Genomic DNA, 57,671 nt, shown 5'->3' on the forward strand with positions numbered 1-57,671 from the left:
TTTCCATACCGGAAACAGGAATGCCGGCAAATGATGCAAGGCTGACAATTCTTTAGTACGCTATGAATGAGTTTATTAACACAAAAAACAAGCGGATTATGCGCTGCCCTGCCAAAAAATAGTACCGGATTAACATTCGCGCCCAAAAATTGTAATAGGTTAGCAGACATCGATGCTCATCTCCTCATTCAATTGCTCTTTTATGGACCGTTTAAAATCTGTTATTACCGCCACCGGCAGTTTTCTCCCGGAACAAATTGTGAACAACAGTACCTTTCTCTCTCATACTTTCTTACAAAAAGACGGCGAGACAGTTACCGGTACCAATCAGCGGATCATTGAAAAGTTTCAACAGATTACCGGCATCCATGAACGGCGTTATGCGAAGCAGGAACAGATGGCCTCCGACCTGGCCGTACTCGCCGCAAAAGATGCATTGGAAAGCAGCAATACAGACCCGGAAAGCCTTGATTATATCATCGTGGCACACAACTTTGGTAATGTCCGTTATGGTTCGAACCGCACCGATATCGTTCCTTCCATAGCCTCCAGGGTTAAATATGATCTGCAACTGAAAAATCCTGATTGTATTGGCTATGATCTCATATTTGGCTGCCCCGGATGGTTGCAGGGACTTATCCAGGCCGACTACTATATCCGTTCCGGCGACGCCAAACGTTGCCTGGTAATCGGTACGGAAACGCTTTCCAGGGTGATCGACCAGCATGACCGCGACTCCATGATCTATGCAGACGGAGCAGGTGCTGTGCTGGTGGAAGCAGCGGAGAACAGCAAGGCCGGCATCATTTGCCACCGCGCACAAACCTTCGCCAGCGAGCACGCTCCCTTGCTGACAATGGATAAATCTTATGATCCTGCTGATCAGAGCAGGGACATGTTTATCAAAATGAATGGCCGCGCATTGTATGAATTTGCCCTGAACAATGTGCCGCAATTGGTGAAGCAAACACTCGATAAGGCCGGCGTGCCGATCTCCGAAGTAAAAAAAGTACTGATCCATCAGGCCAATGAAAAAATGGACCAGGCCATCCTGGAACGTTTGTTTCAGCTCTATGATATTCCAACGCTGCCGGCCGGCATTATGCCCATGACCATCGGCTCATTGGGCAATAGTTCGGTTGCGACCATACCAACCCTGCTCGACCTGATTCTTAAAAATAAGGTCGGGGAACAATCCATTCTGCCGGGTGACAAAGTTGTTTTTGCGTCTGTGGGCGCCGGAATGAATATCAATGCGCTGCTCTACCAGTTTTAAACCGGTTAATTCAGCAACTGATCGATCCGGATATCCTCGAGATAGGGCGCCAGTTGTTCCGTATTGAAAAACACCCGGTACTCAAGCACCTCGTTGGTTTTGCAGCAACAGAACGCTTCGATGTAATACTCATTTAATTGGAAAAGAAAAACGAGCTTGTCGGGGAGTTCGCGTTTGGCAATGGCTACGCTTTCTTTGAAAACAGTCAATCTTTTGTGATCCTCGGGCAATGCGATAAATTCTGATAGTTTCATAAATGCTGGCTTTTACGATAAAATAAAAAAGGCAATTACTAAAACCCGCAGACGGTAACATGTTGTCAACGTTTGCGCAAATCAATGAACTTATGAGGCAGAGGCAGTAACAATAAGAGGCTGAACAATAAAATGGCCCGTAAAAGGCCCGATGCAGAGGACAAATGTAAACGGGCTTGGGGAAAATCCAAATTCTTTTTAGTTAATAAAAAACGGAGCCATAAAACAACTCACTAACAGGTTGACCGTTAAGCCATTCACAATTAAAAGGCAAATTATGAAAAAAGCTTCCGACGGTGGCCGCGGAGATACGGCCGCCTATTACGACCAGTTTTTCGGGCCTTTATTCTTTGAGCCTTATGCCATGGAAGTAGCCGAACGGATTGACCCGGCCGGCGTCTCCGTTGCCCTGGAAATTGCCGCCGGCACGGGCCGCGTTACACGGCATATCCGGGAACGGATCCCGCCGCAGGCAACACTGATCGCCTCGGATATCAACGCGGATATGTTACAGGAAGCAAAGAAGAAGTTAAGCCATCTTGCCATTGCATGGCAACACGTCGATGCACAACAATTGCCTTTTGCCGACAACAGTATCGATCTCGTGGTCTGTTGCTTTGGTTATATGTTTGTTGCCGATAAGCCGAAAGCATTTGCAGAAGCCTGTCGCGTATTAAGACCGGGAGGTCAATTTATATTTACGACCTGGGACAGGCTGGAACAGAACGCCGTCTCTTTTATTACGCTGTCTATAGCAAGACAATACCTGCACGAACCGCTGCCGGCATCCTATGGCACTGCTACATCGATGAACGATGAAACGGCAATCGAACATTTGGTAAGGGATGCAGGATTTTCAAAAACAATCATCGAAAAAGTAAAGCAATCTGCCGTCAGTCCGTCTGCAAAAGAAGCGGCTTATGGACTGGTAGAGGGAGGAGCTTTTTACCAGGAAATCGAAAAGCAAAATCCTGCATGGATAGAAGAGATAAAACGAAAAACAGAAAAAGAATTGGATGAAAAATTCGGCAACGCGCCGATGGTGGCACCGATCAGTGCGGTCATCGGACAGGCCTGGAAATAGAAAGACGAGGCAAGGGTGCCCCGTCTGAAAAGAAGTATATTATCCCTCTTTAGTTTTTCGTATAAGAAACCATCGCGCTTAAATCCGTACCTACTTCACAAATCAGGTAACGTTCATTGCCGGCGTTTAAAAAAGTGCGGGCATTGGAAAAAGAAATCGTTTTACGGCCGTACACAGGATGCAGTTCGTTTTGCTGATTTTTGAACTCCAATGTAATGGTCACGTTTTCTATGCGCCAGGCATCGGTAAACAGGTGGGGATAATATTTGATCATTAACCGTCCGCCGTGCGCCTGTATATCGGTAAGCGAAATGTCCTTTCCGCCCGTACGCAATTGCTCGGGATTGCTCATGGTGAGTTTGGTGGAAATGAGCGACAGGTTGGCATTGGCGCGCTTGTAAAGGCCCACTTCAACATCACTGTTCACGGGCATTTCATTTTGGAGGTTCCATTGGGCAAATGCGCAATAGGAAGCGTTAAACTGTTCGGGTAAAGAAAACTTTACATACACTTCTGAAGAATTTTCCTTGTTATCACGCCCCGTGGTAATCTTAACCCTTACATCTGTCAACTTATAATCAACAACAGTTGGGGCCTGGGCTGGTGGTGGAGGAGCGGGCGGCGGCGGTGTGGGAGGCGGAGGGGGCGATTGTTTTGCCGGAGCATCCGTAGTTTTTACCGGTATGTTTTTAACGCCGGAGTTTATTTTCACAGGTTGTTCCGCCGCTGTTTTACTTTTTTCGGCAGGAAGTTGTCTTACCTGCGCCTGGCATATTGTCGTTGACAGTAAGAGGGTTATTAGGGTTAATGCTTTCATTTAAGGTTGTTTTTTAAAATGAATGGTTAACCCCGAAGGTGGTGTAAGTATTGTCCGGAGTCAATCCCCTGAAACAACTAATTTTTGATCTAAATAATCATCCCTGGCAAAGGCCCGGGATTAAAGGGTTTTTAGTATGACAACTAAAGAGTTAAAAAAGATCCAGGTAGGCCAGTTGTTTGATTCTTGTGTAATATCTTGACAGGCTGACCCTGTCTTCGCCTACTGGAAGTATAAATTTGTTGTCATCTATTTGCGACCCTTTACCGATCATAATTTTTCCTTCCATCTCTTTTGTATTCTCTAATAAAAACCGCCTGGAAAGCAGTTCACCATTTGAGTTGTAAACATTTGCTACTGGTATCATAAAAGCTTTTCTTTTATGGCCCTTTGGCAGATCACCATAAATACAAACAAATTTATCCTTGAAAACACGTACGATAAAATTGGTTGAAGCGTCATACTGTTGATTTTTGGCTATAAGATCCATCGTGGCTTTACCGTCCGGTTTTACAAAAACATGAATGATGGGGCCTCTAAAAAAATCAATACGGCCAAAGATGGCACTGCTGGTGCGAGCCGCCATATCAGCAGACAACACAACAGTACCGTCTTCCATTTCGTTTAGAAGGTAACTGGGGTGTTGATCAATAAAATCAATAGTGCCTTTAGACTTTGTTGCAAAATTTAGATCCCTTACCGCTTCTTTCAGTTCTTCACTATAAGGATATAGTGCAGGTGTTTTGATTGCGTTTTCACCAATGTTAATCTCTCCGAAAGCCACCCCCATTTGTTTCTCACTATTTCTTTCAACATTATAATGCCCCCCATAAAATAGTTTACCATTTTTCCCAAACAACATGTGAAGGTAGCTGGGGAATACACCAGCTGGAACGCGAATATTCTCGAATACGGGTTTTTTACCGCTGGTATGAAAAAAAACACCATGCCAGGAATCTGTGCCGTTATAGCGATAAAGCAGTACTTTGTCGCCATTGTTGCTTAAATGGCTATCCATTACTTTCATGCCACTCAACTTTACAGGTATTGTTTCTGAAGGTTGCAGGACATTCAGATCGCCATCAATTACGGTACTGCAAAATAAAGTAGGGCTGGCGTGAACGACCCAAACTTTCTTTTGATCCGGTGAAACCGTAAATAATATCTTGGTTTCACTAAGTACCTTGAAAGCGCTCCATATCCCCTGAGTTTTTTGGTTATACTCCATCAATTCTTTTGTAGCCATAAGCGACAAATCTTCCGGATTTATTTTAGTCACGTACATTTTAACTACATCATCATTGATATACTTAAAATACACCACATAAATAAATGTCTTACCATAATGCACCAGTGGTGGAAAAGGACCCAGGTCTTTTTGATTGTTGTCAAGCGATAATGTCTTAATCTTTTTCAGATTCTCATCGTACTGAGTAAGCTCAATGCCATTTTTCATTCTTTTAAGCGTGGCGAACCTGAACACCTGCTCTCTGACGTAATCAGCTTTATCCGAGTAGAAAAATTTTCCGTATTTATGAAAGCTTACTACATCATCTTCGAACTTGGCAACAGGAGTAAAACTGAGTTTGATTTGCTGCGCATGCAAGCTGAGCGTAAAACATACAAATAAAAAAGAAAGAATTTTTCTCATGAGTTGGTGGTAAATGATTGATGACCAGTCGACTCGGCAATTCTGGTCGATTTTAAACAACTTATTCGCCGCGAAAATATAAAAATCTGATTGACAAACGAGATGAACAGGTAAACCAGATAATACTTGATGCCGGCCTGGCCTATCGCCGGCATCCGGCATCCTGCTTCCAAGTACTTAGGTAAGGTGATGCGCTATTACGGACAGTTATGGTTTGCAAGTAATGTGGTTCTTTGAGTGCGCAAAATCATTGCAAATACCCTGATAAGGGCATATTACAGGAGCCATTGCCACGCTACCTTGGCGGCCAATTTTACAATATGAAACTTATCTGTATTGGCCTTCTGTTTCTTTGGCAGCTCCCGGCGGCGGCGCAGCCGGTGTTGATCGCTGAAGACAAAAATCTGAATAAAACGACGGATGGTTACAAGCAAGGATTTCTCGTTGATACGCCTAAAGAAATTGATGGCAGTTTTTTCTTTTCCACCCCAAACTTTCGCCTTTACCAGACAGACGGTACGCCCAATGGCACAAAAATGCTGGTTCAATTCCCTGCGGAATCGCTGGTATATGTAAAGGCTGTTACTAAAAAATTTGTATACTTCACGATACTGAATGGCGGCAGGCATTCGCTCCGGCGACTCGACCGGCAGACGTTAAAACAGGAGCCGCTCACGAACCAGCAGAAGCCGCTTACCCTCGAAATGGGTTACACGGCTGTTTTTACCAGCACGTCAAAAGATCTGATTGCTCTCCGTATGTACAACCTCGAAGCGGGCATCACGCAACTTATCGCCTTTTCCGATGACGGGCCGGTTGATGCGAAATGGGTCACGGCCAGTTTAAAGAGTGATAACTCCTCACTGCTTAATAATTTCTCGGATGTTGCTTTCCTCGGTCCACATATATTTTACCATGGCTTTGAAAAAAAGCAACTGGATGGCCAGTCTGTCTTTGAATATATCATTCAGTCAAGCGCACCTGCCACTACGGGTAACGCACAGGAATATACAACCAGCAATGTGTACAGTCTCCGCTCGCAGGGATATGAGCTGAACGACAAATTTTACACAATCAACGACAGCCTGTTTACGCTCGGCTTTCTACGAAACAAACAGACAGGTGCACGCGATTTGTTTATCGCTTCCATTCACCAGCAAACACTTCGCGTAGCGGCAATCATGCCCACCGATCAAAACTTTGTCTGGGGAGAAATACTGGACAATCAACTCTACCTGGTGAACGGCAACCGGCTTCTTGGTTGGGTTCCCGGATCAGGCACAATCAAAGAAGTATTCCGGAAGCGAACTTACCACTACCAGCCATTGCAACCCGACCGCAGTCTGCTGAAATGCGGCAACTATCTTGTACTCCGTGAGGAAGACAGTTTGCGGACCTTCGACCTGCAAAACAATAACTTTGAACATGTGGGTATGCCGGAAAATTTCACACCACCCAACTCTCTCTATAATAGAAAGAATCACATTGCGTGGACAAACCTGAACTTTATCTATTATATACGCTATAACGGCTTCGTTCCTTCGTTAATTCAATACGATCCGGTTAGCAGGCAACATACGCCGGTAGTTTTTCCCGAATACAAAAACGAGCAATTCACCTCGTTCCAGGCTATCTTTCAACTGGAGGGTAAACTCCTGTTCTTAACAAAATATACCGGAAAAAAAGACCAGCCCGTCTATCGAATCTTTGTGATGTGAGTTACATGATTGCTGGTTAAGAGGGTGAAAAAACGGTTACTTCCGGCAAAAAATATTAATACATTAGTAGGAATAACCATTAAACCTCTCCGTTATGAGAAAGACAGCCATGCTCAATGGCATCACCATGAAGGTGTTTGCCGGCACCACAGGCGTATTGCTTGCCTTCGATGTAACCGCCGCAAGAAGAAAAGGACTGTTAGGCTTCTCGCTCGAGCGACTGCCTCCACCCTATCCCGGCAATAAAAAACCAAAATGGGAATGGATATCCGGATTGATGCCATTCCCCGGCCAGGCACACGATGCCGGCGCATTGATATTGTCCGATGTAGCGCCGATACAAAAATTCCGTTGGAGTGATTACAAAGTATATGGTGATTCGGAATATGCATACCGTGTTCACGCCATGTATGGCACGCCCACCCAGCCGACACTTTTAAAAGGCCCGAAAATAACAGTCACTACTTCCAGCAGCGATGAAGATGGTGTTCACAATGTAACGTTCAACCGTGCTGCCGGTGCGAGTCAGGCATTCATACGAAACTTTCCCGAAGCCATAAAACTGATGGAAGAAAAAAGAAAACATGGTGGCTTCAAAGACCTGACGGTTGATGACCTGGAAAAAGTGGAACCGGGCGTGAAGCAGTGGCTGGCGCGTGATGTACTGAAACAAATCCTTCACGTGATCGCGTCTGCAAAAGATGGCAAGTGGGCGCTCGACATTGCCATCTATGAATATGAATGGCATGAAATCGTTGATGCGATTAATGCTGCAGCGAAACGCGGTGTGAAAGTGCGTATGTTATTTCATTCGAAAAAAGGGGATGCGCAGACTGCCGAGAACAAACACAATGCAAAACCACTGATCGATAAAAAACTCGCGAGAGAGCGGACTACCTCGGCCATTTTTCACGACAAGTTTATTGTATTGTCTAAAGTAACAGGTAGCGGTCTCAACATGAAAAGAAAGCCGGTGATGGTACTATGCGGATCTACCAACTTTACGCACAACGGATTATTCAGGCAGGCCAACGTGGTGCATGTAGTGCGGACAGAAAAAGGAAAAACGGTGAATCCAGTTGCAGAGAAATATGAAGCGCTATTTAATACGATCTGGAATGGTGAAGATAAGACACCCATCACGACGGGCGAAACCAGCAAATGGATAACGGCGAATAATGTGATGGATGCCAAAGCCAGTGTGTTCCCGGGATTCTCTCCACGCAAAGACAAAGCAGACCTTACCTATTTTATCAAACTCATCGATGCGGCAAAAACGGATGTGTTGTTCTCCACGGCATTTGTATTGCCAAAGGAAATAATTGACGCATTGACAGGCAAAGCCGGTGATCCGATCCTGCGATTGGGCATTCAGAATACCAATGCCAATAAGATCGCAGGATTTCACCGCGATAAAAGTGCGCAGTTTGCCGCCACGGCATTAGCAGATGATGGATTTGAAGCCTGGCTGAAAGAAGCAATGATCGCGGGTGCCGGCAATATTCTGATACACACGAAAGTGGTGGTAGTCGATTTTACAAGTGACGCACCGGTGATCATCAGCGGCTCGCATAATTTGTCGAATCCGGCATCACAGAAGAACGATGAAAATTACCTGGTAATCAAAGGCAATACGGATATTGCGGATAGCTATGGTGTAGAAGTGATGCGAATCTATGATCATTACCGTGCGCGCTGGGTAGCGGCAGAAATGGCCAAAAGAAACTCTCCGTTGTCGGGAACGTTACAACCAAACGATAAATGGACGGACAGGTATTTTAAGAAGGACAGTCTGCATTACAGGGACCGGTTAAGATTTGCGGGGAAGTGAGGAATACTAACTCAAAAGAATACGTCGGATATCCCGACGTATTCTTAAGCAACAGCTTCCTGTTTATTTCTTTCCATGAACAGGTCATAATAAACCTGTACACGCATAAAGTATTCGGCAGAAATACCTAATAGCTTTTCAAGTTTGAGCGCTGTAGCTGCACTTACATTCCGCTTTCCATGAAGCAGCTCACTGAAGTGGCTCGGTTTCATATTAAGTTGTTCCGCAAACACAGTCTTTCTCACACCTCTTGCTTCGAGTTCATCCAGCAGAATATCTCCAGGATGCAAGGCAATATCTGTATGAATTTCTTTGCCTCTTGAGTTGAGTACTTTATAATTATTCATTGTGAAATAAAGCCGGTAGAAAACAATGCTGATCTTCCACTTTTTACCGGAACGATTTAAAAAAGTAAATAATTATTGATAGTGATTAGTCAGATCATGTATTAAAACAACATCGTTAACAGCCAGGTTACCATCTGTATCTAACGATAAAATCAAACGATAGCTATAGTCAACCCTAACAGAATAGTACCCTTTATAATTACCTTTAAGTGCTTCAAAATTCAAGCCTCGTTGACTTTTTAATTCCCTGAGATTGTCAGCATATTTCAATTTCAGGATAGTCTTTTTGAACTTAACGACGACCTCGCTACTGTACTTCGGCTTTCCTGGTACAGCCTTACCTTGAAAAAGTTTTTCGAGGTAAGGGTTCTCAAAATGTACAACCATTGAAAAGAACTAATTTAAATGTGATTCTTATTTAGTTTGCCTAACACATTATTTACCAAAAATAGGGAAACCAAGCAAATTTACCAAAAAAAGGGAAATCATTCTTGCTCAGTCATGTTCAGCGCAGGCCAATAACCGTAGAATCGCTACAATTATTTAAAACACCACATAAATGACGTTTAGATTATCGAAATAATACGATAATATTCGTACATTGTATCACCTTCGTCTTTTGAACGAAAAAATTTACGAATGAACAGGAAAATAATGCTAAAGAAATTTGTCTGCGGAATAGCGGTGGTTGCCCTGACAAATTGTTGCATAGGCCAGCGAAGTGACAACCCCATGAAGTCACGGCTCGATTCCACAGTGGACAAGTTGGTGAAGATTTATATGAAAAACGGGCAGCGTGTTGGCGTGTCGATCGGCGTTGGTTGTGACGGAAAATCTTACACTTATAATTATGGCGAAACGGGCCCCGGATCAGGTCAGTTGCCAACAGCAAAATCTATCTACGAGATCGGTTCAATAACAAAAACTTTTACAGGACTACTTGCGGCCCATGCCCTCATCGAAGGAAGACTTACGCTGAACGATGATATCCGCAAATATCTTCCCGGGAGTTTTTCCGGCCTGCAGTATCTATCAGGTGAACCAGTCAGAATTGGCTATTTACTGGCGCATACGTCGCAACTCCCCAACAGCTTTTCCGATAACATCGAAGAACGAACTTTTTATGACGCATTGCAAAACGTGAAGCTGGATTCATTGAAAGGTATCCGGTACAGTTACTCCAATGTCGGGTATCAACTGCTTGGGCTTATACTGGAAAAAATTTACCAAACCAGTTATGCCAATCTGGTTCGCCGGTATATCACAGGACCGCTTAAGATGTATGAAACGGGATTGCGCTTTGAGGAGCAAGAATTAAAATTTCAACTGAAAGGTTATGGTGTGGATGGTAAAGAGGAAAAGGCAACGCCGGTTTCCGTACCAGGAGCTGGCAGCCTCCGGTCAAGTGTAGCAGACCTGCTAAAATACCTGCACTATCAGAATCTGGAAAATGCCGCCCCGGTAAGATTATCACATCGCATCATCGTGGGGGACGTAGATCAGGGAGCCCATGCATTTCAATGGGAAGTAGGCAAAAACTGGAGTTGGGATCAGTACCTGAGAATTGACGGAGGCACTCCGGGCTTCCGGAGTTTTTGCGTAATGTATCCGCTCAAAAAAATTGAAGTGGTGATATTATCCAATCAGAAAGACGACACCGCAGGACCGGGACTTTACAAAATCGCAACCGGCATTTATGGCGTATTGAAAAATAAATGATTACTTGGTAAAATGTGCAGGGAGGGGATTTTTCCTGTATTTCGTGTCTCGTGTTTCGTACTGGCATGTTGTAGCATAGCTTAGAGGTATTAGAAAAACATTTCTATTAACCTTAAATTTTATCTTATGTCACAGGAAGTGACCTGCATCAACAAGAATAACAGAGCCAGTGCCTACGAACGGATCACACATATCGGCTGGCGCGGTAAGAAAATCACTGTACAACAAGCTATTGAGGATATCAACAAAACCAGAGATAGTTATTATGTACAACAAGGCACACACAAAGTCTACCTGATCGTTGCCAAAAGAAATGGCGTGGAGTATGTGAAAACAGAAAACGACGGCGACACACCGGACAATCTATTAAGCCTGCCTGAATGTCCATGATTTTGGTTCCGGAACCTTGAAAGTTCAGGGCTGCATAGCCCTGAACTTTCAGGCTTTAAGCATTAAACTTTTTACGTTGTGACTGGATCCCGATATCCAGCAACCCCATGATTAGTTCCTGAAACTCGGGTTGAATATCCAAATCCCATTCATAATTATATCCCTCTTCATCGTCCTCCTCCTCCGCCGCCCATACATTCCTGCCACTACATTCCACGCGTAATTTAAAATGATCAAGCGTTACAGCTTTTATACTTTCAAATCGCTTTTGGGATACGGATGGCTCTTTGATTTGTACATAATTGCAATACTCATTGAAGCTTATGATCAACCAGTTTTTGTTATCGATATTGACGTCATCTTCCCGGACATACTCTACACGAATGGTTAAGTATTTTTTTTCGATTTTTATCAGTACCGAATTAAAATGACCTGTTGAGATCTGCCATTGCTCTTCATTGTATTTTTTGACAAAGTTGGCAATAAGGGATGCTGCCTTATTTTTAGAAAGATCTACCTCAAAATTCGTATCGATTTTTTGAACCTTCGCCTGAAAGCTCATGCTTTTATTGTCGATATGTAAATTTGAAAAAGGTACCAGCGAGGCGTCAATCAAAGGTGTTTCATTCAGCATAAAACGTCCGCCCTTTAGCGTCCTGAAATTCTCACCGGTTATGATATCTATGCGTGTCCATAACTTACCGGGATCTAACAAAAACACAACTTCGCCTGCGACGGATTTAACTGTTTCCATATTTTTTTGTGTTTGTGTTTATCTAAGCATCAATGACTCCCTAGACCTTTTTCCACTTCTATCAAAATAAATCAGTCAGCGGTAGGCCTATGGGCAATCGAAACCAAAAGTAACGGAAGCGGTATTATTCGAAAAACTTTCGCAACGCTCATGGAAATGGACGCACTATTTGCAAGAGAGGCTGTAGAGGGGCCCGACGGGGTTCAGGCATGAAAAAACCGGAAAAGCGACAAAAGTTTTGCGCCTTTCCGGTTCAGTAGCCTCGACAGGAATCGAACCTGTATCTGGAGCTTCGGAAACTCTTATACTATCCATTGTACTACGAGGCCGGTTCCGGAATTAACCGGGCCGCAAATATAGCCGCATTTTGGCTATTTGCCATCATTTTATCAGTTGCGAAGCGTTGGCGGCAAAGATCTTCACCGCTATCGCCAATAGTATTACACCAAAGAATTTACGCACCGCCGTCAGGCCACCCGAACCCAATAACCGTGCAATCGGCGACAGGGATTTTAACACCACATAGATGATGATCAGGTTGAGCACAATGGCGATCAGCAAGGTGGTGTTGCCATAGTTGGCCTTGAGCGACATGATCGTGGTAAGCGTACCCGATCCCGCAATCAGCGGAAAAGCAATCGGCACCACCGTGGCCGTTTTCACATCACCATCCCCTTTGAAAAATTCTATCCCCAACACCATCTCCAGCCCCAATATAAAGATCACAATCGATCCGCCTACGGCGAACGCTTCCACCGTCAGTCCCAATACCTGCAGAAAGGCCTGGCCCAGGTAAAGAAACAGGATCATTAACGCCCCGGATATAGTGGTGGCCCGGAATTCCCGCATTCCTCCCATCTTCTGCTTCAGACTGATCAGGATCGGCACCGATCCTATTATATCGATTACCGCAAATAGCGTAAAACTGACCGTCAGCAGTTCTCCAAAATTGAAATTCATCGAGGGGATTTTGGGCAAAGATAGCGAGGGAAGGTATTAAGTTTTAAGTTATAAGTTGTAAGTTAAATAGCCCATTCACTTATTCCCCTATCGATACAAAAAAGGCACGACCCGAAAGCCATGCCTAACTTAAAACTTAGTACTTATAACTTATTACTTCCTAATACCGGCTGATCTGTTCTTTCAACAGCTTGCGCGCAAAGTGAATGCGGCTCTTGATCGTACCCAGCGGTTCGTTCAGGTATTCCGCAATCTCCTGGTATTTGTATCCGTCAAAATACAACAGGAAAGGCACTTTAAAGATCTCCGGCAATTCGTCGATCGCCGTGCGGATTTCCTTTTCACGCAACACCGACTCCGCACCATTTGGTACCGAAGCCTGCTTCAGGTTGAGCAGAAAGTCTTCCGATGTATTGTCAAATACCGTTTTTCGCTTGGCCTTGCGACGGTAATCATTAATGAATATGTTGCGCATGATCGTAAATAACCATGCCTTGATATTCGTTCCTGCATTGTATTTTTCGTGATTGGCCAGCGCCTTATAAAGCGTTTCCTGGTATAAATCATTCGCGGCTTCCGCGTCTTTAGTGAGGTTTATCGCAAAAGGTTTAAGAAAATCCGCATTGTCCACCAGCATGTCATTGAATTCCGTATTCGCCATAACCGTCAATTTAGTTGACCAAATTTAGTGATTTTACCCGGTTCAGCATAATTAATGTTTAACCATTAAACTGTTTTAACGAGCTATTCACATTGTCACAAAAACCTAACCGCATTTCATTTGTGCCGGTTTTACAGCCTTGAATTGAGTAACCGGCCTGTTTCCTGCATTTTCTGCAGGGTGGACGCCAATACCGGGTTGTGCAGCGCGTCTAAATGGCGGGAATGGTGCAGATCAGTACCCACCAAACTGTAGAATTCGTGCTTCAGCAGGTATTCCGCCAGTTCGGTTACCGTGCGGCCATATCCACCGCTTAAAGAGAGTATGTTCAATTGAAAAAGGCAGCCCGCCTCCTTCAACTCGTCGTAGAATTCCTTGTTACGTACCAGGTAACTGTATCGCTCAGGATGCGCGATAACCGGCTGATATCCCTGCATTTGCATTTCGAACAACACCTCTTTTACTCCCATTGGTGGATGCACCATCGAAAATTCCACCAGCACCATATTGTCGCTGAGCGTGAGTAATGGTTCTTTGCGACTGAGCAGCCCCTCCACATGGTCGTCGATATAGTATTCGGCTGCCGCTTTCAGCTCCACACCGATATTTTCCTTTACCAATGCCTCCTGTACCGTATCCAATGCCCGCTGAATGGTGTCAGGGGTGTTCTTATACATGTCCCAGAGAATATGCGGAGTAGTGATCAGCTTGCGGTAGCCGAGCGCTTCCATACCCCGGATCAGTTGCAACGATGCTTCCAGGTCAGGCGCTCCATCATCAATGCCCGGCAGCAAATGCGAATGCATATCGGCTCCTAATACCGAATAGTCAAAGGCATTTGATTCTTTTTTGGGTGAACGGGAAAAGAGGCGGAACATAAAGTGGCGGATTTTACGTTGCTAAAGTTAACGCGATTCCGTTGATTGCAGTAGTAAACAAATTATTAAAACTTGCGCGGTGGCAGCGTCGGGAATACTTTATATACCAGTTTGCTTTCGGAGAAAATAATCTGCCAGGCAGTGAGAAACAGGATCATGAAGTCCGTATAGAACGATATGTTCGCCTGGTACCATTGCTCCAATTGTCCTTTGTAGCCAAATATTTTCCGGTAAGCTTCCTGGATATCACTGCTGTCGGAGATGATTTTTTCTTCGTCGCGGAAGATCACCGAACCAATACCGGTGATGCCCGGCAGCGTGTTATATACCACCTGCTGTACTTCTGCCGGATAATGATCAAAGCTTTTTTTCATCAGCGGACGCGCTCCTACCAGGCTCATGTCGCCACGCAGTACATTGAATAGCTGCGGCAATTCATTGAGCTTCGACATACGGAGAAACTTACCGATTTTGGTTACACGCGGATCATTGCGCAGCGTAATTTCTCCGGTACCGATCGAGGGACTGTTCTTCAGCATCGTGGCAAATTTCCAGATGGAGAATTCGCGGTTTTTATAACCTACTCTTTTTTGAAAATAAAAGATCTCCCCCTCACCGGTGAATTTCAACAACAACATAATCGGTATCAGCAACGGGGAAAGAATGATCAATCCGGTAAGGGCAAATAGAAAATCAAAAAAACGTTTGATAGCGAGGTACATATAACTAAGAAAAACGGCGGGCTTTCACCCGCCGTCATTATTTAATAAATTGAACGGATCTTTTCGGCTACAGCCTTTACTTCATCGTCCGTAATATTAGTTGAACAGGGAATGCTCAGACAACGCTGATAGATGTAATCAGATTTGTCGTCATGATGATAATACACATCATCTTTGAACATCCGCAGTTTATTCATCGGCACCCAGAAAGGACGTGATTGCATCTGGTTTTCATTGAGCACTTTCAATACATCGCGTTGTTTTTCTGTTTTGAATGTAAACAACCAGCAGTTCGGGTTCACCTCGCTTTTCACTTCCTGGAAACTGATGTCGCCTACGCCCTGCAGCTCGCTGCGGTAAAGCGCATCTACTTCTTTTTTCCTTTGAATGAAACCAGGCAGTTGCTCCATCTGCGCCACACCCATGGCAGCCAGCACATTCACCAACCGGAAATTATAACCGATCTCGTCATGAATGTATTCAAACGGATCGCTCTTTGCCTGCGTAGTAAGGTGTTTGGCTTTTTTCGCCAGCGCTTCATCATTGGTAACGATCACACCACCACCACCGGTAGTGATGATCTTGTTGCCGTTGAAACTGAATGTACCCATCAAACCAAAACCACCGGTATGTTTTCCCTTATAATAAGAACCCAGCGATTCTGTTGAGTCTTCTACCACTTTAATCTGGTATGTGTTGGCGATGTCCATCAACGTGTCCATATCACAGATGTTACCGAGTACGTGTACGGGCATGATCGCACGTATAACGCGACCTGTTTTGTTGTACACACGCTCGCCGCCTTTCTGGCTGGTTTCTTTTTCGAGGAATTCGCGCAACAGCTCCAGGTCCATCTGCCAGGTACCTGGATCCACATCCATCAGGATCGGATCGGCGCCGGTGTATTTGATGGAGTTAACGGAAGCAATAAAGGTTACATTGGGAACAATCACGTAGTCGTTGTCCTGCACGCCGGCCAGTTGCAAGGCGATGTGCAGTGCCGATGTACCGTTGCTTGTTGCTACGCCGTAACGGCAGCCTGCAAATTCGGCTACCATGTTTTCAAATTGCGTCACATAAGAACCAACGGAGGAAACCCATCCCGTATCGAGACAGTCTTTTACATATTTCCATTCGTTGCCGGCAATATTGGGACCTGATAATAATAACATCAGTGTGGTGCTTTGATAATGATTAAGAATGGATAGCCGATCAGATGTTGCGGAACTTGGCAGAATGCGCGTCCGTGATCATGCCGGAGTCCATGAGTTTGATGATCTCGCGGATACCATCGGGGACTTTTTTGGTAATGGTAAAGCCGAGTTCATCGCGGATCTTATCGCAGTTAACGCGGTAGTCGCGCGGATCTTCGGTGCGTTCTACATAGATCGCTTTTGCGGTCGGGATTTGCTTTTGGATTTCTTCCATCAGCATACGCTTGCTGTAGTTCTCGGTTGTATCACCTACGTTGTATACGTTGGCTTTTACTTTTTCCGCAGGTGCTTCGAGTGCCAGCACTACTGCGCGTGCCAGGTCGTCTACGTGGCAATAAGGACGGCTGAACTGCGGGCCCCAGATTTCCTGTTCGCCGGTAAGGCAAACGTTGCGGGTAAATTCATTCACCGTAAGGTCGAAACGGATACGGGGGGAGAAACCATATACGGTAGAGAAACGCAAAGCGGTGGCACAGATGCGCGCGTCTTTGCGCTCATTGAGCAGGTAGTTTTCAAATTTCACTTTCAGTTCGGCATACAGCGATACGGGGCGCAGTTCTGATTGCTCGTCAACATAGGAATCAGGATCGGCCATTTTGCCGTAATTGCTGCAGGTAGACGCAAACACAAACCGGTTTACACCGGCTTTTTCTGCCTTTTCAAACAAAGCAACGGAACCGCTCCAGTTTACTTCATTTGCTTCATCGGAAAATTTGGAGCAGGCGGGGTCGCCTACGATGGCGGCGAGGTGTGCGATGCCGTCGATACCTTCAATAGCTTTATCGATATCCTCCTCATTGCGGATATCACCTTTTACAAACTCGAAGTTGGGGTGTTGTGATACATCATACAATGCATCGCCGCCAAACTTGAGCGAGTCCATTACGCGTACATTATATCCTTTATCTAACAAAATCCTAACGAGAACAGAACCGATGTATCCGGCTCCACCTGTAACGAGAACTTTTTTCATATTTTTTATTTGCCGTTTATGTTGTTATTGTGAATAGTAAATGGTCAATCGTGAATCGTCAATAAAACAGCCAAAGATGGTTACCAATTACTTAATACCTAATACTTATTACCTCACACTTAAAACTTATTACTTACAACTTATTACTTACTACTTATTACTTATCACTTTCTGCGGATTGCCCACCACAACCACTCCATCCTCCACATCCTTCACCACCACACAACCCGCACCAACAATCACATTGCTGCCGATCGTTATGCCCTGCCGGATCACCGCATTGGCACCGATAAAAGTATTTTCTCCCACCGTTACATTTCCGCTCAGCACCGCACCCGGACCGATATGCGCATACGCGCCGATCCGGCATTCATGGTCGATACTACAGGAGGTATTGCAGATCACCCCTTCACCAATTGCCACCAATGGATTCAGGGTGGCATTGGCGGCTATCAGTATGCCGGTGCCCAGCAGCACAGTGGGGCTGATAACGGCAGAGGGATGAATGACCGATGTGGCAGACCGGCCGGTCATTTGGGCAAGCGTTAAACTGATGCGCTTCCGCAACTGGTTATCGCCGATGGCTACAAAATAATCAGCCGATTCCAATACAGTCTTTGCCTCTTCCCCTGATTCAGGTCCGAGGTAAGCCAGACCAAACGGATTCTTTTCTTTCTCCTCCCTGTCAAAATAACCCGCTATCTTCCCTCCCGCACGAAGCACGGCATCCGCCACCACATAACCGTGGCCGGAATAACCAATGAGCGCGACAGGTTTGTCTGGCGTTATTTGCATATGATTTTATCCGCGTAAGTCCGGCAGATCAGGTAAGAAAGCTTGTGCATGTCTGCGGCATCCCGCCGCGCAAAGATAATACCATTAACGATTTTATCCCTTGCTACCTTTTGATATCCGGCCGGCAAGTTCGGCATATTTGCTTTTCAGCGCCTCCTGCACCACCTGCTGATCGTAGTCGGCAGTCACCTTGTTGCGCAGGTTTTGTGCGTATTCCTTCATTTCCCCGGGATGCTCCAGTGCCCATTGCACTTTTTCCAGCAGCTCTTTTTCGTCCCGCGGGCGGAACAGTATGCCTGTTTCATGGTCCGTAACGATATCGGAGTTGCCATTGATATCGGAACATACTACCGGGCATTCCATCGAACCGGCCTGCAGCAGCACATTCGGTAACCCTTCCCGGTAAGAGGGATGAATCAGCATATCCGCAATAGCCATATAATAACGCACTTCATCCGTCCAGTCGATATGGATGATGCGCGGATCGGTTTTTAATATTTCCAGCACATCAGGCTGTACGGGATCCGACATTTCAACCGGCCCGAGCACAATGAGCCGGATGTTTTCGCCCAGTTGGCTGAAAGCCCGCAGCAGTTCGCTGATACCTTTGTCTTTCACCACACGGCCTACAAACAACAGGTAGCGGTTAGCGGGATCGTACCCCACCGACCCGCGGATATCGGCAAGTTTGCCTTGGTCGAGTGTTTCTTTATTGTAAAAAAAAGTGTCCACCCCGTTCACCGATCCTTTGCCGATCAATTGAACGGGCCTTGCCGTAATGTTGTATTCTTTGATCGTTTTGATCACGCCATTGCTTTCCGGACATATATCGGTGGCAAAGCGGCAGGTCAGCTTTTCGAGGGCGATCACGATCTTCCTTTTCATTCCGCTTAGTCCAACGAACCGGTATCCTGTTGGCGTCAGCAACCGCACCGGCACGCGGGCGAAATATCCGGCGATCATGGCAAGCAGGCTTCCTTTCGGTGTACTGGCATGAATGATCAGCGGCTTTTCGCGGCGGAATACACGCCACAAACGGAACAAGGCCGCTATGTCTTGGAAGGGTGCGATCTCTCTTTCCATCGGCACACCGATCGTCCTTACTCCTTCCCGTTGCCCTACAATGTCCAGTTCTTTATCCGGTGCGGACAGCGCCACGATATCATAATAAGCGGAAAGATATTTTAATTGCCCCTTTAAAATGATATGCTGAAAAAGACCGGCGGTCGATACACGGATGATCTTTACGGATTGCAGGCTATCGGGGAGCGGTTGGGATGTGTTATTCATAAATTAAAACAAACGCCTTCCGAAAACAACAGAGGGCGAAAATTTTCCGGATTGATCCATTACAATAAAAACCATCATCAGGAAAAACGGCAGACAGGGAATTTTATAGCGCGCCAGGGAACCGAAATTGGCGGTGGTAACCCCCACGATACCGGCAAACACAAATGCAAATACAAAACAGAAAACCAGTACGGGAGAGGAAAAAACCGTTTTGAAAAAACGCCTGAACCCTATTTTACGGAATGCCATATAGATCAGGCAGAGAAAAGCGAACGCCTCCAGCGCACTGATCAGCATGAGCGGATTACGCACTTCAAAAAGAAATGGCCGGAAGAACGTAGTGATCACGCCCAGTGGAAATAAAAGAAGCAAACTGGCAAAAGAATCGCCAATCGGCCCTACCGAATAACCCGATCCCGTGGATTCTTCGAGTTTGCTGTATTCATCCTGCAAACCCTGCGCAGTTTCCACAATCCGTTCGGTTGAATATTGCGAAGCCAGTTCTGTCTGCGTCAGTTTACCCAACAACAATACTCCGCCTACCAATGCGCCGGCGAAAAGGAATAAGGTAGCCAGGCGGCGTACCCCGCTGTCGGCAATGCGCTTGCGGAATCCCAGGAACATCCAAAGGATAAACGCCGGTAACAGGCAAAGCAGGATATAGGGTTTGATATAAAGCAACAGCGTACAACACGCCAGTAATATGATGAGGGAAACGAATACTTTACGTTTGGTAAAGAATATCTGGTAGGCGGCGTAAAGTGCAAAGCCCAACGATCCCATACAGATCGAATCTTTCAGCAAGGAGCCGCCCCAAAACAATATGGACGGGAGGAAAAGAATGGAAAGCGCAAATTTCCACTGCAACCGCGGAAACATTTCGCAAAACATTTTATAAATGCGCCAGCAGCCTGCAAAAGAAAACAAAGAGAGGCAGAAACTGATACATACATAACTATTGCCAAACAGCAGGGAGAAGGGAAGCGCAAACTTACATACGGCAAACGTGCCCGCATTTTCCATATAATAATGCGTAACCGAATGCCCGTCGTACATGAAGTAGGTGTAGATAGGATTGGACGGCTCCATTTTCTCTACCAGAAAAATATCTGCCAGGTGGCTCCAGTCGTCCGACACGGCATGATACATGTCGGTAACACCGCGATAATACATGAGCGTATCGCCCGCACCATAATAGTACTGAACGATCACTGCATAGAAGAATACGAATACAAGCCGCCATACGAGCGCCGGTATAAAATACCGCTGCATCTGGAGGCCGTTGTACTTCCTGCGCTTGATGTACATAAAAATAAACATCAGCAACAGGCAAAGCGGAACCAGATAAAAATCCGAATCCCTGAATAATCTTGTGTCAGTTATTTCATTCATGGCCGGCTTTTATTACCTGCTGATAAAAATCGAGATATTTCCGGGTCATCCCTTCCATATTGAACTGCTCATGAAGTGCTTTTCTTCCCCCCATGACAATACGTTCACGCAACGAAGGGTCTGCCAGTAAACGCAGGGTTTGTTGTGCCAGATCTTCCGCCGAATAAGGTGTTGCGAGCAAGCCATTTACCTCATGTTGCACAATTTCATTTCCTGCGGCCAGGTCAAAAGCCACAACCGGTACGCCTGCCGCAAATCCGTCCAGGAATACCAGTCCAAAAGCTTCCCACAACGAAGGCATCCAGATCACCGAAGCCTTTTGCAGTTCTGCCAGCAGGTTATGCTGGTATCCCTCAAATATAATATGCTCCTGCAAACCGGCTTCTTTCACTTTTTGCTTCAGCTCTTCTTCCCTTACGCCCATGCCGTAAAAATGCAAGGTTGCCTCCGGATATTGCTTCCGTATTTTTCCAAATGCTTCAATAGCATAATCGTGTCCTTTCCGCCTGATCAACCGGCCGGGAAGTGCAATCCTTACCTGCGACGGAGGCAGCGGAACAGGCAGTATTTCTTTTTGTTCATAGCCATGATGAATGATTGCTTTCTTTTTTCCTTTCAATAAATTGACCTGTTGAAAAAAACGGCTGACGATATCTGAAATAAGAATGAATCCGTCCAGTTGCCGGTAAATCCATCTTGTTACCTGGTAATAAGGAGTCAGGTATATTTTGGGGGTAACGTTAAAACCGTATTTGTTTTCATACCGGTCTGTATAGCTGTGCATGGTGCTCACCACCGGCACATCGATACGGCGGCGGAATTTCAATACCGCCAGCCAGAAATCGGCTTGTTTGAGATGGCTGTGCAGGAGGTCGTACCTGCCGTCGGCGATTTTTTGCTGTAATGTTTTAAAAATTCCTTTTTCATACACTTTCGTGTAAGCATGTGTGGTAATCGCCACCCCCATCGATTTCAGTTCGCCGGCTATGCGCAGGGCCGCATCGCTGTTTGCCTGTTGATAAGCGATCCAGCATTCGGTTTGCGAATGCTGATTTAGTGCGGGAAGTAATTGCAGTAATAATTTCTCTGCACCACCATAACCGCCGATATTAATAACGTGTAATACTTTCATGGATTCGTTCATCAGCCTTGCAGCAAGGGCTGGTAATTCAGGAACAATCGTTCCAGTGAAAATTCTTTTTCTGCGTGAAGCCGTGCATTAAGCGACAACTTTTTGCGTAGTTCTTCGTGTTCCAGTATTTCTTTGATGTAATTGCAAAGAGCATTTGCATCGCCCGGTGTGTAAAGCAATGCATTTTCGCCATGCGTCACCATATTGTTCACACCCCATACATCACTCACCACCGAAGGCAGGCCGCAGGCCATTGCCTGCATGATGGAGTTGCTCATCGTTTCACCGTGCGTGGCATGCACGTATATGTCGAGCGACTGCATGAAATCGACCAGGTCTTTTTCAGGCAACATGCCACAGAAGTCCACATCGTCAGCAATGTTCAATGAGTTTGCCAGCTCTTTCAATTCCGTCATGGTTTCACCATCACCGGCAATTCTCAGTTTCAGATGATAGCCGGGCATTTCAGCTTTGAGTCGGGCAAATGCCTTGAGCAGCACGGGATGATCTTTGATGCGCTGCAAACGGCTTTGCATGCCAATGACCACCGTCTGATCGATATTGCGCGCTGGCACGGGTTTATAAATATCCGTATCCAGCCCATTGGGAATAATATTGGTACGCCGGAAGAGAAAAGGCAGTTTCAGTTTTTTTACAGCCCCTTCTTTCGCCTCTTCTGTAAGAAATACCAACCGGTTGGCAAACAAGCCGGCGAGCGCCAGGAACACCCATTCTTTTTTTGTTTTAAGATGATGGGCCTGCGTGTCGCGGACAACGATCCGTTTACCTCTTGAGAATAATTTATACGCGATCACAGGCAGGATGAGTGTGGGTCCGTGCAGGAAAACGGTATCGGGTTTATTCTTCTTCAGTAGTCCATATATACGCCGCAGGGTAGGCATGTCCAATCCGGGACTTTTTTTAAAGAACACATAGGGAATGTGCAGGCTTTCGCATTTGCGCACATAATCGGGTTGCACTTCTTCTATACCGCAGAATAATGCTTCGGTATGAAAGACCTGTTGCTTATCGCCTTTAACGATCGAAAAGAAAACATTTCCGTGGCCGCCGAGGCCACTATAAAGAATGTGCAGGATTTTTTGCTGGCTCATAAAGATCAGTCGGGCATAAAGAAATACCGTGGTTCGCGGCTGATCAGCGGCGGAACGCCAAGCAGGTGCAGGCGCCCCATCTGGTAGTGTACAGACCACCAGCCCGCATCGGCATCGGTTACGTTGAATTCAAGAAGATTTTCAGCTGTCGGAGATTCTTTCATTTTGTTTCCTGCATCGTAAATACGCATCCAGTCTGTTTTGTAGATATAAAATTTGCGCGTGCCTTTCGGTACATAGAAATAAAAATAATTATAAAATCCACCCTGGAGCGGTGAAGTAGCAGAAGCCACAATCGAATAAGTCAGCTTATGAGGAAAGTAAGCCGTTACACCGGCCGCGTCATTGTCCTCGATGACCACAATGTATTTGCTGCGTTGCAGTTTGCGGAAGTCCACCGTTACCTCGCCATCATTGGCGGTATAGTATGCTTCGGAAAGCGGTGCTTCGCCCGGCCTGAGGTTATTATTCCACGGATACACTTTTACAGTTAGCCGTCCGGATGGGTTCAGCCTTCCACCTTTCAGTTTCATCCATGCGGAGTCCGAACGCTTTGTATCGATCAGCATCATGATATTACCCTGGAAAGTCATTGAGGGACCAAACGGATGCACAACACCTGGTACCCCCATCGCTTTTACTTCCTGCGCCGACAAAAACGGGGCAGCATTATATAACCGGACATCTCCGGTACGTTTTAGCGTAGAAAGGTAACTGCGTGTGTATTGCTGCCAGTCTTTTTTGCTACGGGGAAAACTAACCGCCGCCTTGGTACGATAAGCCGAGCGCATTTCATTACCCCAGGTAGTGACCGGCATACCGGCTTCACCCGGCATAATATTGAGCGCCGCATAAGAAGCTACCACACCTTCTTCCATGATCTCTGCGAGATAGGCGAGCAATTCTGTTGTCTTCTGATTTCTTTGAGCAGCGGGTACCTCACTATATTCTTTCTGCAAGCGCACATAATGCAGGTACAGGCCGATTTGCTGCAGGCGTTGTAATTCCGCTGCATCGTTGCACTCGTTCATGGCTGCTTGCAGGGTGGAGAACCAGTTGTATAATTCATTTTCGGTGATCAGTGGGTTACCATTCCACGATTCGAAGAGCGGGCGTATGCGCGACTGGGTTTGCGGAAAACAATCGCGATAAAATTTAGTCAATACTGCAGCAGTATCCGTTCCGGTATCCCAGGCAAGCGCTGCCGTAAGAAAATGTCCGATGCCCTTGGGGATCCAGGCATAAGTTGTTTCTGCCTGGTAAGACGACACACCGGCCTTACTGAGCTTTTTCATCCACGATACCACAGTGGGATAACTCGCGGCCATGCCGGCACCCGGCAGATCGCGGTTGCTTTCAAACACACTGTAGTACATGTAAATGCCCAGCGACTTCGTTTTCGTTTTCCAACGGCTGATCAATTCGTCCGTAGAATATTTCGATGTATTGAAGCCATTCGTCAGCGTAACAAAAATATTGTCTTCAAGATTATAACGCGGTATGTCGATATGATCGTTGTAGGCGAGTATCCCAATCTTTTTACCCGGATGTGTGCGGCGGAGTTTCTTTGCTACTTCGTTGGTAAAATAAAACACCTGGTCGCTGGCATTGCTGCCTACGCGGCGGGCGGCGGCGAGATCACTATAAGAAGGTCCGTCGAATGGTTCGAGTGAAAGCATGGGCACCGGTTTGCCGCGACGGTCAGCTGCATCAAATTGCGTGGCGAGCCAGCGCCAGGCAAGCTCGCTTACTGCGGGAAGGCCATAGTTCAATGTTGTGCCCCATTGCACATTGCCATTGACAAGCGGCTTGCTGAGATAATCGCGGTTAGCTTCAAATGCTGCGCGATTGTCTGCTACCAATCCATAATAGGCATGTACATTATAGGTCTGAAGACTGCCGCCCATTCCATTGGTGCGTTCCCAGAAATAATATTGTTCGGCCAGCCTGTCGGAGCCATAGCCCCATCCCGGTGTAATTTTTCTGTAGGCAAAATCCGGTCGCGTCAGTAGTTCAAACGACTGGTATATTTTTTTACTGGTGGGTTTAATATGCCAGGCGGGGTTAGGAAAATAATAACGGAAGCCTAATTGCTGCAGATAGCGATACATGCCCTGGCGAAGTCCTTCCGCCGTATTGGCACATACATAAGCATAGGCATTGGTGGACTTTATATAAATACCTTCATCGCCATAAGAAGAAAGTTTGGAAGGATACTGTCTGAACTTATCGCGGTCGCGGGTAGTAAAATAAATGCCTTTGCCATTGAACCGGTTGATGCTGTCGGCAATCACGCGACCATAGAAATCGTTGAGAATACGTATAACTTCCCTTGCCGATGCCTTCTCTTCCGGGGAAGCCGAGGTTTCAAAATAAACACGCACGGTTTCCTGCGCGCGAACCACTCCGGTGGACAGCAGCAGTAAACTCAGTACAACAATAAGAAGCTTGTTATTTTTCATCATGGTTCCTTTGCAACCGTCAGTCCGGGCTGTCGCTTCTTGTTAAGCCAGCCGATGAGTGGTCGCTCAATCCACCGGTAAAACAATAAGCCTGCCACGCAGATGGCGATTATCAAAAGGATGGTTAAAACGTGGAGTAACGTTGCATCGGTAATGCCGGCAGACACCAGGATCCGCATGCCGGCGGCCAGCAGCGGGAGGTGGATAAGATAAAGAGAATAGGAGGCGTCGCCCAGGGCGAGCAGTAATCGTGAAGGACGGACCAGGCCACCTTCTGTCTCCAAACGGATAAGTGAAATAATTATTAAAGAAGAAGGCAGGCCAAATATAACCACCCGGTTGAGCGAACCGTGAAAGATCATGATATCTCTTACGGCCAGCCACCCTCCCGCTATAAACCCGGCGATACCGGCGACCAGCAGAATTTTGGCCAGGCGAACATTGAGTTTCTTCCACAGAAAAGCGACCGCAATGCCCAGCAGGAATTCGATGTTCATCGGAAAGAGCAGGATGGTCATCCAGGGACCTCTGTCGGTTTCACCGATCAGTACAAGTAACAGTCCGTAAAGAGCCAGTACCGCCGCAAATACGATCTTCCTTTTTACCAGGAAAAACCCGGCAAATAAGACATAAAAGAATAATTCACAGGTCAGGGTCCAGCTTACACCATTCACCATTTCGTGACCGGGCAGCAACAAAAGCGAGCCCAGCATTTTATCGAGGCGGAAAATATCATGATTACCGTAATGACTCCAGAATACCCAATGCAACGCCAGGAATACAAAAAACAAAACCCAGTAGGGCGGATAGATCCTGACGAACCGTCTCCGTAAATAACCGGGAAGATTGCGCGCGTCGGATGTCAGGTGAAAACAGGAATAGGTGATAATGAATCCGCTCAACACGAAAAATATATCTACTCCTGCTCCGCCAAAGGCAAAAACATCTCCCAGGAAAGTATTTCCGCTGACGAACTTGAAAGTAAATCCTGCATGCATAAGCACTACCAATAAGCTGGCAATGCCCCTTAACACCTGCAGGTATTGTAACGTATATCCTTTCGCGGGTTTTATTGCATCCATTTTTTATACCATAACTGGAACATCAGCAGTGTCCATAATAAAGTGAACCTGTAGTTATCGCCGCTGTAATATTCATGTAGCAGCTTCGCTACCTGCTTATGATCCAGCAGGCCATGTGCGGCCAGGCTTTTCTCCGATAAGTATTCATCAAAAAGCGGCCGCAGGTCTGAACGGAACCAATTAACCAACGGTATGGAAAAGCCCATTTTGGGGCGTTCCATTATTTCACGGGGCAGGTAGTCATGTACGATCTGGCGAAGCAGATATTTTGATACACCATTTCGGTATTTCATTTCATCCGGCAAAGTGGCAATCCATTCGATCAGTGAATGATCGAGTAAAGGCTCGCGGCCTTCCAGCGATATGTGCATCGTGGCACGGTCGACTTTCGTCAGGATGTCGCCGGGCAGATACGACAGGTAATCGAAGGCCAGCAACTGATCGAGACGGCCGGGCAATTTTCTTATTTCATTTTTGCGGAACAGTTCCACCGGCGATGCTGCTTGTGTGAACAAACCGGCCAGTGTATCCGGAGCGGCCGTCTGGTTGGCAAAATCGATCATGTCGGTCAGGTCGGTTTTGCCTTGCAGAAAATCAAGGTATTTGGCAAGGTTATCAGCCGATATATTTCCTGAAAAAATTTTATTCAGCACCGTTTTCGGCGTATTGCGCAGCACGGTGGCTGCGAGCGGTCTTAACGCTGCAGGTATCTTGTCTTTTTTCGCGGCAATGCCCAGCAGGGCCGCGTGCCGTTCATAACCCGCAAACAACTCGTCGCCTCCATCGGCAGATAAGGCCACCGTTACCTGTTTGCGCGCAAAACGGCTGACCAGCATGGTGGGTATGGCCGAGCTGTCGGCAAAAGGTTCATCATAACATTCCGGCAGTTCGGGAATAATGGCTTTTGCATCATCGAAAGAACAATATAATTCATGGTGATCCGTGCCAAGGTGCGCCGCAACTTTGGCAGCGTGCTGCGCTTCATTGTATTTGGCATCGGTAAAACCAATCGTAAAGGTTTTGATTTTTTCGGAGCGGCCGCTTTGCAATAATGCCGTTACCAGCGAGCTGTCGTATCCGCCACTCAGGAACATTCCAACAGGTACATCACTGACCATGCGGTACTCACAGGCTTTTATGAGCCGCTGCCGCAATGCTTCTTTTGCCTCCGCATCGCCGATCTTTTGTTTGGGCTGACCATAATAGTCCAGCACATCCCAGTAACGTTGTTGTGCAATATTGCCGCTCTTCAGGTCCACGCGCATACTGCAGCCGGGTTCCAGCTTCCAGGTATGTTTGAATATGGTATAAGGCGCGGGAACAAATGTATATTGAACATATAACCTGAACGCTTGCGGGTCGATCGCTTTTTCAAAACCGGGATAGGTGAAAAAAGCTTTCAGTTCGGATGCAAACAAAAAACATCCGTTGTGCTGATAATAGTATAAAGGTTTTACACCTGCGCGGTCGCGGCTGAGAAAAAGTTCTTGTTTTTCTTCATCGAAAATGGCGAAGGCAAACATGCCGGTGAATTTCTTCACGCATTCATCGCCCCATTGCTGGTAGGCATGCAGGATTACTTCCGTATCTGAACCGGAAATAAACACGTGTCCTTTAGCGCTCAGCTCTTCGCGAATCTCGCGGTAGTTATAAATTTCCCCGTTAAATATAATAGAGAGTCTGCGGTCCGGCGTAAACATCGGTTGCTTGCCGAGTGGCGAAAGATCGATGATGGAAAGTCTTCTGTGTCCAAGTCCCAACGTAGCGTTGTGCAGGGAAAAGACTTCCTGCCCCGAGGCATCAGGCCCGCGGTACGAAAGTGCATCCGTCATCTTCTTCAGTTCGGTGTCTCCCGCTTTCCCCGTATAATCAATGTATCCGGCTATTCCGCACATAAGGTCGCAAAATTAATGAGCAGGCAAATGATACCCGCTGATGGTTTCCCTGTAAATGTCAATCAATCTTTGTATGTAAGTACCTTTACGCGCCACATCGCCTGCGTATGCACGGGCTTTTTCTATCCGGCCCCGGTAGCGGCCTGGCGCAGTAAGATATTCTTTCAATATGCCTGCGGCTTCGGAAGGATCATCGAGACGGAAATATTCCGCATGTTCGCCCGCAATATCTTTCAATGCAGGAATATCCGATAAGAGCACAGGCAGGTTAGCGGCCATCGCCTCGATTACCGACAAGGGATATCCTTCAAACTTCGATGCCATGATGAAGAGATCGTATTTCCCCAGCACACTGCTGACATCGGTGGTCTGTCCCATCATCCGCACATTGAGTTGTTCCTTTTCAATGCGCTGATTGAATGCCGTGGCATCTCCGCCGCCGTAAATGTCGAGAGATACGGGCAGGCCCTTCAACCTGGCAAAAATATCCAGCAGGTACTGGTAGTTCTTTACTTCGCGGATGGTGCCCACTGCCACCACACGCAACTGTTCCGGAGCAGGGGTGACAGGTTTTATTTCAAAAAAACTGTCTTCAATAAAATTGGGAAGAACATACTTTTTTCCTTTGAACGAAATGGCCGAGGAAAAATCCTTTTCCAGCATGGGTGAAAGGAAAATCAGCGAGGCCTTGTCATCTCTGAACAAGGTTCTTTTTTCCACTGCCTTGAGAAATGGCCGTGTTTCACGGTCCTGTGTATACATGGTATGCAGCGTATGTATCTGCGGAATGTCTTTCGGTTTCACCATGTTTACATACGAGCCGGCCGGATTCAGGTGTGTATGAATGATATCCGGCTTTTCCTCTTTGATCAGTCTGCGCAATCGGCGAAGTAAAAAAAGCAGGTCGGCGCCACCGCTGTAGTGGAGGTCCACTTTTTTCACGCCCGGATCTATCTTATCCAGCAAGGGCGAACCTCCGATAAAATAAGCAAGCGTATTGTTCACTTGCGGAGACAGGCCATTACCCTGGAGTGTATTGCTGAGCAACACTTCAGCGCCTCCGACATTCAGTGAATTGATCACATGTAAAACTTTCATGCAGTATCAGCGGGCGAGTACGATCAGTGAAAATCCGCCCATTGTATTGGCCGCAAAATCTTTGTTCAGCGGGTAAAATATGCGCCGGAGGAAATTGCAGAACCTGTTAAAAAGGGTTAGTCCTTTATTGTTTACTTCCAATGCCGTTTTGGTATAAGCCCAGTCGATCACCTCCTGTCCGCTGTCGCGGATGGTGGCCAATGCGGTTTCTTTATTGAAATAATGCAGATGTCCGACAGACTTTCTCACATGTTTGAAATTATTGATGGCGATGGAAAACATGGAGATATCGAGCGGTATATGATAGATCTTGTATGTTGCTTTTTGCGAAGCGGTGCGGATGAATCCGAGGTAATCATCTACGTGTTCAAACACATCGATCATCAGCAGCAGATCAAAATGTTTGTCGGTGTTGAGCAGGTTTTCCTGGAAAAACTCCAGGCGGTCTTTTTTTCGTTGCTCCATCAGTTTGAACGCATCCGGCGCTATTTCGTATCCGGAGAAAGCAATGGATTGATCGGGAAGCCGCTGGTGTAGCTGGTTGAGTATCTCACCCGCACCACATCCGATCTCTACTACTGTTTTGGGTTGAAGATTGTTTTTCTCCATAATCTTGATGATCTGTGTGGCTTTCCATGGAGAATCTTCTACGTGCCATGTCGGGTTCTGGTGGAGGTATTCGCTGTCGGTTACAGCATAGTCGGTGGGTGTCATAAGAAAAAGGTAGTTTGGTTTGCGTAAATTATCATACCCGGAATAATCGTTTCGCAGGCCGAACGATCGGATTGTAAAGATATTTCACATAGAGGAATTTTTTACTGTAAACAATTTGCCGGTAAATGGCGGGGTACTTTTTTTTCACGTAACCGGCAAACTTCCGGAACTCCGCGGGACGGTTAACGATCATATAAAGCAGAGTATACCTTACATGATAAAATAAAAACTCGTTTTTCCATTCAAGGAGTCGTGTGGGATCAGCGGCTTTCCGTTCGTGCGCATAGGCATGAGACTGTTCGATCATGCCGAGTATGTCGTTGATGGCGGCATCCGCAGACATGGCTGTAACACCCAGGTTATTATCGTGCATCCGGATGATGTAGCATGGCTCATTCAGGCAAACCACATCACTCACTGCCATCAGCATAAAATTGATCCGCTGATCGTCGCACAGTTTGATATCAGAGAAATTAATATTGTTCGCCCGCATGATATGGGCATTGACGAGGCATCCGCCCCACCCTCTTGAAATAAAAGGCGGCAGGAAAAAAATGTCCATGCCTTTGTTCATGGTAGTATGGAACAATAATTCTTCGCGAATCGGATCATTTGAAACAAATTCGCCGGTTTTCTCAAAAAACAACTTAGACCGTCCGAAAATAATCCCTACATCCTGGCGGTTGCCGACAGCTTTGATGGCATCGGAAATGAACGAAGGATTTTCAAGATAATCGTCACTCCCGAGATTCATCAGGTAGTCGCCTTTGGCGAGTTCCATAAAGGTAAGCCGGTAATTAAGCGCTATACCCAGGTTTTTCTCATTGCGAAAAAAGCGTACACGCGGATCATTCAGGTAAGGTTTGATGACCTCCACAGAATTGTCCGTACTGCAGTCATCATTTACCACTATTTCAAGGTTGGGATAATTTTGTTGTAAAGCCGATTCTATTGCCTGTGCGATCCATTGCTGACGGTTATAGGAAGTAATAACAACACTGACCAGCGGTAATTTTTCATCCATTGTGTTTAAGTTTTAGCAACTGCCGGGCAAGTTGCCGGGCTTCGGGCATTGACAATAATGTAACGGCAAACGCAAATGCAAGCATTGTGCCCAGTCCAAGCAGGTTGAGATGGAAAGAGGGAAAATAGATAGCAAGAATCAGCTTGACGGCGGAAAGAAAAACAAGTGGAGGAAGCAATACCAGGAGGTTGTCTTTGACATACCAGTTCCACAATTCTGTTGTCAGCAGTTTGCGGTGGATGAGCGGCTGACTGATCAGTACATATCCCGCATTTACTGACAGCCATACAAAAGACGCACCCACTGCCCCGTATAGATTAGTCCATACAAAAAGTAGCGGGATAAGAATAACAACGGCCACGATATTCTGGTAGATCGTAAAACGCGTCCAGCCATGCGCGATCATCAGGTTATAAGGGATGACCACGATACCGTTGCAAAGACTTCCGACGATCATGATCTGTGCCAGCAATACTGTAGCGTCGGCAGTGACGGCGTTCTTTGTCCAGCTAAACAGAAAATCGTACGTAAAAAAAAGTAAGACCAGTCCGATCGGATACAGTAAAGCGCCCATGATCCGGCATGCCTGATGATATAGTTTTTTCAGTGCTTCCTGGTCATTGGAAACCACGAGACCGGAAAAGCGCGGAAAGAATGCGGTACTGACCGGCCCCACCAGCATAGCCAGGCTGGTGGCAATAGTAAAAGCCAGTACATAGTACCCGAATTGTGTAAGCGGCAATATTTTACTCAGAACGATCTTATCTGCCTGCGATAGAAAAAAGCTGATAAGGCCAATGCCGGTCATGCCTATGGCAAATCTTCCGATCCGGCGGATCTGTTCGCCTGAAAAGGCCGGCCGTCTGCCTTCCGGCATCGAGCGCCAGAAATAAAAACGCATCACCAGCACATAAACGAAGCTGAGGCTGGCCTGCCATAAAAAAAAAGCATTAAGTGTGGGAGAAAAAAAAGCGAGTACAATCAGCACGCCGGCTCCTCTGAGCGTACTCATCACTACGAGGATGATATTGTTGGTCACCTGCCTCTCCAGACCGGTAAGACCGCCATTGTATAAACTGATAGGCCACTGGAAGGCGATCACCGCTCCCATGAGCGCTACGGATTGCTTAACCACAGCCGGCGGCAGGGTTTCAGCTTTGATCCAGCGTGTGGAGATAAATCCTGACAGCGCTACCACCAATACCGCGATCAGAATGCCGATGAGCCAGTAGATCAACTCCAGTGAAAAAGCAAGGTCCCTGATTTTCCTGACCTCGCCGGGTTGTGAACGGAACCTCGCGAGTTCACGGCTAAGGGTGGTGCTTAATCCCAGATCGAGTATGGCCATCGATCCCAGCAGCGTGCCATAAAACCCAACCAGGCCATATGACTCCATACCAAGATAACGGATATAGAAGGGTATCAGCAGTACAACAATAGCGGCTGCCCATACTTTACCGATTACGTTGGCGGAGATATTTAATTTTATCGCAGACACTCAGCTTTTGTAAAATGTCTTAAGGTCCTGCAATTGCCGGCCGATTTGTCCGGCATACCAGTTGCCCGTTAGCGGCTCCACGCTTCTCGTATCGCTTTCAACCGGCAAAATTTCCACCGGTTTTTCAAAAACATCTCTGAATATTGTCAGCAGTTTATATTTCGAAACCGTATCAGAATACGGAATGATCAACCGATCGTGTGTTTCGCCCTGAATTATCTTCAGGCAAACCTGTGCCCACTGAAGTGTGGTGATTCCATTCCAGAGATGGTCTGTAAATCCTTTGAGCTGTTCTGCTGTGGAAGACAGGAACCAGGGAAGAAGCGATCTTGGCTGGTCGCCCGTCTCCATGCCAATAACGGAACAGCGGATAATAAAAGCGTTGGGGAAAGATTGCAGCGTATCATCGGCGCACCACTTGGACAATGCATAGGCCGATTCTGCCGTAAGCAGGTTGGTAGACGGATGAATAACACCTGCACCTGTGGAAGCAAGAAATACGGGAAGCCCGTAATTGACAAGGTAGATTTCCCTTTCATCCGGATTGGACTGAGGAATCCTGGCCGCGCAGTTGACGATCCAGTCAAACGAATGAGTACGAAAGAACCCGATAAACTCCTCGCCTGGCCAGCGTGCATCTACCGTTGTCAGTTCAATGCCCGGTATAGTACGAAGCAGCTTATCTACTGCATTTCCCAACATGCCCCTGTGTCCCACTACACACACTCTCATAATACATTGTTGAGCTGCTGTTCTTTCTTCAATATCCGGGGCTGCGGGAAAAGTACGAGGTAATCATTTGCATTGATTTTGCTGCTGATCATATTGTAGTAATTCCAGGCAAAAACAAGCACTACATCGTATTGTTCGGCAGCCGCTTCCTCCGTGAATTTAATTACCGGGATATTACAAGCCGGAATGAACCTATTCACCCGCTCTGGTGACTGGTCAAAGATGTACTTTACGTCTGCTGTACCGAGTCCCAGCAGATTGCAAAAAATATTGCATCTCCCAGAGGCACCGAAGCCAATGATCGACCGGCCTTCCGCACGTAACTTGCGAATGGCTTGCTGGCAGCTCGCCACATGTTGCTTGATCTGTTTGTCAAACGCTACAAATTCTTCCGAACTGGTAATACCGGCCGCTCGCTCCTTAGCAATCTGCTGCTCGATTTTTTCCGGCATCTCGCTGATATTCTTGCGTGCGAAAATCCGAATGGAACCCGAATGCGTGTCGATCAGGTCAAAGTCATATAAAGTCATACCGTGCAGGCGGAACAGATTGTTAAGGCTGAACACGGAATGATAGAACATATGTTCATGGTAAATAAAATCATATTGATTTCCCTCTACCAGGTTAAGCAGGTAATGTACTTCGGCCACAAAAGACCCATCTTCTTCCAGGCAATATTTGATCCCTTCAATTACGGCAGTAAGATCGTTAATGTGAGCAAAAACATTGTTGGCCACAACAATCCGGGCAGATCCTCCGAGACCATATTTCACGGCATTGTCATAATTGAAAAAGTCAACGATCACTTCGCAGCCTTTATCCTTCGCTACCTGCGAAATATTGAGCGAAGGTTCGAAACCGGTTGCTTTAATACCAAGGTCGTTAAACGGTTTGAGTAACACACCGTCATTACTTCCGAATTCGATCACAGCTTTGTTTTCTTCCTTCAGCGAAAAACGCTTATCGAGGTAGGTCGCCACATCGGAAAAATGTTTGGTAAGGCCAATAGAAGACATATACCTGTAGTCGCGGAACAACACATTTGAATCGACAATTGTATCTACCTGCAGCAGGCCACAGTTATCACAAAAAAGCAGATTGCAGTCATAGGATTGTTCGTCACGGATCTGCTCGATGGAAGGGAAATAACCGGCCAGCGGAATTGAACCGAATTCGATCACCGGCTTTAAAGATTCTTTCTGACGGCAGCCGGAACAATACACTCTTTTAACGGATGACATATTAAGGTTTGAAGTAGTTGGAAAGGATTCGATCGAGTTCTTCTCTTGAGACGGCTACATCTTTTGAAGAAAATTCGCCACTGGCGAATGATGGAATAGCCGGGGAAATGTCTTTATAGTGCATAAGGAAGATATTGTCTTCCTTATCATAAATCGTTCTTGGGAGTTCTTCCGCCGCGATCATGATCTCGTGCAGTTTCTCGGAGATACGGGGCTGGCCTTTTTTATAAGACAGTCCGAATTTCTCGTGGAAAATTTCAAACAGGTCAGATACTTTGTGGCTCTTCAGGTTGGGAACTACATTTACACCCGACTTCTCCAGTGAATGTTCGATGAGGTCCATCGCTTCTTCGATGTCGATCATGAAGCGTGTCATATCGGAAGAATAAAGTGTAAGCGGATAATTTTTGCGGATGGCTTCCCACATCAGGGGTATAACGCTGCCGGTAGAATTGAGTACGTTGCCATAGATCGCGCAGGAAAGACGGATGCCCGAAGTTGGTGCATTGACGATGAAAGATTCACCGGCTACGAACTTCATGGACCCGTAAAGCGTCGTGGCGGCGCGGCTTTTATCGGAAGAAATAAAACAGGCTGCTTCCATGTTGTTTTCTTCAGCGGCGCGGCGGGAGTTCAGGGCGCCATTGACAATAATCTTCACCCCTTCTTCCACGTTTTGGTCCACCGCTTCGATCTGCTTGAGCGAAGCCGCAAAGATGCCGATCTCATGTCCGGCACTCGCTCGTTTCAACAGGTCGAAGTTGCGAATATCACCTACCACGCAACGGATGCGGGGGAATTCCTTTTTCAGGTAGTAATGCTTTGATTCATCGCGACTGAATACCGTTACTTCGTTGTCTTCATGGTAACGTCTGATCAGGTTTTTGCCAAGGTAGCCGGCACCGCCTGTGATAAAAATCCGCTTATTTTTCATGTGTTAAATTACTTGTTTTAAATAGGCTCCGTAACCGCTTTTGGCGAGGCCTTCTGCTAGTTGCAACAATTGTTCCCGTGAAATAAAATTGTTTTTATATGCGATCTCTTCGATGCACCCGATCTTGGTGCCCTGCCGTTTCTCTATTACGCGGATGAACTCGCTGGCATCGCTCAAAGAATCGAATGTGCCGGTATCCAGCCATGCCGTTCCGCGGTCGAGGACTGCCACGTGCAAAGCTTTCCGGCTAAGGTATTCCCGGTTAACGTCGGTGATCTCGTATTCACCGCGTGCGGACGGTTTCAGGTTGCGGGCAATTTCCACCACCTGGTTATCATAAAAATAAAGTCCCGGCACAGCATAGCTTGATTTCGGGACCGCAGGTTTTTCTTCAATGGAAACGGCATTCATCTGGTCGTCGAATTCCACTACGCCGTAACGTTCGGGATCTGACACGCGGTAGGCAAATACATAACCGCCTTCGATATCGGACAGGCGTTGCAATTGCCGGCCCAATCCCATACCGTAAAAAATATTATCTCCAAGCACGAGGGCCACTTTATCCGATCCGATAAAATCCGCACCGATCACAAAAGCCTGCGCCAGTCCGTTTGGATTTTCCTGTGTGGCATATTCAAAACGGCAACCTACCTGTGAGCCATCGCCCAGCAGGCGTTTGAAAGCAGCATTGTCTTCCGGAGTAGTAATGATGAGGATCTCGCGTATGCCGGCCATCATCAATGTAGACAAGGGATAATAAATCATCGGCTTGTCGTAGATCGGCATCAGCTGTTTGGAGATCGCCTTGGTAATGGGATACAGGCGCGTACCCGATCCGCCGGCGAGAATGATTCCTTTCATTGCTCTCTTTTTGTGTATTGCTGCTCGTAATAATGTTGATATTCTCCGCTGGTGACCTGCTTCAGCCATTCCGTGTTGGCCAGGTACCAGTCGATGGTCAGCTCGAGGCCTTGTTCAAAAGTAACCGACGGTTTCCAGCCCAGTTCTTCGTTGATCTTGCTGGCATCTATTGCATAGCGGCGGTCATGTCCGGGACGGTCTTTTACATAGGTGATCAGTTGTTCACTGTCACCTGCAGGCCGGCCGAGTTTCACATCCATTAACTGGCAAAGCAATTTTACCAGGTCTATGTTTTTCCACTCATTGAATCCGCCGATGTTGTAGGTGCTGTGTGCAACGCCTTTGTGAAAGATAAGATCGATCGCAGCGGCATGATCTATTACGTATAACCAGTCGCGGGTATAGTGGCCATCGCCATACACCGGCAATGGTTTACGTTCGATGATATTGTGAATGAAAAGCGGGATCAGTTTTTCGGGAAAATGATTGGGGCCGTAGTTATTCGAGCAGTTGCTGATGACCACGGGCAATCCGTAGGTATCGCCATATGCACGCACAAAATGATCGGAAGAAGCTTTTGATGCGCTGTAAGGTGAATGCGGATCGTAGCGGGTGGTTTCGGTAAAGAAACCGGTATCGCCTAATGCACCGTATACTTCGTCGGTGGAGATATGATAAAAACGTTTGCCTTCTTCTTTTCCCTTCCAGGCGTCGCGTGCGGTGTTCAACAGATTTACCGTGCCGATGATATTGGTATAAACGAAATCGAGCGGCGACATGATCGAGCGATCGACATGACTTTCTGCCGCGAGATGGATCACACCGTCGGGCTGGTATTTGGCAAAGAGCGCTTTCAACGCATCCGTATCGAGAATATTTACTTTTTCAAAATGATAGTTGGCGCTGTTTTCTATGTCGGCGAGATTGGCGAGGTTGCCTGCATAGGTAAGTGCGTCCAGGTTTACGATGCTGTAATCCGGGTAACGGGTTACAAACAAACGGACTACATGCGAACCGATGAAGCCGGCTCCACCTGTGATGACAATTGTTTTACTCATAAAAGTAGGAACACTTATAAACGATCGGGGTTTTGAGTATACCAGCGGTAGGCTTGCTTTAATCCTTCGCGGATAGGAACTGCAGCGGTATAGCCGAGCAGCTCGCCTGCCTTTGAAATATCGGCCAGGCTGTGTTTTACATCACCGGCCCGCTCGGGACCATAAAGCTGATTCAGTTGACTGCCTGCTTCTTCTTTCAGCATGGCAAATAACTCGTTGAGTGTGGTTCTTTCGCCGCAGGCGATATTATATACCTGGTTAACAGCTTCTTGATTTTCCGTGAAAAGCGCTTTGATATTGGCCTGAACGGCATTGGCCACAAAGGTAAAATCGCGGCTGTGTTCGCCATCACCATTCATTACCGGCGCTTCGTTGTTCATCAATGCTTTTACAAAAAGGGGAATAACGGCAGCATAAGGACCTTTGGGATTCTGGCGCGGACCAAAGATGTTGAAATAGCGCAGTCCGACGAATTCCATTCCATATAGCTGGCCATATACGCGGGCATATAACTCATTCACAAACTTCGTAACGGCGTAAGGCGAAAGCGGGTTGCCTATTTTGTCTTCTATTTTCGGCAATCCGGGATGATCTCCGTAAGTAGAGGAACTGGCCGCATACACGATGCGTTTGATCCCTTTTTCCTTGGCGGCAGTAAATACATTCAATGCGCCGGAGATGTTCACCGCATTACTGGTAAGCGGATCTGCGATGGAACGCGGTACGGAGCCCAGGGCAGCCTGGTGCGTGATACGGTCGATGCCGTCGCAGGCCTGCAGGCAGGTATCGTAATCGCGGATGTCGCCTTGTATAAAAGTGAACCGGGGATCGTTATTCAGGTGTTTGATATTATCCAGTGAACCAGTGCTCAGGTTATCGAGCACGCGTACTTCCGTTACACGATCGTCATTCAGCAGTCCGTCGGCCAGATTGGAACCAATAAAGCCTGCACCACCTGTCAATAAAATTTTCATCGAAACTTATTTCTTTTTAAACCATTTACGGACGTCCAGTGTATCGATCACTTTTTCCAGGAAGGTTTTAGGTCCTGCTTCTTCTTCGTAGTAAGAATTATCGGTGCCGTATCCATAACCGTATCCGTAACGGCCTGAACCATAATAACCGTAGCCTGCTTTCATTTTTACATCATTGACCACAATGGAAATACGGGGAAGTTTCTTTTCCTTGTAGAATTCGTCGATGAGTGCGATCTGACGTTTATGTGTATGTTCCTGGCGTACGAGGTAAATAGTACAGTCGGCAAATTTTCCGAGTGTCATGGCATCACTTACCATGCCAACCGGTGCAGTATCGATGATCACTACATCGAATTTGGCCTTGAGGTAAGCAAACATTTCGGCCACACGGTTATCCAGTAATATTTCAGAAGGATTCGGAGGAATAGGTCCGCAAGGCAGTACAAAAAGATTTTCCGTTTCGGGAACAGGAATGATCAGTTGATCGAGTTCTCCTTTGCCTACCAGGTAATTCGTGATACCCGGCTTCTTCGACATATTTAATCCGGATAATACTTTTGGTTTACGGATATCGAACTCAAGTATCACTGTTTTCTTGCCGGTGAGTGCCAGTACAGCCCCCATATTGGTACTTACAAAGGACTTACCTTCTCCGCTGAAGGAAGAAGTGACCATGATAACCGGCTTTTCCGTTTTGCTCAGTATATACTGCAGGTTGGAGCGCAGTATCCTGAATTGCTCGGCCACCATGCTGCGGCTGGTTTTGTTTACGATCAGTACTTTATCGTTGAAGGAGTGCCCTACTTCTCCGAGTATCGGTGTTTCGGTGATGCGTTCGATATCGTTGCGGGTATTTACCTTATCGTTGAGTACTTCTTTGATGAACACGACGAGTGCGGGTATGGCAAGACCGATCGCGATGGCAAGCAACTGGATGAGGCGGCGCTCGGGTTTTACCGGCGTTACAGGCAGGGAAGCCTTTTCAATTACTTTGGAATTTGAAATAGTGGAAGCGCGTGAGATGGCTGCTTCTTCGCGTTTGCCCTGCAGCGTTTTCACGAGATCGAGCTTTACATCCACCTGGCGTTTCAGTTCAACATACTCTTTTACTTTAAAGGGGAGTTTATTCACTGCGCTGCGGCTGAGTTCGGCGCGGTTGCGCAGGGCATTTACCTCGAGCGTGAAAGATCTTTTGATGTTGGTCACATTCTCCAGCAGGCTTTCCCGGAGCTTTTCAATGCCGCCTTCGAGTTCTTTAATGCGCGGGTTCTCCACCGGCACGTTTCCGTCGAGCAGGCGCTGGCGTTCGATCTGCAAATCGTTGTAATTGCTCACCAGGCGGTTGAGCGTGATATCGTCGAGGCCGAGTGAGGAAGGCACCACCACCCGGCTGAATCTGTTCTTTTTATCACCCAGGTAATCTTCGATCAATCTTGCAACAGACAGTTGCATGTCTTTTGCATCAGCGTCTTTATCCGCTTCCGTGATCTTTGAAAAAAATGCGTTGGACTGTATGTCAACGTCCACTAGATTTTCTTTCTGCTGGTACTCAAGCAGGCGTTGTTGTGCGCTGTCAAGTTCGCCGTTGAGGATAGCCAGTCGTGTATCGATAAACCCGAGCATCTGATCCGTGGAGTAGTTATTTTGCTCGATGGTCATCGAATCGTATTCCGACATCAGCGTGTTCACTACGTCGGCTGCCATCATGGGACTGGTACTTTGCAGGCTTACGCCAAGTATACCTGTTCCGGCAATAGTTGGCTGTACTTTCAGGTCGTTGATCAGTTCGGCGGCTACTGTCATGGCCGGTTTCCAGGTAGCGGTATATTCAGGCCCTACTTCCGGATCAAAAAGTCTGACCATCCGGAACATGCCGAATGAATTTTTAAAGACTTCACCGAACTGCAGGTCTTTTTCATTGTTAAACCGGAAGCGGTCTTTTGATAAGAAGCGGATAGTGAACGTAAAGCTATGGCCGGAGTCGGCTATCTGAAGGGCTTCGATTCTGAATGGCGATTGTTTATAGATATTCAGGTCTTTGATGCGGCCCTGTGCTTTGTAAGAAAAAGAGAGGTCGAGTTTATTGACCACACGTGTCATCAGCGGAACCGAACGCAGGATCTGGATTTCATTTTGCAGGTTCTGGCTTCTGCTTGAATTTCCATAGAGGATATCTTCGGCACGGTCTCCGCTCGAACCTGACTTGCGTTCGTTGTTGATGATCATTGTTCCCGAAGCGCTATAGATACGGGTGGCGTAACGCAGGTAAACGTAAGCGCCCAGTAATGCAACGGCTACGGAGAAAATAAATACAGGTATGAGCCTGGCGTATTTAAAGAAAATATCTTTTACGCTCAGGTTCGCTAGATCACTTCTTGTTTTGCCTATCTGCTGGTCGTCCATGTAAGTTGGTTAGTTAATGCGTAAAATTATCGGCTGAGGATCACGTAGATGGTTGCAGCTACGGATGCCAGTGAAACAGCAAGGCTTATACGCTGAAAGGTAGCGGTCTGGTCTTGTTGTTTCTGTTTACGTTTAGAGGGTTCCACTATCACCACATCATTCTGCATCAGGTGATAATAAGGCGATGCGTACAGTTCGGGAGAAGTGAGATCGACCATCCCTACTTCACGTTTTCCGTTCACTTCGCGTTGTACGCGTATGGTTTCTTTTTTACCAAATTCGGTCATACCGCCAGCCAGTGCAATAGCTTCCAGGATGGTTACTTTTTCACCGGGGATGCTATAGGAATTCTGTGCGTTCACTTCGCCGAGTACGGATACGCGGTAGCCGGAAAAGCGGATGATCACCACCGGATTTTTAAGCAACTCCACAGGTTCAACGAGTTTCTTGCGAATCTGTTCTGCCAACTCCTGTTTGGTCAGTCCTTCTGCATGAAAGGTTCCGAGTTTGGGATATTGAATATTGCCGTAGGCATCAACGAGAAAACCTCCGAGTGTAGACACGGAAGTACCGGAAGCAATGGGCAGGTTGTAATTCTGATCAACGGTAGGATCGGTAGCGTCGCTGTAAACCTGGATGGAGAGCAGGTCATTTTTCTGAATACGGATTTCAGGAAATTTCACTTCGCCGAGACCCGTGGTATCTTTTACCTGATCCAGGTAATCAGGCACTCTTTTTTGCGTACTGCAGGAAAAAAGAGCAATGGAAAACGCAAACAGTACAAGAAGTCTTGGAATTTTCATTATCCAGTAAAGAATTTAATAGTTTTCCGGCTAGGCCGAAGTTAGTTTAGTTCTTTCAATATGGGCGATCAAAATGTAGCCGAGACTATCGATAGCCACTTTCGCAATCTTGCGGTTGACCCGGAGTATTTTGCCTTCCTGGTCCATCAACACACCACCGGTTACTTTTACCCGCTGATCGGGTGAAAGGTCCATGGGAATGATCTCTACGTTTTCGTATTCATCAAGAAAGCGGCGGATTGCCTGAATCTCTTTCTCGCGGATCACGGCGGGTTTGCCATCCCAGTAAACAAAATTGAGTACACCGGGTGTCATGCGTACTGCCGTACGATCGGCATCTTCCACCTTTACAAAAACATAGGATTTGAACAGCGGCTCTTCTACCAGTTTCAGGCGGTCGCTCCACTTGCGGCGGATCTTGTTGAGCGGGCAATAGCTCTCGATTCCTTTCTCGGCTAAAAGGCGATCGACTTTTTTTTCCCATCGCGGGCGACTATATACTGCCAACCATTTTTTTGACATCGCTGTTGCTTTGCATGGCTCCGCCCTCTCAGTCACATGTGTTTTTCTTTTTTGACCAAGTTGGCAACTGCACACAGCACCCCTTAATTTAAGCGTATACTGTATTTCAGGTGTGCAAATATAACGGGAAGCTTGGGACTGGAAAAACAATAAAATAGGCAGATAACGAGCGGGTTACCCTTTCTGGCCGGGCGAAGGTAAAACATGGATAACCGCTTCGCCGGCGAGCTGGTATTTCTCGCCGGATTCGGGGCAGTAAGCCTCTCCCTTGTCGTTGAATTCCAAGGTTATACCTGCTTTGCTTACCCAGCCCGTTCTTTTTCCGGGGTTGCCGGTGATCAGGGCAAAGGGCGGCACCGTCCTGGTCACTACCGCTCCGGCGCCGATCAGGGCGTACTCCCCGACCTCGATTCCGCACAGAATAGTGGCATTGGCGCCGATGGTGGCACCCCGGCAAACAAGCGTTGGCCGGAACTCGGTCTTCCGTTCAATGAAACTGCGCGGGTTGATCACATTGGTAAAAACCATGGAGGGGCCGAGAAAAACATCGTCTTCCAGCGTCACGCCCTGGTACACGGACACGTTGTTCTGGATTTTTACGCCGTTGCCGATTTTCACCTTGCGGTCGATGAACACATTCTGGCCGATAATACAATTTTCACCGATTGCCGAAGAAGACATGATATGGGTGAAATGCCAGACTTTCGACCCGGCCCCAATGCTGGCTCCTGCGTCGATAACTGCCGAAGAATGAACAAAGTAAGAAGTGTCCTGCATAATGCCGCACGAATTCAAATGAATCGTTTCAGAAAGTCAAATCTACTTTATTTATTACTTACATTTAAAGCAAAAAGACGATTGAACCAACGATTCTACTCCCTCGACGTATTCCGCGGCGCCACTGTTTGCCTCATGATACTGGTAAACAATCCCGGTAGCTGGTCGCACATGTATGCGCCGCTGAAACATGCGGCCTGGCATGGGCTCACGCCTACCGACCTGGTGTTTCCGTTTTTTCTTTTTGCCGTAGGCAATGCCATGGCTTTTGTATTGCCACGCCTCGAAGCGGCCGGACCCGCCGTGTTCTGGAAGAAAGTATTGAAAAGAGCGGTGATCATTTTCGCCATCGGTCTTTTCCTCAACTGGCTGCCTTTTGTAAAATGGAGCGAAGGAGAATTGGTGTTCCGTCCATGGGTAGACCCGAATAATCCGGCCAGTGGCGTACGCATTTTCGGCGTGCTGCAACGCATCGCCGTTTGTTACCTGCTGGCCGCCGTCATTGTTTATTATGGTAAACAACGCGGCGCATTTCTCGGCGGACTGATCTTATTATTGATATACTGGGCACTCTGTATCGCCGGCAATCCGGCCGATCCATACAGCCTGAAAGGATGGTTTGGAACCAACATCGACATCAGCATACTTGGCCCTGCACATATCTATAAAGGAGAAGGAATGCCTTTCGATCCGGAAGGATTGGTGAGTACGATCCCCGCAGTAGTGCAGGTGATCTTCGGCTACCTGGCCGGCGATTATATCCGCCGCAACAGCAAAACCAGCACACCCGAACTCGCGGCGTTTGAACGTGAACCGGGCGGACAACCGAAAGGACTTTACCCGATGCTCACCGGACTATTTGTGATCAGCGTGGGATTACTGGTGACAGGTTTTTGCTGGGACACCGTATTTCCCATCAACAAAAAAATATGGACAAGCTCCTATACCATTTATACAACAGGGCTGGCATTACTGACACTGGCCACCATGATTTATCTTATCGAGATAAAAAAATGGCGCGGCGGACTGACGCGGTTCTTTGATGTGTTTGGAAAAAATGCCCTGTTCGTATTTGCCCTCAGTGCGTTTCTGCCGAAGACGCTTTCCCTGATCAGGCTTGGCGATGGCGTGAACCCGTGGAACTGGTTATACAAAAAAGTATTACAATACGTACCGGGCGCACCGGAAAACGGATCACTGGCTTATGCACTCTGTGTGATACTGCTGATGTGGGCGATTTGTTACTGGATGGACCGTAAAAAGATCTATGTAAAAGTGTGACAGCCTCAGCTATTAAAAAAGAAATCCGAGACACAAGTCCGGATTTCCTGAACGCTGGCGGGTTTTTGTATAACGCCTACAATACCTTTTATGGTAGCAAGGCTGTTGATATCATGATGCCCCGAAACGAGTATAATGGGGGTCGCAAAAAGGGGAATTTTATCATACATTTCCCCAATCATATGCGAAGCCCGCTCCCTTCCTACGGCATTATCCATCAGGATAAGATCGGGACGGAACAGCGATAACTCCGGGATGTCGAGCGATGACGCGGTTAAAAGATCATAATCTTTTCTAAAAATGTGGGTAGCAATCTCCAGAAAATCACTATCATCATCGATAATGTAGAGCTTTTTCATCATGCAGCAAAATTGTCTACGGGTAGTTGATTGTGATTAAGCCAGAAGTTGCAGATGCTCTGGAGCGTCTCCGTAAGCGGCGTAAGTCCCATTGGCTTAACGAGATAGGCGTTGGCGCCCCCGTCGAATGCCTTCATCATATCTTTCTGATTCTCAGAAGACGAAAACATTACGACCGGAATATAACGTGTCGCTTTGTTGGAGCGTATCTTGGCCAGCAGATCAAGGCCGTTGTAATCGGGAAGATTGATATCCAGGAGAATTAACCGGGGCAGCGGCTTAGCAGCGCCCACTCCTTCGATAAATTCCAGGGTGTTCTTCCCATCCATTAATACATTGAAGCTCAGGTCCGTATTGATCTTGCTTACGGCCCGTTTTACAAATTGGATGTAATCCTCATTGTCCTCGATGTAAAGGATGTCGGTAGCTTTCATGTTCAATCCTTTTCGAATGATAGATAAAATATTGTGCCAGTACCGGGTTCGCTTTCGTACCAGATCCGGGCATTGTGCTTTTCCATGATTCTTTTGACAATGGCCAGCCCCACTCCGGACCCCTCGTATTCCTTCACATTGTCCATCCGTTTGAATAATTCGAAGATATGTCCGCCGTAATTCATGTCGATCCCTACGCCGTTGTCGCGGATGCTGTAGATCACCTGCGTTTCTTCTTCTTTGCCCTCTATCGTCACTTTTGGCGGCTTGGACCGGGAGGAATATTTTATGGCATTACTGAGCAGATTGGTAAATACCTGCGTCAGCATCACACGGTCGCCGAGTATGCCAGGCGTGCCATTGATGGTTAAATCGAGGTTATGGACCTTGTAAGCGGCCACCAGTTCGGAAGTGATTTCCCTGATCACCGGCTCCATTTCGATACGCTGTTTCTGCAACATCGTTCTGCTTACGCGCGAATATTCCAGCACCTCGCGGATCAGCGTATTCATTTTATCGGCGCTGATAATAATACGGTTGAGAAAATGTTTATTCTGCTCATCAAGCTGTGCATTGTCCTCCAGCATGATCTCCGCGTAATTCTTGATGGAAGCGATCGGCGTTTTCAGGTCGTGGGAAATGGTGAAACTGAACGTATCGAGTTCATCGTATGCCTCTTTCAGTTTTTCATTCAGTTTACGTATTTCATTTGCCTTGAGGTTGATGAAATGTACCAGGTCTTCGCGGAATTTGAAAACGGCATTCAATTCAGCCTTACTCCATTTCTCCGATGTGCCCTCCACTTGTTGCGACCAAACTTCGAATGAGCGGCGCGGAGAGAGTACCAGTGCGCCGGAATCGTCCGTTGCGAGGGGTTTTTCCGGATTACCGGCCCATTTCACCGTGGTGATGATTTCCGGCTTAAAGAAAAGAATATACTCACCCAGTTCTTTTGAAATGGCACAGGCCAGCAGACCGCTTCCTTTATCGCGGAAAGCATCTGCAGGAGAATATAAAGCGGTAAGATGATTGGTATGATAAAGATTGCGTTTGTTGCCGGATTGCAGCCACTCAACGATTCCCTGGATCTGTTCCTCCGAAGGCGCATCGCCCACGCGATAAATTTTTCCTTCGAAAATTAATGCGGCGCTGGTAGCATTGGTGATGCGCAGCAGGAAATTTTTCTGATTGATCACTGCATCTACAAGACTCCAGTCTTTCTGCATGCGACGGATAATGTCATCGGATGCGTTGCGGAAAGCCTGGCTCTCTTCGCGGTCTTCCTGTCCTTCGCGGTATTGAATGGAAGAAGAAAGGACCTGACCGATGAGTTTCGCGTGCTGCCGTGCTTTATAATCGATGAAGCGTGGTGTATAATTATGACAGGCAATCAACCCCCACAATTCATCATTGGCGATCAACGATACGCTGAAGCTCGCCTGCACGCCCATGTTTTTGAGATACTGGATATGAATGGCCGATACGGCACGGATAGTGGAATGGGTAAGATCGAGCGGTTTATCTTTGTCATCCGGCGTGGTGATGATGCCTGAAGGTTCCGAATCAACATCGGCAATGATACGGGTGAGATTGATCTTGTAAAGTTCACGCGCCTGCCGGGGAATATCGGAAGCCGGGTAATGCAGTCCCATAAAAGGTTCGAATCCCTCAGCTTGTTCTTCGGCTACCACTTCGCCGTGACCGTCTTCCCAGAATTTGTAGATCATCACGCGGTCATAGCGGATGAGTTCTTTGATCTGCCGGGCCGCGCGTTGCAATGTTTCCTGCAGGGTGCTGCCTTCCAGTATCTGTGTAAGGGAAGAACCCACCAACTGTTGCAATTGTGAATCCACATCCGGAGAAGTGGGTTCAAATTCCAGTACGATAAAACGATCGCTGGTATGCAGGATCAGGTGAAACAATTTTCCTTTCAGTTGGAGCTTGATCGGGTTGAGATTGTCCAGTCCCTGTGTAAGACCGAATCGGATCACCTGTGCATACGTCTGATCGGGGTTGTCTTTGTATAAGGTATCAAAAAAATAGGATAGCGTGTGTCCCAGCAGCGGAGCCGCATCAAGCCCGGTGAAGTCTTTGCAGTTTTCACTGATATAGGCGATTTCAAAAGAAATACGGTCGGCTGCGATCAGCAAGCCATGCGCCTGCACTTTACCAAGTATATGGATAGGTTCCTTATCACAGTTTGTCAGGTTGACGACAGGGTAACTCATGCGACGCTTTTGCTTTTTTAGAAGGCGAAAATTACTTAAAATACGGGTAGGTACACGTAAAACGGCTCAGGAGTATTCCACATTCATCCATACCCGGAACTGTTTAAATACGTCATTGGCCATCCCCACGGTTTCTTCTTCGTGTGGTGTATTGGAAAATTTATCAAGTTGTGCGAGAAAAAACTTCCAGCGTGATCCGGCTTCGGGTCCGTATCCGTAAAAGAAGCGGAAGCCCTCTTTTTCATCGCGGCCCAGGTTGTTGGCGATGGTTTTACAAATGATTTTTCCGCCCAGCGTTGAGCCTTCCATTACATACAACGCACCAAACGCCTGCGCATTAGTGGTGATCACCGGTGCGGCAAAGGCGGAAGGTGGCGGAGTATCATCAAGACCCAGCGCTTTCAGGTCATCCAGAATCCAGCTTGTTTTTCTTCGTTCATGATAATCAGGAAGCGCATCAGGATAAAGATGTTGTTGAATACCTTTTTCAAGTGGATGATAAAAACTATAAAATGTGCGAAGCAGTTTGCCATAAGACGCTGCGTCGCGTACATTATTAATCAGCGGCATCATTGCTTTTTCCAGGTCCTGGTGCGCCTCCTGTGTCGTTTCCCTCAATTGTTCCAATATCATAAACGGTTCATTATTAGTGATTCAAATCGCATAGCAAAAGTATGCCGATTAACTATACCAATAAAAATGCCGGAGCTGATATGAATTCTTAAGAGAATCTAAAATGTATCATCCATCCATTTTTACAATGGCCGGCATGAAAGAACCAACCACGTCAACAAGATCTGTTTGTGCAGCCATTACGTCGTGAATATTTTTATAGGCCATTGGTGCTTCATCGGGTGCGCCGCCGATCAGTTGCACGTTTGCTTTATCAAGGATTTCCCGGAGATTTTTCATATTGAATGCGGCGGCAGCCCTGCCGCGGCTCAACCGCCGGCCGGCACCGTGTGAAGCGGAGAGCAATGAATCCTCGTTTCCTTTTCCCTTTACAATAAATCCTTCCGTGGCCATCGAACCCGGAATAATGCCCAATACTCCTTTACCGGCAGGTGTTGCTCCTTTGCGGTGCACGATTACTTCACGTCCCTTCCATTTTTCTTTCCACGCAAAATTGTGATGGTTGTTGATATTAACAACCGGGTTGCGTCCGATTGATTTTACAATGCGGTTGTGAATCACTTCGTGACAAGCCCGCGCATAATCACCGGTGAGGTTCATTGCATCCCAGTAAGCGATTCCGTCTTCATCCTGCAAGGAGAGCCATGCCAGGTGGCGCACCTGCGAAGGCAGGCGACATTTATCCATTGCCACACGTGTATAATACTCTGCAATGCGTGCCCCCAACGCCCGTGATCCCGAATGAGAAAGCAGACCGATATATTGTCCGGGCGCAAGGCCAACACTTTCATCCGGCTCATCTATGTCAACCACGCCCCATTCGGCAAAATGATTACCACTACCGGAAGAACCTAATTGTTTCCATGCTTTCCCATGAATGGAACGAAGCAATTCAGTCTGATCAAAACGCGGATCGTCCATAATATAATGATCGGCCGGTCGATCAAATTGTGCACCACTGCCGAATAAAGTGGCTCCGTCGAGCATGGCGGCCCATCGTCCGCGACGGCGTTGCAGTTCGTCGGCTCTGATATCGAATATACTCAGGCTCATGCGGCAGCCGATGTCAACACCTACGGCATAAGGGATCACCACATTTTCTGTGGCGAGTACACCGCCGATGGGCAACCCGAAACCATTGTGCGCATCGGGCATGAGCGCGCCGGCCACAGCAACAGGCAAACGGGTGGCCTGGTACATCTGGTGCATGGCATCTTCACCGATAAAATTTCTTCCCCATACGGAAAAGTCCAGGGCCGTTGAACGCAATGCCGGCGTTTCAATGATTTCTTCATCGGGTGGCACCAATTTAAAAGCCACGGGCGACCACACTTCATCGTTGAGAAAACTCTCCGGCGTATGCAATAATTGTTTGAGCAGTGTCAACGCCGCTGCTTCAGTTGAATGTTTCAATTGTTTAACTGCTATCTGCAGTGTCAGGCTCAAAGCGGGACCGTCGGTGTAACCGATCGATCGCAACTGTTTACCTGTAATTTTTGTCTTTGCCATTTTTGTTTTTTTGGAAAAGACCTGAAACCTGTATGGTTTCAGGTCTTACGTTTTACCGGGCACGAAGATCTTCCTCAACTGATCGAGCAATTCTCCGTTGCCGTTTACGCTCAGGTGGCTGATTTTTTCTGCGATCTTTTCCACGTATTCCATTTCTTTCAGTTTCCAGAGCATTTGATTGTCTTCCATCAATCTGGCGGTGTTGAGCAGCGACCTTGTGGAAGCTGTTTCTTCCCGGCGCATGATGGATTGTGCCTGTGATCTTTTTTCCGCCATCAACACCTGGTTGAGAATGTCACGCATTTCACCGGGCAGAATGATATCGCGGATACCGAAATCGGCCACATTAACACCAAGGGCTTCGGCTACCAGGCGCACCTGTTTCAGTACGGCGGCAGATAAGTCCTCCTTGTTTTCCAGCAACTCATCGAGGGAAAAGGCACCGACGAACTGACGAAGCGCCAACTGAAAAGCAGCATACAATTGTTTATCGTATTCGCGGTTATTCAGCATGGCTTTTTCCACGTCGATAATCTGGTAGCGGCCGGAGGCGCTGAGCCGCAGGGTGGCTTTGTCTTTGGTCAGCATTTCCTGACCGTTCATCTCCAGCACCTGCTGACGCATATCGGCCTTGATTACCTGCACGGAAATATTATTTTTCCACCAGTAGTAAGTGCCGCTGTCGAGTACGCCGTTGAATTGTCCGCCGGTGAACAGCAACCCTTTTTCGTGCCCTTCAACGGTTGTTGTCCGTACATAAGGGGTAACGAGCGGGTGTTGCAGCAAAGCCATATCGAACTGTTCGTTCATGTGTACCGAAGCGATGTCTGCAAAAACAAAACGGTATTCGTTTACATTTTTCCAAAACACATAACGCCCGGCAGGCATCACGGCTTTCAGCAAGCCTTGTTCGAATCGCATCGCGATCTGTCCGTCTTTGACGTCGACTATATCAACGGCATCCATAAAATCCTGGTCCTGCAATAAAATCTGCAACGGAGTGATGAGCCGGAAATCGCTGGTGATATCAACGATGGTTGCCTGATCTTTCCAGCCAAGCCAGTATTTGCCGGCGCCCAGCATCCGCTGGAATTCGCCATTGCGGAACACAAAAGCCCGCTGCCATTTGTTAACAGTGATCTGTTTCATTATTCATTTTTTAGTGGTGTTGTTAAATAAAAAAGCAAACAGGGTTGCCCTGACATTGATGCGGAGCCTGATGAGTTTTCCGTTGAGTTGCAGCGGCAGAAAATCCGGTGGTATGGAAACGGAGATCTGGTGATGCAATGCCCGGTGTTGTCGTCGGACTACTGGCAGCGCTGGCATTGCCTGGCAGAAAAATCTGCCGGCAGGCAGTGCTGTTTGCTTTTTCATCTTTTGTTAAAGGAGAGATGAACTCCTTTCTTTTCAAGCATCCTGATTGCTTTGCGTTACCATTACGCTAATCCGCCTGAGCGGATACGGGATTCGAACCCGCATTGAAGGGAGACGGTTTACCGCCATCGTCCGGCATTAGTAGCATACAAGTGGTTACAACCGTTGCACTACCGTGTGGGAAAACACATCCTGAACTTTTTTATGATACTTATTGTACCATTTTGTCTGCGCAGCTCGAGCTTGCGAAGGCATAAGGTTTTGTTTGAAAATTAAATCCCATGCCGCGCAGGTAACCGGTAGCATCACTTAATGCGGCGTTACTTTTAAAAACGGCTTGTGTGTTGATATCCACGTGAATCTCCGGCGTCACCTTGTGTTGCAAAAACAAGGGCGACAGGTTGCCGGCCGTGGTAATACTTCTGTGTACTTCCTCCAGCATCCGTTCACGAAGCGAAAGTTTGCGGATCACCCGTTGGGGTTGCACAAACATGAAAGCACCGTTTCCTTTCCGGTAAAACACGATCACCGTAGCAAAATCGATGGCCTGTCCTTTCACCTGGCTGTCTGTACCGATAAATACAGCCATCTGGTGACCGGCATTGCGTTCGCGTGTCATAGCAATATGTATTTCTTCTTCAATGGGCCGTCTCAGTCTTTCACCACTGAGCCGTCTCCAGGCTGGTTGTTGCTCTTGCATGGTTTAAAAATTTGGTGGTGCCCCGGGGAATCGAACCCCGATTGCCGGATTTTCAGTCCGGTGCTTACCCATTCAGCCAAAGCACCAAAGTGAATCAGGAAAACAGCCCCGTCGCCGCTAACGGGGACTGTATAAATCCTCCTTATAATAAAATCAATCCCGTAACAGGAATTCAGCCGGGTGGATTACCCGTTCATTTCTTTCCGGCTCCGTATTCTTTTCCCTGTTACGATCGTTGCGCCGGCCAATCCATTCGATCAGCAGATGCAGTGTCAATACGACTAATAAAAATTTCATCACTTACCATCCTTGTCATTAAGTAGCATAAAAAAAGCCCGGTCATCTGAGCGACCGGGCTTTTTTGTCATACACATGGTTGATGTCTATGCATAAATATCCTGTCGCTCGTGAAATGGTGTGGTAAAAAAGGGCATGCGATTCCCTTTCAGTGAATAACGTTCACTGTTCCATTTCGCTGGTATGTTCCGGCCGAATGCCGCTGATTGGTTAATATGTTTTTGCGTCATGCTTTTTATTACTGTCACGTTTGTGGTCAATAAAAAAGCCCCGCGATAGTGCGGGGCCGTTTATATCAAGAAGGTTAAATCTCTTTCAATAGTTGTACAGCGTACCCGCAACACCCAACTTTCCACAGGGAAAGCCGCTTTGCTTTAGTTCGATATGTGTTGCTGTAAAACGCATGTTGTTTAAAATTTTGCAGTGCAAAGATGACGCTATTTTTTTGTTGCTGCCAAATTTTGTAAACACTTTTTTTGAAAAAAATATTTAAGGCTATTCACAAGAAGTGAAAATCTGCGGGAATAAATGTGTTCACGACGACCTGGAAAAATAATGCGTAATCGCAAACCAGTTAGCGAACTGTCAGGAGCTTTAGTATTTTCGTTTGAATTGATACGGTGTCAAACCTCCAACGATTCTTTATTTTTTATACAGCGCTTATGTTGATTCATGCCTATACTCCACAGTGGCAGAAGGATTTTGAACGGCTGAAACAGGCACTGCAAATGCCGTTTGCGGATCTACCTGTTGTTATCGAACACGTGGGAAGCACGGCTGTTCCGGGTTTAGCCGCAAAACCAATAATTGACATTGATATAGTCTACAGTGTTGAAATTTTATTCGGGGAGATAAAGAACCGTTTAGCGCAACTTGGCTATTATCATAACGGTGATCAGGGTATTAAGGGAAGGGAAGCGTTCAAGCGCTTGCCGGATATTTCTAAGCATACAATACTCGATACAATCAGGCATCACTTGTATGTATGCCCGGAAGATGGTATAGAATTACATCGGCATCTTTTATTTCGCGACTACCTGCGGAAGGATCCGGAAAGCAGAAAGCAGTATGAGCAGATCAAGACCCGCATAGCAATACAGGCCAATCAGGACAAAACGGTATACGCCGAAATCAAAGAACAGGAAGCAAGAGCATTTATTGATGGTGTTATCGATAAGGCGCGTAAAGAACGAGGCATTTAAGTCCGTTGTCCCGACAGGTACCGAAGCAAATATTCACTTCCAAAAATACCGTCGCCTGCTTCCATCCGATGCGCATACTTATTTTATAAGCAATCCGCTCCCTCCATGTCTGGCCTTCGTTTCTTCTACCTATAGAAAATATACCTCGCTCAACAGCAACCTTTAATCATCCGGACAGCTATCTCCTGTCGTATGAAATAGGCTGTTCACCCTGTTAAGATGCCGCTTGCTGATCTCTGCATACCAACACGGGCCGTTTGTTAACGATTATATAAAAGAAAAAAGTTGTACCAGGTAGTTATGTATACACCACGCTCCCTGCATCTTTTCATCAAACACCTTTATGATGAAAACATTATTTACTCTACCGGCTTTTCTCTTACTCTTCAGTATGGCAGATATATCAACAAACGAGGAAGGCCACACTCAACAATCAACCGGCACTGAAACTTTGGCTGACAGCACCGAATGGAAACTGGTTGCCCTCCGTGATGCAGACCAATTGGATACGATTGGTTCTACCCGTGCGTTTATACGCTTTGACGCCGGCAATGGCCGTGTTGGCGGCAACGGAGGATGTAATTCTTTCGGCGGATCGCTTGCCGTAGCAGACAACAGTATTCATATCGATCGAATATTCTCGACAAAAATGTATTGCGCCGATGTACAGCGTCACGAGGACCAGTTTTTTCGCCTGCTCGAACAAGCTGATCGCTGGCAACTGGATGAATCACAACTTAAACTATCAAAAGGCGACACCGTTTTGCTCGTCTTTCAGAAAAAATAATCACGTGTGGAGTACTGTTGACCGCTTCACAGCGCCCTTGGTATAATTTTTCATTGGACGGTTTCTTTATTAATGCAACCGCGCGTTTGTGTAAACTTCAGAGCGTTTCGTGTTGATTATTGACAGCGTGTGTTTCAAGTCACCGGTCTGAGGGCCGGTGGCTTTTTATTTATTTCCGAAACGGCTGAGTTGATAACATCCTGCCCAACCCGATAATGCAAACATCGGATAATGCAGAGCCGGAAACAATAGGAAAATACTTTTACATCATGTGTTTTTTCCCATGGAAACAGCCTCTTCCTGCTTGTAATATTGCCTGAAACATTCAACCAATGAACAGCGCATTTTCAACAAACAACGAAGGCGACCAGTTTATATCTCCGGGTGGCAGGCAGTGGCAGCAGGCAGGTAAAGCCAGGTCTTTACTCCGGTACAATAAGAATCAGGTACAAATACACATCGCAGAGTTTGAGCGGCAGTTCCAGCTCAAAAAAACGATCCGGATATACGAGCGCCTGGGCAAACCCGATTATTTCCAACCCGTGGCAAGTCTCCGGGAAGAGGAAGTGGCCGAGGCCTGGGGTTTGCTCTCGGAATTGCTGCTGGTTAATGGAATAATGGTCGGTGTCTGTAACCCGGCCATTACTACCCGTGAACTTTACCGTTTCGCTACGGAAGAATTGTTCGGAATGGAAATTCAGGACATACATAGCGAGGGGATCATTCATTATTTTGTATACGATGATTTTCATCCGGACCACGCACAAAACAATGTGACCGTCGTACTGAATCAGTGTCTTTATCAAATATTCCGCAAAGACCCGATGGAATGGGTACACTCATTCCGAAAGCAAAAGCTTTACCTGAACGGCTATGAAGATTTAAACATCGATGAAATGGTGATACTGATCAATGGATTCAAGGAACGGGTTAGCCGGTTTGAGCTGGTAGAATTTACGGATATCACCAGCAACACCGACGGACGTACGGGGACGGTAAAAGGTATGTTCCGCTTAAAACTACGAATGGACCATGCAGCCTATTGTTTAGCCGGAAAATGGACTATACAGCTTGAACGCAATCTGAATAATAAATGGAAAATACATGCCGTTGAAATTCCCGGAATTGATTTTTGAAAAACGAACTGTCATAGAGAGGGAGAATGGACCATAACAAATAAGCCCCACTCAATCAAACAATCTCCCCTGCTCGCCGGGTCTTCTGAAACTCGTCGTGTCCAGCATAAAGCGATCTTTATTCAATCCGTACAGCTTGCCGTATTTCTGGTATTGCTGTGCGATCATTGCAGCGACTGCACCCTCGCCACGCATCCGCAATCCCCAGCGGCTGTCGTTGACCTTGCCATCGTGGCTTTGCTCGATCAGGTGCCATACTTTGTCCGCCCTGTCAGGAAAATTTTTGTACAACCAATCGTGAAACAATAATTTGATCGCCCCATTCAGCCGGATAAATGTATAGGCTGTAAATGTAGCGCCGGCATCGGCCGCCGATTTCATGATGCGTTGCATTTCATGATCGTTGAGCCCGGGAATCATCGGCCCCAGCATCACACCCATTTTCACACCGGCATTACTGAGCTCTTCAATCACACGAAGCCGTTGAACGGCCGTAGTCGTACGCGGTTCCATTACCCGGCGTACTTCTTCGTTGAATGAAGTGATAGACACCATCGCGCGCACCAGGTTGCGCGAGGCGAGACGACTCAGCACATCTTTGTCCCGTGTAATCCATGCGTTCTTCGTGAGAATGCCCACGGGTTGGTTGAATTCGTCGCAAACCTCGAGCAGACTTCTTGTCAACCGGTATTTTTGTTCAGCCGGCTGGTAACAATCTGTATTACCGCTTAACATGATCGGCATACATTCCCAGGACTTATGCATCAATTGCGCCCGCAATAATTTGGGTGCATTTTTCTTCACCAGGATCTTTCGTTCAAAGTCGAGCCCTGCACTATAGCCCCAATATTCATGCGCATTACGCGCATAACAATAAATGCAACCGTGTTCGCAACCCGCATACGGATTCATGCTGTAAGCCATTCCTACATCGGGGCTGTCCACTTTATTCACCAATGTACGTGCCTCCTGCTCGATGTACTGGGTTGGCGAATTGTCGTCCGACCAGTCATCAATGCCTTCCACGTGTTCGCGTATATGCTCGTTTTTGAGAAAACGGTTAGGCGTGTTGATCTGCGCACCACGCCCCTTCATGTATGCTTCGTTTTCCTGCGCTTTTATTTTATAATGATCCTGTTTGGGTTTGTCTTTCATTACTCCTCCTTTCCTTTCCGGTATCTTTTCAGGTAAACAATGTAGCCTGTGTGGCTTCGACAGGTTGCGAACGGAAACTGAAATTGCCTATCACCTGGTAAGGCATGCCTTCTTCACTCCGTCGCAACCAGCAGAAAGAGGAGGCGATAAATTTGGCTGAAAAATCAAGCTGCTGAAACTCCGGCCATCCTTTTTCATATTGCCAGGGTTTGAGTTTACGCGCGATGGTCAAATGAGGCTCGAGAATAAAATGTGGCTTATTTTCTTTATCCGTTTTCATCATCCGTTGCGTTTCGGTGCGCAACTCTTTCACCAGTGCACGGAAAGCGTCTTTGACGGAAACCTGTATATAAATCGTATGGGAAGGAAAACTTCCATAATCACGCAGCTCCATCAAAAAAGGCTGTTGCATACCGGCGATGCGTTCAAACTTTCTGCGCAAGCGATCTTCCTGCATGGCATGATGCCTGAATTTCACCAAAGTAAAATGCGGCCGCCCGCTACGGGATGGTGCATGATCATAAGTATCGGCAAAATAATTCCGGATCGCTTTTACTTTTTCATCGATATCGGGTGGTGGCTGCAATACCAGCAGGTACTCATTCAACTGCATGCTGCCCGGCAGCCTCACTGTCGTGTTTTTCATATATGGTCTGTTAAAGTAGTTATGCAGGTTGAAGCCGGAATACCGCTACCTGCCGGTTGTTCTCGTATCCTTTCCGCCGGCGCAGCAAAACCAGTTCCGTCAGGTAAAACGAGGCTTCAAATGGCTTTTGTGCATAATCATTTACTACCCGTTCGTAAACGCCCTGCGGCAGGGAACCTGCCAGCGGCAGATGTGGTTGTTTGAAAAACCGCACCGGCGGACAGGCATTGCTTTGCACATAGGTATCGATCGGTTGTAATCCGGCCGCAAGTTGCCGCAGTTCTTTACTCTCATCGATACCCACACAAAGATGTCTGGGAGGGCAGGCGGCAAAACCATTCAGCATCAACCGGAAACTTTTGATATCACCTGTTATACGCTGCAGCCAGCGGATCAGGGTATCTTCCATTTCATCATGCGCCCAGAAACCTGAAACGGTTAGAAATGGCTTTCCGGTGCGCGGCTTTGGCTGCCCGTACCGGTCGTAAAACAATTCTTTTTCTCGCTCCAGTTGTTCACACACCGCTTCATCCGGCGGCGCCACCAGGAAATATTCGTATAAACCCTCCGCTGTCTGGGATCGCATCACCGGGTGCGCAGAAGTCTCCATAAATCTGATCAATATTTTAGTAAATTTATACTAAATAATTTAGTTTTACAAAAAGCTTTTTCACCTTCTTTAATATTTTTTTTATGGACGACTCCTTTTACATGCCCGATTACCGCGGCTCCAAACAGTTCTCACAACAGGATATCCGCACTGCCAATGCCACGGGTTTTGGTGCAGCCGCCGATGACTATATGGAAAGAGGTATCGACCTCAACGAGCAACTCATTATGAATAAACCCGCCACCTTCTTTTTCCGCATGCGTGGCGAT

Annotated in this window: 57 protein-coding genes and 2 tRNA genes (1 of these 59 only partly in view); 11 read left to right on the forward strand and 48 right to left on the reverse strand. The window is 46.9% G+C overall.

Features of this window, described 5'->3' with window-relative positions:
- Window positions 1-202 precede the first annotated feature (202 nt).
- Window positions 203-1,276 carry a 3-oxoacyl-ACP synthase III family protein gene (locus tag H608_RS0113760; RefSeq protein ID WP_028788187.1) on the forward strand — a complete coding sequence of 358 codons (1,074 nt, stop codon included), beginning with the start codon at window positions 203-205 and terminating at the stop codon, window positions 1,274-1,276.
- A 5-nt stretch (window positions 1,277-1,281) separates the two neighbouring features.
- Here H608_RS0113760 and H608_RS0113765 read toward each other — a convergent pair whose 3' ends face one another.
- Window positions 1,282-1,530, reverse strand: coding sequence for a hypothetical protein (locus H608_RS0113765; RefSeq protein WP_028788188.1), 249 nt, complete (start codon window positions 1,528-1,530; stop codon window positions 1,282-1,284).
- 277 nt (window positions 1,531-1,807) lie between these two features.
- Between H608_RS0113765 and H608_RS22385 the strand changes: the two genes are divergently transcribed.
- Entirely contained in the window at window positions 1,808-2,614 is an 807-nt protein-coding gene (locus H608_RS22385; RefSeq protein ID WP_051268326.1) for a class I SAM-dependent methyltransferase, read from the forward strand.
- 49 nt (window positions 2,615-2,663) lie between these two features.
- Here the strand turns inward: H608_RS22385 and H608_RS0113775 are convergent, their stop codons facing one another.
- Window positions 2,664-3,431 (reverse strand): hypothetical protein, encoded by a 768-nt coding sequence (locus H608_RS0113775; RefSeq protein WP_028788189.1) that lies wholly within the window; start codon window positions 3,429-3,431, stop codon window positions 2,664-2,666.
- A gap of 151 nt (window positions 3,432-3,582) precedes the next feature.
- Entirely contained in the window at window positions 3,583-5,082 is a 1,500-nt protein-coding gene (locus H608_RS0113780; protein WP_155990174.1) for a hypothetical protein, read from the reverse strand.
- A 320-nt stretch (window positions 5,083-5,402) separates the two neighbouring features.
- Between H608_RS0113780 and H608_RS0113785 the strand changes: the two genes are divergently transcribed.
- Complete coding sequence (locus H608_RS0113785; protein ID WP_028788191.1) at window positions 5,403-6,800, forward strand: hypothetical protein; 1,398 nt, start codon at window positions 5,403-5,405, stop codon at window positions 6,798-6,800.
- Between the two features lie 94 nt (window positions 6,801-6,894).
- Window positions 6,895-8,631, forward strand: a complete 1,737-nt coding sequence (locus H608_RS0113790) for a phospholipase D-like domain-containing protein (RefSeq protein WP_028788192.1) — start codon at window positions 6,895-6,897, stop codon at window positions 8,629-8,631.
- 44 nt (window positions 8,632-8,675) lie between these two features.
- On the opposite strand, the gene H608_RS22390 is transcribed toward H608_RS0113790, so the two are convergent.
- Both H608_RS22390 and H608_RS24965 read right to left on the reverse strand, forming a co-directional pair.
- On the reverse strand, window positions 8,676-8,978 hold the full coding sequence (locus tag H608_RS22390) for a HigA family addiction module antitoxin (RefSeq protein WP_051268328.1): 303 nt from the start codon (window positions 8,976-8,978) through the stop codon (window positions 8,676-8,678).
- A 72-nt stretch (window positions 8,979-9,050) separates the two neighbouring features.
- A complete protein-coding gene (locus H608_RS24965) occupies window positions 9,051-9,365 on the reverse strand; it encodes a type II toxin-antitoxin system RelE/ParE family toxin (RefSeq protein WP_038008445.1) in 315 nt (104 codons plus the stop codon).
- A 252-nt stretch (window positions 9,366-9,617) separates the two neighbouring features.
- On the opposite strand from H608_RS24965, the gene H608_RS22400 reads away from it, so the two are divergent.
- Together H608_RS22400 and H608_RS0113810 are read left to right on the forward strand one after the other, a co-directional pair.
- Complete coding sequence (locus tag H608_RS22400; protein WP_081658900.1) at window positions 9,618-10,697, forward strand: serine hydrolase domain-containing protein; 1,080 nt, start codon at window positions 9,618-9,620, stop codon at window positions 10,695-10,697.
- Between the two features lie 126 nt (window positions 10,698-10,823).
- On the forward strand, window positions 10,824-11,087 hold the full coding sequence (locus H608_RS0113810) for a DUF3892 domain-containing protein (RefSeq protein ID WP_028788193.1): 264 nt from the start codon (window positions 10,824-10,826) through the stop codon (window positions 11,085-11,087).
- 55 nt (window positions 11,088-11,142) lie between these two features.
- Here H608_RS0113810 and H608_RS0113815 read toward each other — a convergent pair whose 3' ends face one another.
- The 30 genes from H608_RS0113815 to H608_RS0113960 form a co-directional block, all read right to left on the reverse strand.
- Window positions 11,143-11,841, reverse strand: a complete 699-nt coding sequence (locus H608_RS0113815) for a DUF8184 family protein (RefSeq protein WP_028788194.1) — start codon at window positions 11,839-11,841, stop codon at window positions 11,143-11,145.
- Window positions 11,842-12,098: 257 nt separating this feature from the next.
- Window positions 12,099-12,170, reverse strand: a tRNA-Arg gene (locus tag H608_RS0113820).
- A 52-nt stretch (window positions 12,171-12,222) separates the two neighbouring features.
- Complete coding sequence (locus H608_RS0113825; RefSeq protein WP_028788195.1) at window positions 12,223-12,801, reverse strand: MarC family protein; 579 nt, start codon at window positions 12,799-12,801, stop codon at window positions 12,223-12,225.
- Between the two features lie 160 nt (window positions 12,802-12,961).
- The gene (locus tag H608_RS0113830) at window positions 12,962-13,462 is read right to left on the reverse strand and encodes an RNA polymerase sigma factor (protein WP_028788196.1); all 501 of its coding nucleotides are present in this window, start codon (window positions 13,460-13,462) and stop codon (window positions 12,962-12,964) included.
- 131 nt (window positions 13,463-13,593) lie between these two features.
- On the reverse strand, window positions 13,594-14,340 hold the full coding sequence (locus H608_RS0113835; RefSeq protein WP_028788197.1) for a tyrosine-protein phosphatase: 747 nt from the start codon (window positions 14,338-14,340) through the stop codon (window positions 13,594-13,596).
- Between the two features lie 65 nt (window positions 14,341-14,405).
- Window positions 14,406-15,062 (reverse strand): sugar transferase, encoded by a 657-nt coding sequence (locus tag H608_RS0113840; protein ID WP_028788198.1) that lies wholly within the window; start codon window positions 15,060-15,062, stop codon window positions 14,406-14,408.
- A 41-nt stretch (window positions 15,063-15,103) separates the two neighbouring features.
- On the reverse strand, window positions 15,104-16,234 hold the full coding sequence (locus tag H608_RS0113845) for a LegC family aminotransferase (protein ID WP_028788199.1): 1,131 nt from the start codon (window positions 16,232-16,234) through the stop codon (window positions 15,104-15,106).
- Window positions 16,235-16,274: 40 nt separating this feature from the next.
- Window positions 16,275-17,249: an NAD-dependent epimerase/dehydratase family protein gene (locus H608_RS0113850; RefSeq protein ID WP_038008448.1), complete on the reverse strand. Its 975-nt coding sequence runs from the start codon at window positions 17,247-17,249 to the stop codon at window positions 16,275-16,277.
- Window positions 17,250-17,399: 150 nt separating this feature from the next.
- On the reverse strand, window positions 17,400-18,044 hold the full coding sequence (locus H608_RS0113855) for an acetyltransferase (protein WP_038008450.1): 645 nt from the start codon (window positions 18,042-18,044) through the stop codon (window positions 17,400-17,402).
- A gap of 93 nt (window positions 18,045-18,137) precedes the next feature.
- Window positions 18,138-19,334, reverse strand: coding sequence for a glycosyltransferase family 4 protein (locus H608_RS0113860; protein WP_051268330.1), 1,197 nt, complete (start codon window positions 19,332-19,334; stop codon window positions 18,138-18,140).
- Between the two features lie 3 nt (window positions 19,335-19,337).
- On the reverse strand, window positions 19,338-20,726 hold the full coding sequence (locus H608_RS0113865) for a hypothetical protein (RefSeq protein ID WP_028788203.1): 1,389 nt from the start codon (window positions 20,724-20,726) through the stop codon (window positions 19,338-19,340).
- Window positions 20,719-21,858, reverse strand: a complete 1,140-nt coding sequence (locus tag H608_RS0113870; protein WP_162142884.1) for a glycosyltransferase family 4 protein — start codon at window positions 21,856-21,858, stop codon at window positions 20,719-20,721. Before H608_RS0113870 ends, H608_RS0113865 begins: the two co-directional genes overlap by 8 nt.
- An 11-nt stretch (window positions 21,859-21,869) precedes the next feature.
- Window positions 21,870-22,970: a glycosyltransferase gene (locus H608_RS0113875; RefSeq protein WP_028788205.1), complete on the reverse strand. Its 1,101-nt coding sequence runs from the start codon at window positions 22,968-22,970 to the stop codon at window positions 21,870-21,872.
- Between the two features lie 5 nt (window positions 22,971-22,975).
- On the reverse strand, window positions 22,976-25,432 hold the full coding sequence (locus H608_RS0113880) for a DUF4838 domain-containing protein (RefSeq protein ID WP_028788206.1): 2,457 nt from the start codon (window positions 25,430-25,432) through the stop codon (window positions 22,976-22,978).
- A complete protein-coding gene (locus H608_RS23745; RefSeq protein WP_028788207.1) occupies window positions 25,432-26,514 on the reverse strand; it encodes an acyltransferase family protein in 1,083 nt (360 codons plus the stop codon). Before H608_RS23745 ends, H608_RS0113880 begins: the two co-directional genes overlap by 1 nt.
- A complete protein-coding gene (asnB, locus tag H608_RS0113890) occupies window positions 26,502-28,409 on the reverse strand; it encodes an asparagine synthase (glutamine-hydrolyzing) (protein WP_028788208.1) in 1,908 nt (635 codons plus the stop codon). Before asnB ends, H608_RS23745 begins: the two co-directional genes overlap by 13 nt.
- A 12-nt stretch (window positions 28,410-28,421) precedes the next feature.
- Window positions 28,422-29,507 (reverse strand): glycosyltransferase, encoded by a 1,086-nt coding sequence (locus H608_RS0113895; protein ID WP_028788209.1) that lies wholly within the window; start codon window positions 29,505-29,507, stop codon window positions 28,422-28,424.
- A gap of 6 nt (window positions 29,508-29,513) precedes the next feature.
- Window positions 29,514-30,221 (reverse strand): class I SAM-dependent methyltransferase, encoded by a 708-nt coding sequence (locus tag H608_RS0113900; RefSeq protein ID WP_028788210.1) that lies wholly within the window; start codon window positions 30,219-30,221, stop codon window positions 29,514-29,516.
- A 31-nt stretch (window positions 30,222-30,252) separates the two neighbouring features.
- Complete coding sequence (locus H608_RS23750) at window positions 30,253-31,245, reverse strand: glycosyltransferase family 2 protein (RefSeq protein ID WP_028788211.1); 993 nt, start codon at window positions 31,243-31,245, stop codon at window positions 30,253-30,255.
- Window positions 31,238-32,743 (reverse strand): oligosaccharide flippase family protein, encoded by a 1,506-nt coding sequence (locus tag H608_RS22415; RefSeq protein WP_051268331.1) that lies wholly within the window; start codon window positions 32,741-32,743, stop codon window positions 31,238-31,240. Before H608_RS22415 ends, H608_RS23750 begins: the two co-directional genes overlap by 8 nt.
- Window positions 32,744-33,475, reverse strand: coding sequence for an SDR family oxidoreductase (locus H608_RS0113915; protein WP_155990175.1), 732 nt, complete (start codon window positions 33,473-33,475; stop codon window positions 32,744-32,746).
- Window positions 33,472-34,716, reverse strand: coding sequence for a class I SAM-dependent methyltransferase (locus H608_RS0113920; RefSeq protein ID WP_028788213.1), 1,245 nt, complete (start codon window positions 34,714-34,716; stop codon window positions 33,472-33,474). Before H608_RS0113920 ends, H608_RS0113915 begins: the two co-directional genes overlap by 4 nt.
- 1 nt (window position 34,717) lies before the next feature.
- Entirely contained in the window at window positions 34,718-35,650 is a 933-nt protein-coding gene (locus tag H608_RS0113925; RefSeq protein WP_028788214.1) for a polysaccharide biosynthesis protein, read from the reverse strand.
- 3 nt (window positions 35,651-35,653) lie between these two features.
- Window positions 35,654-36,511: a glucose-1-phosphate thymidylyltransferase RfbA gene (gene rfbA / locus H608_RS0113930; RefSeq protein WP_028788215.1), complete on the reverse strand. Its 858-nt coding sequence runs from the start codon at window positions 36,509-36,511 to the stop codon at window positions 35,654-35,656.
- A complete protein-coding gene (gene rfbB / locus H608_RS0113935) occupies window positions 36,508-37,569 on the reverse strand; it encodes a dTDP-glucose 4,6-dehydratase (protein WP_028788216.1) in 1,062 nt (353 codons plus the stop codon). Before rfbB ends, rfbA begins: the two co-directional genes overlap by 4 nt.
- 14 nt (window positions 37,570-37,583) lie before the next feature.
- Complete coding sequence (locus H608_RS0113940) at window positions 37,584-38,543, reverse strand: SDR family oxidoreductase (protein WP_028788217.1); 960 nt, start codon at window positions 38,541-38,543, stop codon at window positions 37,584-37,586.
- Window positions 38,544-38,549: 6 nt separating this feature from the next.
- Window positions 38,550-40,949 carry a GumC family protein gene (locus H608_RS0113945; RefSeq protein WP_028788218.1) on the reverse strand — a complete coding sequence of 800 codons (2,400 nt, stop codon included), beginning with the start codon at window positions 40,947-40,949 and terminating at the stop codon, window positions 38,550-38,552.
- A gap of 26 nt (window positions 40,950-40,975) precedes the next feature.
- Entirely contained in the window at window positions 40,976-41,752 is a 777-nt protein-coding gene (locus H608_RS0113950) for a polysaccharide biosynthesis/export family protein (protein WP_028788219.1), read from the reverse strand.
- A gap of 30 nt (window positions 41,753-41,782) precedes the next feature.
- Window positions 41,783-42,274 carry a UpxY family transcription antiterminator gene (locus H608_RS0113955; protein ID WP_028788220.1) on the reverse strand — a complete coding sequence of 164 codons (492 nt, stop codon included), beginning with the start codon at window positions 42,272-42,274 and terminating at the stop codon, window positions 41,783-41,785.
- A 174-nt stretch (window positions 42,275-42,448) separates the two neighbouring features.
- Window positions 42,449-43,051 carry an acyltransferase gene (locus H608_RS0113960; RefSeq protein ID WP_028788221.1) on the reverse strand — a complete coding sequence of 201 codons (603 nt, stop codon included), beginning with the start codon at window positions 43,049-43,051 and terminating at the stop codon, window positions 42,449-42,451.
- Between the two features lie 81 nt (window positions 43,052-43,132).
- On the opposite strand from H608_RS0113960, the gene H608_RS0113965 reads away from it, so the two are divergent.
- Window positions 43,133-44,332, forward strand: a complete 1,200-nt coding sequence (locus H608_RS0113965) for an acyltransferase family protein (RefSeq protein ID WP_028788222.1) — start codon at window positions 43,133-43,135, stop codon at window positions 44,330-44,332.
- A 5-nt stretch (window positions 44,333-44,337) separates the two neighbouring features.
- On the opposite strand, the gene H608_RS0113970 is transcribed toward H608_RS0113965, so the two are convergent.
- From H608_RS0113970 to H608_RS24420, 10 genes are all read right to left on the reverse strand, one after another.
- Window positions 44,338-44,694, reverse strand: a complete 357-nt coding sequence (locus H608_RS0113970; protein WP_028788223.1) for a DNA-binding transcriptional response regulator — start codon at window positions 44,692-44,694, stop codon at window positions 44,338-44,340.
- The gene (locus tag H608_RS0113975) at window positions 44,691-45,125 is read right to left on the reverse strand and encodes a response regulator (protein ID WP_028788224.1); all 435 of its coding nucleotides are present in this window, start codon (window positions 45,123-45,125) and stop codon (window positions 44,691-44,693) included. Before H608_RS0113975 ends, H608_RS0113970 begins: the two co-directional genes overlap by 4 nt.
- A 2-nt stretch (window positions 45,126-45,127) precedes the next feature.
- Window positions 45,128-47,353, reverse strand: coding sequence for an ATP-binding protein (locus H608_RS0113980; protein ID WP_028788225.1), 2,226 nt, complete (start codon window positions 47,351-47,353; stop codon window positions 45,128-45,130).
- Between the two features lie 66 nt (window positions 47,354-47,419).
- A complete protein-coding gene (locus H608_RS22420; protein ID WP_051268332.1) occupies window positions 47,420-47,986 on the reverse strand; it encodes a biliverdin-producing heme oxygenase in 567 nt (188 codons plus the stop codon).
- A gap of 108 nt (window positions 47,987-48,094) precedes the next feature.
- Window positions 48,095-49,495 carry an RtcB family protein gene (locus tag H608_RS0113990; RefSeq protein WP_028788226.1) on the reverse strand — a complete coding sequence of 467 codons (1,401 nt, stop codon included), beginning with the start codon at window positions 49,493-49,495 and terminating at the stop codon, window positions 48,095-48,097.
- 45 nt (window positions 49,496-49,540) lie between these two features.
- Window positions 49,541-50,644, reverse strand: coding sequence for a slipin family protein (locus H608_RS0113995; RefSeq protein WP_028788227.1), 1,104 nt, complete (start codon window positions 50,642-50,644; stop codon window positions 49,541-49,543).
- Window positions 50,645-50,647: 3 nt separating this feature from the next.
- Window positions 50,648-50,869, reverse strand: coding sequence for a hypothetical protein (locus H608_RS0114000; RefSeq protein WP_028788228.1), 222 nt, complete (start codon window positions 50,867-50,869; stop codon window positions 50,648-50,650).
- A 211-nt stretch (window positions 50,870-51,080) separates the two neighbouring features.
- Entirely contained in the window at window positions 51,081-51,569 is a 489-nt protein-coding gene (locus tag H608_RS0114005) for a ribonuclease H-like YkuK family protein (RefSeq protein ID WP_028788229.1), read from the reverse strand.
- A 12-nt stretch (window positions 51,570-51,581) separates the two neighbouring features.
- Window positions 51,582-51,655, reverse strand: a tRNA-Phe gene (locus H608_RS0114010).
- A 67-nt stretch (window positions 51,656-51,722) separates the two neighbouring features.
- Window positions 51,723-51,866, reverse strand: coding sequence for a hypothetical protein (locus H608_RS24420; RefSeq protein WP_155990176.1), 144 nt, complete (start codon window positions 51,864-51,866; stop codon window positions 51,723-51,725).
- Window positions 51,867-52,528: 662 nt separating this feature from the next.
- Between H608_RS24420 and H608_RS0114035 the strand changes: the two genes are divergently transcribed.
- The 3 genes from H608_RS0114035 to H608_RS0114045 all read left to right on the forward strand — a co-directional run bounded on the left by H608_RS0114035 (window position 52,529) and on the right by H608_RS0114045 (window position 54,991).
- A complete protein-coding gene (locus H608_RS0114035; RefSeq protein ID WP_038008455.1) occupies window positions 52,529-53,068 on the forward strand; it encodes a GrpB family protein in 540 nt (179 codons plus the stop codon).
- A gap of 391 nt (window positions 53,069-53,459) precedes the next feature.
- Complete coding sequence (locus H608_RS0114040; protein WP_028788231.1) at window positions 53,460-53,855, forward strand: META domain-containing protein; 396 nt, start codon at window positions 53,460-53,462, stop codon at window positions 53,853-53,855.
- A gap of 332 nt (window positions 53,856-54,187) precedes the next feature.
- Window positions 54,188-54,991 carry a hypothetical protein gene (locus H608_RS0114045; RefSeq protein WP_028788232.1) on the forward strand — a complete coding sequence of 268 codons (804 nt, stop codon included), beginning with the start codon at window positions 54,188-54,190 and terminating at the stop codon, window positions 54,989-54,991.
- A gap of 51 nt (window positions 54,992-55,042) precedes the next feature.
- Here the strand turns inward: H608_RS0114045 and H608_RS0114050 are convergent, their stop codons facing one another.
- The 3 genes from H608_RS0114050 to H608_RS0114060 are packed head-to-tail and all read right to left on the reverse strand — an operon-like array spanning window position 55,043 to window position 57,402.
- Window positions 55,043-56,146: a PA0069 family radical SAM protein gene (locus H608_RS0114050; RefSeq protein WP_028788233.1), complete on the reverse strand. Its 1,104-nt coding sequence runs from the start codon at window positions 56,144-56,146 to the stop codon at window positions 55,043-55,045.
- 28 nt (window positions 56,147-56,174) lie between these two features.
- Window positions 56,175-56,792, reverse strand: a complete 618-nt coding sequence (locus H608_RS0114055) for a 2'-5' RNA ligase family protein (RefSeq protein ID WP_038008458.1) — start codon at window positions 56,790-56,792, stop codon at window positions 56,175-56,177.
- Between the two features lie 19 nt (window positions 56,793-56,811).
- Entirely contained in the window at window positions 56,812-57,402 is a 591-nt protein-coding gene (locus H608_RS0114060; protein WP_028788235.1) for a 2'-5' RNA ligase family protein, read from the reverse strand.
- A gap of 83 nt (window positions 57,403-57,485) precedes the next feature.
- Here H608_RS0114060 and H608_RS22425 point away from each other — a divergent pair, with 83 nt between their 5' ends.
- Window positions 57,486-57,671, forward strand: partial view of a LexA family protein gene (locus tag H608_RS22425; RefSeq protein WP_071836957.1) — the beginning only. The gene runs 303 nt beyond the window's last position; the window shows 186 of its 489 coding nt (coding positions 1-186); the start codon lies at window positions 57,486-57,488; the stop codon falls past the right edge of the window.

The organism is Terrimonas ferruginea DSM 30193 (genome assembly GCF_000425585.1).
Lineage (GTDB): Bacteria > Bacteroidota > Bacteroidia > Chitinophagales > Chitinophagaceae > Terrimonas > Terrimonas ferruginea.

Bases quoted from the DNA above. Each gene is read 5' to 3' on its own strand.
- H608_RS0113865 (WP_028788203.1), bottom strand. From the start codon at position 20,726: ATGAATGAAATAACTGACACAAGATTATTCAGGGATTCGGATTTTTAT.
- H608_RS24420 (WP_155990176.1), bottom strand. From the start codon at position 51,866: ATGAAATTTTTATTAGTCGTATTGACACTGCATCTGCTGATCGAATGG.
- H608_RS0113925 (WP_028788214.1), bottom strand. From the start codon at position 35,650: ATGAAAAATAAGCGGATTTTTATCACAGGCGGTGCCGGCTACCTTGGC.
- H608_RS0113785 (WP_028788191.1), top strand. From the start codon at position 5,403: ATGAAACTTATCTGTATTGGCCTTCTGTTTCTTTGGCAGCTCCCGGCG.
- H608_RS0113870 (WP_162142884.1), bottom strand. From the start codon at position 21,858: ATGAAAGTATTACACGTTATTAATATCGGCGGTTATGGTGGTGCAGAG.
- H608_RS0113780 (WP_155990174.1), bottom strand. From the start codon at position 5,082: ATGAGAAAAATTCTTTCTTTTTTATTTGTATGTTTTACGCTCAGCTTG.
- H608_RS0113830 (WP_028788196.1), bottom strand. From the start codon at position 13,462: ATGGCGAATACGGAATTCAATGACATGCTGGTGGACAATGCGGATTTT.
- H608_RS0113995 (WP_028788227.1), bottom strand. From the start codon at position 50,644: ATGAAACAGATCACTGTTAACAAATGGCAGCGGGCTTTTGTGTTCCGC.
- rfbB (WP_028788216.1), bottom strand. From the start codon at position 37,569: ATGAGTAAAACAATTGTCATCACAGGTGGAGCCGGCTTCATCGGTTCG.
- H608_RS0114040 (WP_028788231.1), top strand. From the start codon at position 53,460: ATGGCAGATATATCAACAAACGAGGAAGGCCACACTCAACAATCAACC.
- H608_RS0113840 (WP_028788198.1), bottom strand. From the start codon at position 15,062: ATGTACCTCGCTATCAAACGTTTTTTTGATTTTCTATTTGCCCTTACC.
- asnB (WP_028788208.1), bottom strand. From the start codon at position 28,409: ATGTGCGGAATAGCCGGATACATTGATTATACGGGGAAAGCGGGAGAC.
- H608_RS0113760 (WP_028788187.1), top strand. From the start codon at position 203: ATGGACCGTTTAAAATCTGTTATTACCGCCACCGGCAGTTTTCTCCCG.
- H608_RS0113790 (WP_028788192.1), top strand. From the start codon at position 6,895: ATGAGAAAGACAGCCATGCTCAATGGCATCACCATGAAGGTGTTTGCC.
- H608_RS0113860 (WP_051268330.1), bottom strand. From the start codon at position 19,334: ATGAATAACACATCCCAACCGCTCCCCGATAGCCTGCAATCCGTAAAG.
- H608_RS0114050 (WP_028788233.1), bottom strand. From the start codon at position 56,146: ATGAAAGACAAACCCAAACAGGATCATTATAAAATAAAAGCGCAGGAA.
- H608_RS0114035 (WP_038008455.1), top strand. From the start codon at position 52,529: ATGTTGATTCATGCCTATACTCCACAGTGGCAGAAGGATTTTGAACGG.
- H608_RS24965 (WP_038008445.1), bottom strand. From the start codon at position 9,365: ATGGTTGTACATTTTGAGAACCCTTACCTCGAAAAACTTTTTCAAGGT.
- H608_RS0113990 (WP_028788226.1), bottom strand. From the start codon at position 49,495: ATGGCAAAGACAAAAATTACAGGTAAACAGTTGCGATCGATCGGTTAC.
- H608_RS0113950 (WP_028788219.1), bottom strand. From the start codon at position 41,752: ATGAAAATTCCAAGACTTCTTGTACTGTTTGCGTTTTCCATTGCTCTT.
- H608_RS0114045 (WP_028788232.1), top strand. From the start codon at position 54,188: ATGAACAGCGCATTTTCAACAAACAACGAAGGCGACCAGTTTATATCT.
- H608_RS0113920 (WP_028788213.1), bottom strand. From the start codon at position 34,716: ATGTCATCCGTTAAAAGAGTGTATTGTTCCGGCTGCCGTCAGAAAGAA.
- H608_RS0113940 (WP_028788217.1), bottom strand. From the start codon at position 38,543: ATGAAAATTTTATTGACAGGTGGTGCAGGCTTTATTGGTTCCAATCTG.
- H608_RS22400 (WP_081658900.1), top strand. From the start codon at position 9,618: ATGAACAGGAAAATAATGCTAAAGAAATTTGTCTGCGGAATAGCGGTG.
- H608_RS0113810 (WP_028788193.1), top strand. From the start codon at position 10,824: ATGTCACAGGAAGTGACCTGCATCAACAAGAATAACAGAGCCAGTGCC.
- H608_RS0113845 (WP_028788199.1), bottom strand. From the start codon at position 16,234: ATGTTATTATTATCAGGTCCCAATATTGCCGGCAACGAATGGAAATAT.
- H608_RS0113850 (WP_038008448.1), bottom strand. From the start codon at position 17,249: ATGAAAAAAGTTCTCGTTACAGGTGGAGCCGGATACATCGGTTCTGTT.
- H608_RS0113855 (WP_038008450.1), bottom strand. From the start codon at position 18,044: ATGCAAATAACGCCAGACAAACCTGTCGCGCTCATTGGTTATTCCGGC.
- H608_RS22420 (WP_051268332.1), bottom strand. From the start codon at position 47,986: ATGATATTGGAACAATTGAGGGAAACGACACAGGAGGCGCACCAGGAC.
- H608_RS0113945 (WP_028788218.1), bottom strand. From the start codon at position 40,949: ATGGACGACCAGCAGATAGGCAAAACAAGAAGTGATCTAGCGAACCTG.
- H608_RS0113955 (WP_028788220.1), bottom strand. From the start codon at position 42,274: ATGTCAAAAAAATGGTTGGCAGTATATAGTCGCCCGCGATGGGAAAAA.
- H608_RS0113765 (WP_028788188.1), bottom strand. From the start codon at position 1,530: ATGAAACTATCAGAATTTATCGCATTGCCCGAGGATCACAAAAGATTG.
- H608_RS0113895 (WP_028788209.1), bottom strand. From the start codon at position 29,507: ATGAAAGTTTTACATGTGATCAATTCACTGAATGTCGGAGGCGCTGAA.
- H608_RS0113875 (WP_028788205.1), bottom strand. From the start codon at position 22,970: ATGAGCCAGCAAAAAATCCTGCACATTCTTTATAGTGGCCTCGGCGGC.
- H608_RS0113915 (WP_155990175.1), bottom strand. From the start codon at position 33,475: ATGAGAGTGTGTGTAGTGGGACACAGGGGCATGTTGGGAAATGCAGTA.
- H608_RS23750 (WP_028788211.1), bottom strand. From the start codon at position 31,245: ATGGATGAAAAATTACCGCTGGTCAGTGTTGTTATTACTTCCTATAAC.
- H608_RS23745 (WP_028788207.1), bottom strand. From the start codon at position 26,514: ATGGATGCAATAAAACCCGCGAAAGGATATACGTTACAATACCTGCAG.
- H608_RS22385 (WP_051268326.1), top strand. From the start codon at position 1,808: ATGAAAAAAGCTTCCGACGGTGGCCGCGGAGATACGGCCGCCTATTAC.
- H608_RS0113970 (WP_028788223.1), bottom strand. From the start codon at position 44,694: ATGATGAAAAAGCTCTACATTATCGATGATGATAGTGATTTTCTGGAG.
- H608_RS0113975 (WP_028788224.1), bottom strand. From the start codon at position 45,125: ATGAAAGCTACCGACATCCTTTACATCGAGGACAATGAGGATTACATC.
- H608_RS0114005 (WP_028788229.1), bottom strand. From the start codon at position 51,569: ATGCAAGAGCAACAACCAGCCTGGAGACGGCTCAGTGGTGAAAGACTG.
- H608_RS0113835 (WP_028788197.1), bottom strand. From the start codon at position 14,340: ATGTTCCGCCTCTTTTCCCGTTCACCCAAAAAAGAATCAAATGCCTTT.
- H608_RS0113900 (WP_028788210.1), bottom strand. From the start codon at position 30,221: ATGACACCCACCGACTATGCTGTAACCGACAGCGAATACCTCCACCAG.
- H608_RS0113815 (WP_028788194.1), bottom strand. From the start codon at position 11,841: ATGGAAACAGTTAAATCCGTCGCAGGCGAAGTTGTGTTTTTGTTAGAT.
- rfbA (WP_028788215.1), bottom strand. From the start codon at position 36,511: ATGAAAGGAATCATTCTCGCCGGCGGATCGGGTACGCGCCTGTATCCC.
- H608_RS0113825 (WP_028788195.1), bottom strand. From the start codon at position 12,801: ATGAATTTCAATTTTGGAGAACTGCTGACGGTCAGTTTTACGCTATTT.
- H608_RS0113960 (WP_028788221.1), bottom strand. From the start codon at position 43,051: ATGCAGGACACTTCTTACTTTGTTCATTCTTCGGCAGTTATCGACGCA.
- H608_RS0113880 (WP_028788206.1), bottom strand. From the start codon at position 25,432: ATGAAAAATAACAAGCTTCTTATTGTTGTACTGAGTTTACTGCTGCTG.
- H608_RS22390 (WP_051268328.1), bottom strand. From the start codon at position 8,978: ATGAATAATTATAAAGTACTCAACTCAAGAGGCAAAGAAATTCATACA.
- H608_RS0114060 (WP_028788235.1), bottom strand. From the start codon at position 57,402: ATGGAGACTTCTGCGCACCCGGTGATGCGATCCCAGACAGCGGAGGGT.
- H608_RS0113775 (WP_028788189.1), bottom strand. From the start codon at position 3,431: ATGAAAGCATTAACCCTAATAACCCTCTTACTGTCAACGACAATATGC.
- H608_RS0114000 (WP_028788228.1), bottom strand. From the start codon at position 50,869: ATGAAAAAGCAAACAGCACTGCCTGCCGGCAGATTTTTCTGCCAGGCA.
- H608_RS0113980 (WP_028788225.1), bottom strand. From the start codon at position 47,353: ATGAGTTACCCTGTCGTCAACCTGACAAACTGTGATAAGGAACCTATC.
- H608_RS0114055 (WP_038008458.1), bottom strand. From the start codon at position 56,792: ATGAAAAACACGACAGTGAGGCTGCCGGGCAGCATGCAGTTGAATGAG.